At 69.0% G+C, this 57,671-nt stretch carries 45 protein-coding genes and 1 tRNA gene (1 of these 46 running past the window's edge); 20 read left to right on the forward strand and 26 right to left on the reverse strand.

Features of this window, described 5'->3' with window-relative positions; all coding sequences use genetic code 11:
* Nucleotides 1-15: 15 nt before the first annotated feature.
* On the forward strand, nucleotides 16-759 hold the full coding sequence (locus ACFQ4H_RS12145) for a class F sortase (RefSeq protein ID WP_377570382.1): 744 nt from the start codon (nucleotides 16-18) through the stop codon (nucleotides 757-759).
* Nucleotides 760-1,011: 252 nt separating this feature from the next.
* On the opposite strand, the gene ACFQ4H_RS12150 is transcribed toward ACFQ4H_RS12145, so the two are convergent.
* Nucleotides 1,012-1,548, reverse strand: coding sequence for an HNH endonuclease (locus ACFQ4H_RS12150; RefSeq protein WP_377570179.1), 537 nt, complete (start codon nucleotides 1,546-1,548; stop codon nucleotides 1,012-1,014).
* Between the two features lie 295 nt (nucleotides 1,549-1,843).
* On the opposite strand from ACFQ4H_RS12150, the gene ACFQ4H_RS12155 reads away from it, so the two are divergent.
* The 3 genes from ACFQ4H_RS12155 to ACFQ4H_RS12165 all read left to right on the forward strand — a co-directional run bounded on the left by ACFQ4H_RS12155 (nucleotide 1,844) and on the right by ACFQ4H_RS12165 (nucleotide 5,209).
* The gene (locus ACFQ4H_RS12155) at nucleotides 1,844-2,905 is read left to right on the forward strand and encodes a mechanosensitive ion channel family protein (protein WP_377570181.1); all 1,062 of its coding nucleotides are present in this window, start codon (nucleotides 1,844-1,846) and stop codon (nucleotides 2,903-2,905) included.
* A 346-nt stretch (nucleotides 2,906-3,251) separates the two neighbouring features.
* Complete coding sequence (locus tag ACFQ4H_RS12160; RefSeq protein ID WP_377570383.1) at nucleotides 3,252-4,649, forward strand: MFS transporter; 1,398 nt, start codon at nucleotides 3,252-3,254, stop codon at nucleotides 4,647-4,649.
* Between the two features lie 131 nt (nucleotides 4,650-4,780).
* Nucleotides 4,781-5,209, forward strand: coding sequence for a globin (locus ACFQ4H_RS12165; protein WP_377570183.1), 429 nt, complete (start codon nucleotides 4,781-4,783; stop codon nucleotides 5,207-5,209).
* A gap of 39 nt (nucleotides 5,210-5,248) precedes the next feature.
* Here ACFQ4H_RS12165 and ACFQ4H_RS12170 read toward each other — a convergent pair whose 3' ends face one another.
* The 5 genes from ACFQ4H_RS12170 to ettA all read right to left on the reverse strand — a co-directional run bounded on the left by ACFQ4H_RS12170 (nucleotide 5,249) and on the right by ettA (nucleotide 9,891).
* Nucleotides 5,249-6,109: a septum formation family protein gene (locus ACFQ4H_RS12170; RefSeq protein WP_377570185.1), complete on the reverse strand. Its 861-nt coding sequence runs from the start codon at nucleotides 6,107-6,109 to the stop codon at nucleotides 5,249-5,251.
* 144 nt (nucleotides 6,110-6,253) lie between these two features.
* Nucleotides 6,254-6,850 carry a type III secretion system chaperone family protein gene (locus ACFQ4H_RS12175; RefSeq protein ID WP_377570187.1) on the reverse strand — a complete coding sequence of 199 codons (597 nt, stop codon included), beginning with the start codon at nucleotides 6,848-6,850 and terminating at the stop codon, nucleotides 6,254-6,256.
* A 131-nt stretch (nucleotides 6,851-6,981) separates the two neighbouring features.
* On the reverse strand, nucleotides 6,982-7,716 hold the full coding sequence (locus ACFQ4H_RS12180; protein WP_377570188.1) for a hypothetical protein: 735 nt from the start codon (nucleotides 7,714-7,716) through the stop codon (nucleotides 6,982-6,984).
* 20 nt (nucleotides 7,717-7,736) lie between these two features.
* Complete coding sequence (locus ACFQ4H_RS12185) at nucleotides 7,737-8,222, reverse strand: acyl-CoA thioesterase (RefSeq protein WP_377570189.1); 486 nt, start codon at nucleotides 8,220-8,222, stop codon at nucleotides 7,737-7,739.
* Nucleotides 8,215-9,891, reverse strand: a complete 1,677-nt coding sequence (gene ettA, locus ACFQ4H_RS12190) for an energy-dependent translational throttle protein EttA (protein WP_377570191.1) — start codon at nucleotides 9,889-9,891, stop codon at nucleotides 8,215-8,217. The genes ACFQ4H_RS12185 and ettA overlap by 8 nt, the downstream gene beginning before the upstream one ends.
* Nucleotides 9,892-10,225: 334 nt before the next feature.
* Here ettA and ACFQ4H_RS12195 point away from each other — a divergent pair, with 334 nt between their 5' ends.
* Both ACFQ4H_RS12195 and otsB read left to right on the forward strand, forming a co-directional pair.
* Nucleotides 10,226-11,626 (forward strand): alpha,alpha-trehalose-phosphate synthase (UDP-forming), encoded by a 1,401-nt coding sequence (locus ACFQ4H_RS12195; RefSeq protein WP_377570193.1) that lies wholly within the window; start codon nucleotides 10,226-10,228, stop codon nucleotides 11,624-11,626.
* Entirely contained in the window at nucleotides 11,623-14,229 is a 2,607-nt protein-coding gene (gene otsB, locus ACFQ4H_RS12200) for a trehalose-phosphatase (protein ID WP_377570195.1), read from the forward strand. Before ACFQ4H_RS12195 ends, otsB begins: the two co-directional genes overlap by 4 nt.
* A gap of 149 nt (nucleotides 14,230-14,378) precedes the next feature.
* On the opposite strand, the gene ACFQ4H_RS12205 is transcribed toward otsB, so the two are convergent.
* From ACFQ4H_RS12205 to cobC, 4 genes are all read right to left on the reverse strand, one after another.
* Complete coding sequence (locus tag ACFQ4H_RS12205; RefSeq protein ID WP_377570196.1) at nucleotides 14,379-16,043, reverse strand: glycoside hydrolase family 10 protein; 1,665 nt, start codon at nucleotides 16,041-16,043, stop codon at nucleotides 14,379-14,381.
* 164 nt (nucleotides 16,044-16,207) lie between these two features.
* Entirely contained in the window at nucleotides 16,208-17,455 is a 1,248-nt protein-coding gene (cobA, locus tag ACFQ4H_RS12210) for a uroporphyrinogen-III C-methyltransferase (RefSeq protein ID WP_377570198.1), read from the reverse strand.
* 31 nt (nucleotides 17,456-17,486) lie between these two features.
* A complete protein-coding gene (gene cobT / locus ACFQ4H_RS12215) occupies nucleotides 17,487-18,542 on the reverse strand; it encodes a nicotinate-nucleotide--dimethylbenzimidazole phosphoribosyltransferase (RefSeq protein WP_377570385.1) in 1,056 nt (351 codons plus the stop codon).
* Complete coding sequence (gene cobC / locus ACFQ4H_RS12220; RefSeq protein ID WP_377570199.1) at nucleotides 18,542-19,666, reverse strand: Rv2231c family pyridoxal phosphate-dependent protein CobC; 1,125 nt, start codon at nucleotides 19,664-19,666, stop codon at nucleotides 18,542-18,544. The genes cobT and cobC overlap by 1 nt, the downstream gene beginning before the upstream one ends.
* Before the next feature lie 122 nt (nucleotides 19,667-19,788).
* Here cobC and ACFQ4H_RS12225 point away from each other — a divergent pair, with 122 nt between their 5' ends.
* A complete protein-coding gene (locus ACFQ4H_RS12225) occupies nucleotides 19,789-21,951 on the forward strand; it encodes a transglycosylase domain-containing protein (protein ID WP_377570201.1) in 2,163 nt (720 codons plus the stop codon).
* Between the two features lie 58 nt (nucleotides 21,952-22,009).
* Here the strand turns inward: ACFQ4H_RS12225 and ACFQ4H_RS12230 are convergent, their stop codons facing one another.
* Nucleotides 22,010-22,579, reverse strand: coding sequence for a GNAT family N-acetyltransferase (locus ACFQ4H_RS12230; RefSeq protein ID WP_377570203.1), 570 nt, complete (start codon nucleotides 22,577-22,579; stop codon nucleotides 22,010-22,012).
* 51 nt (nucleotides 22,580-22,630) lie between these two features.
* A complete protein-coding gene (locus ACFQ4H_RS12235) occupies nucleotides 22,631-24,247 on the reverse strand; it encodes a cobyrinate a,c-diamide synthase (RefSeq protein ID WP_377570205.1) in 1,617 nt (538 codons plus the stop codon).
* A gap of 154 nt (nucleotides 24,248-24,401) precedes the next feature.
* On the opposite strand from ACFQ4H_RS12235, the gene ACFQ4H_RS12240 reads away from it, so the two are divergent.
* On the forward strand, nucleotides 24,402-25,250 hold the full coding sequence (locus ACFQ4H_RS12240; protein ID WP_377570207.1) for an SURF1 family cytochrome oxidase biogenesis protein: 849 nt from the start codon (nucleotides 24,402-24,404) through the stop codon (nucleotides 25,248-25,250).
* Nucleotides 25,251-25,450: 200 nt separating this feature from the next.
* Nucleotides 25,451-26,227: a hypothetical protein gene (locus tag ACFQ4H_RS12245; protein WP_377570209.1), complete on the forward strand. Its 777-nt coding sequence runs from the start codon at nucleotides 25,451-25,453 to the stop codon at nucleotides 26,225-26,227.
* Nucleotides 26,228-26,293: 66 nt separating this feature from the next.
* Here the strand turns inward: ACFQ4H_RS12245 and ACFQ4H_RS12250 are convergent, their stop codons facing one another.
* Complete coding sequence (locus tag ACFQ4H_RS12250; protein ID WP_377570211.1) at nucleotides 26,294-27,925, reverse strand: ATP-dependent DNA ligase; 1,632 nt, start codon at nucleotides 27,923-27,925, stop codon at nucleotides 26,294-26,296.
* A gap of 274 nt (nucleotides 27,926-28,199) precedes the next feature.
* Between ACFQ4H_RS12250 and ACFQ4H_RS12255 the strand changes: the two genes are divergently transcribed.
* Nucleotides 28,200-28,820 carry a hypothetical protein gene (locus ACFQ4H_RS12255; RefSeq protein ID WP_377570212.1) on the forward strand — a complete coding sequence of 207 codons (621 nt, stop codon included), beginning with the start codon at nucleotides 28,200-28,202 and terminating at the stop codon, nucleotides 28,818-28,820.
* Between the two features lie 6 nt (nucleotides 28,821-28,826).
* Here the strand turns inward: ACFQ4H_RS12255 and ACFQ4H_RS12260 are convergent, their stop codons facing one another.
* From ACFQ4H_RS12260 to ACFQ4H_RS12275, 4 genes are all read right to left on the reverse strand, one after another.
* Complete coding sequence (locus ACFQ4H_RS12260) at nucleotides 28,827-29,033, reverse strand: hypothetical protein (RefSeq protein WP_377570214.1); 207 nt, start codon at nucleotides 29,031-29,033, stop codon at nucleotides 28,827-28,829.
* 133 nt (nucleotides 29,034-29,166) lie between these two features.
* On the reverse strand, nucleotides 29,167-30,534 hold the full coding sequence (locus tag ACFQ4H_RS12265; protein WP_377570216.1) for a dipeptidase: 1,368 nt from the start codon (nucleotides 30,532-30,534) through the stop codon (nucleotides 29,167-29,169).
* Between the two features lie 21 nt (nucleotides 30,535-30,555).
* Nucleotides 30,556-31,773, reverse strand: coding sequence for a M48 family metallopeptidase (locus ACFQ4H_RS12270; protein ID WP_377570217.1), 1,218 nt, complete (start codon nucleotides 31,771-31,773; stop codon nucleotides 30,556-30,558).
* A 66-nt stretch (nucleotides 31,774-31,839) separates the two neighbouring features.
* Nucleotides 31,840-32,493, reverse strand: a complete 654-nt coding sequence (locus ACFQ4H_RS12275; RefSeq protein ID WP_377570219.1) for a uridine kinase family protein — start codon at nucleotides 32,491-32,493, stop codon at nucleotides 31,840-31,842.
* Between the two features lie 395 nt (nucleotides 32,494-32,888).
* Between ACFQ4H_RS12275 and ACFQ4H_RS12280 the strand changes: the two genes are divergently transcribed.
* Entirely contained in the window at nucleotides 32,889-34,004 is a 1,116-nt protein-coding gene (locus ACFQ4H_RS12280) for an SGNH/GDSL hydrolase family protein (protein ID WP_377570221.1), read from the forward strand.
* Nucleotides 34,005-35,199: 1,195 nt separating this feature from the next.
* Nucleotides 35,200-38,829, forward strand: coding sequence for a phospholipase A2 (locus ACFQ4H_RS12285; protein WP_377570386.1), 3,630 nt, complete (start codon nucleotides 35,200-35,202; stop codon nucleotides 38,827-38,829).
* Between the two features lie 480 nt (nucleotides 38,830-39,309).
* On the opposite strand, the gene ACFQ4H_RS12290 is transcribed toward ACFQ4H_RS12285, so the two are convergent.
* From ACFQ4H_RS12290 to ssb, 3 genes are all read right to left on the reverse strand, one after another.
* A complete protein-coding gene (locus ACFQ4H_RS12290) occupies nucleotides 39,310-40,959 on the reverse strand; it encodes a cobyric acid synthase (RefSeq protein WP_377570222.1) in 1,650 nt (549 codons plus the stop codon).
* Nucleotides 40,956-41,990, reverse strand: coding sequence for a cobalamin biosynthesis protein (locus tag ACFQ4H_RS12295; protein ID WP_377570224.1), 1,035 nt, complete (start codon nucleotides 41,988-41,990; stop codon nucleotides 40,956-40,958). The genes ACFQ4H_RS12290 and ACFQ4H_RS12295 overlap by 4 nt, the downstream gene beginning before the upstream one ends.
* A 222-nt stretch (nucleotides 41,991-42,212) precedes the next feature.
* On the reverse strand, nucleotides 42,213-43,046 hold the full coding sequence (ssb, locus tag ACFQ4H_RS12300; RefSeq protein WP_377570227.1) for a single-stranded DNA-binding protein: 834 nt from the start codon (nucleotides 43,044-43,046) through the stop codon (nucleotides 42,213-42,215).
* 166 nt (nucleotides 43,047-43,212) lie between these two features.
* Between ssb and ACFQ4H_RS12305 the strand changes: the two genes are divergently transcribed.
* Both ACFQ4H_RS12305 and ACFQ4H_RS12310 read left to right on the forward strand, forming a co-directional pair.
* The gene (locus ACFQ4H_RS12305; protein WP_377570230.1) at nucleotides 43,213-44,211 is read left to right on the forward strand and encodes an alpha/beta hydrolase; all 999 of its coding nucleotides are present in this window, start codon (nucleotides 43,213-43,215) and stop codon (nucleotides 44,209-44,211) included.
* Between the two features lie 171 nt (nucleotides 44,212-44,382).
* Nucleotides 44,383-44,458 (forward strand) — tRNA-Arg (locus tag ACFQ4H_RS12310).
* Between the two features lie 159 nt (nucleotides 44,459-44,617).
* Here the strand turns inward: ACFQ4H_RS12310 and ACFQ4H_RS12315 are convergent.
* On the reverse strand, nucleotides 44,618-45,031 hold the full coding sequence (locus ACFQ4H_RS12315; protein WP_377570232.1) for an excalibur calcium-binding domain-containing protein: 414 nt from the start codon (nucleotides 45,029-45,031) through the stop codon (nucleotides 44,618-44,620).
* Between the two features lie 336 nt (nucleotides 45,032-45,367).
* Between ACFQ4H_RS12315 and ACFQ4H_RS12320 the strand changes: the two genes are divergently transcribed.
* The 4 genes from ACFQ4H_RS12320 to ACFQ4H_RS12335 all read left to right on the forward strand — a co-directional run bounded on the left by ACFQ4H_RS12320 (nucleotide 45,368) and on the right by ACFQ4H_RS12335 (nucleotide 49,025).
* Nucleotides 45,368-46,189 carry a hypothetical protein gene (locus tag ACFQ4H_RS12320; RefSeq protein WP_377570233.1) on the forward strand — a complete coding sequence of 274 codons (822 nt, stop codon included), beginning with the start codon at nucleotides 45,368-45,370 and terminating at the stop codon, nucleotides 46,187-46,189.
* Nucleotides 46,190-46,418: 229 nt separating this feature from the next.
* A complete protein-coding gene (locus ACFQ4H_RS12325; protein ID WP_377570235.1) occupies nucleotides 46,419-47,435 on the forward strand; it encodes an ABC transporter ATP-binding protein in 1,017 nt (338 codons plus the stop codon).
* A complete protein-coding gene (locus ACFQ4H_RS12330) occupies nucleotides 47,432-48,226 on the forward strand; it encodes an ABC transporter permease (protein ID WP_377570237.1) in 795 nt (264 codons plus the stop codon). The genes ACFQ4H_RS12325 and ACFQ4H_RS12330 overlap by 4 nt, the downstream gene beginning before the upstream one ends.
* Before the next feature lies 1 nt (nucleotide 48,227).
* On the forward strand, nucleotides 48,228-49,025 hold the full coding sequence (locus tag ACFQ4H_RS12335) for an ABC transporter permease (RefSeq protein ID WP_377570239.1): 798 nt from the start codon (nucleotides 48,228-48,230) through the stop codon (nucleotides 49,023-49,025).
* Nucleotides 49,026-49,096: 71 nt separating this feature from the next.
* Here the strand turns inward: ACFQ4H_RS12335 and ACFQ4H_RS12340 are convergent, their stop codons facing one another.
* The 3 genes from ACFQ4H_RS12340 to ACFQ4H_RS12350 all read right to left on the reverse strand — a co-directional run bounded on the left by ACFQ4H_RS12340 (nucleotide 49,097) and on the right by ACFQ4H_RS12350 (nucleotide 54,944).
* A complete protein-coding gene (locus ACFQ4H_RS12340; RefSeq protein ID WP_377570240.1) occupies nucleotides 49,097-51,526 on the reverse strand; it encodes a proprotein convertase P-domain-containing protein in 2,430 nt (809 codons plus the stop codon).
* 81 nt (nucleotides 51,527-51,607) lie between these two features.
* Nucleotides 51,608-54,409, reverse strand: coding sequence for an AfsR/SARP family transcriptional regulator (locus ACFQ4H_RS12345; protein ID WP_377570242.1), 2,802 nt, complete (start codon nucleotides 54,407-54,409; stop codon nucleotides 51,608-51,610).
* A gap of 163 nt (nucleotides 54,410-54,572) precedes the next feature.
* Nucleotides 54,573-54,944 carry a winged helix-turn-helix transcriptional regulator gene (locus tag ACFQ4H_RS12350; RefSeq protein WP_377570243.1) on the reverse strand — a complete coding sequence of 124 codons (372 nt, stop codon included), beginning with the start codon at nucleotides 54,942-54,944 and terminating at the stop codon, nucleotides 54,573-54,575.
* Between the two features lie 104 nt (nucleotides 54,945-55,048).
* Between ACFQ4H_RS12350 and ACFQ4H_RS12355 the strand changes: the two genes are divergently transcribed.
* On the forward strand, nucleotides 55,049-55,705 hold the full coding sequence (locus ACFQ4H_RS12355) for an NAD(P)-dependent oxidoreductase (protein WP_377570244.1): 657 nt from the start codon (nucleotides 55,049-55,051) through the stop codon (nucleotides 55,703-55,705).
* A 45-nt stretch (nucleotides 55,706-55,750) separates the two neighbouring features.
* Here the strand turns inward: ACFQ4H_RS12355 and ACFQ4H_RS12360 are convergent, their stop codons facing one another.
* Nucleotides 55,751-56,068, reverse strand: coding sequence for a hypothetical protein (locus tag ACFQ4H_RS12360; protein ID WP_377570246.1), 318 nt, complete (start codon nucleotides 56,066-56,068; stop codon nucleotides 55,751-55,753).
* A gap of 93 nt (nucleotides 56,069-56,161) precedes the next feature.
* Nucleotides 56,162-56,731: a TetR/AcrR family transcriptional regulator gene (locus ACFQ4H_RS12365; RefSeq protein ID WP_377570247.1), complete on the reverse strand. Its 570-nt coding sequence runs from the start codon at nucleotides 56,729-56,731 to the stop codon at nucleotides 56,162-56,164.
* A 74-nt stretch (nucleotides 56,732-56,805) separates the two neighbouring features.
* On the opposite strand from ACFQ4H_RS12365, the gene ACFQ4H_RS12370 reads away from it, so the two are divergent.
* On the forward strand, nucleotides 56,806-57,671 hold the 5' portion of the coding sequence (locus ACFQ4H_RS12370; protein ID WP_377570248.1) for an ABC transporter ATP-binding protein. The gene runs 949 nt beyond the window's last position; only the first 866 of its 1,815 coding nucleotides appear in the window; the start codon lies at nucleotides 56,806-56,808; the stop codon falls past the right edge of the window.

The raw sequence follows: 57,671 nt of genomic DNA on the forward strand, positions 1-57,671 counted from the left end.
GGCACGTCGCCGGCCGTGCCGCCGCAGACCCGGACGGTACGCGCGGAACGCCACGGCCCGCACCGGGGACTCGGACGGGGCCGGGAAGGACGAGGCCTGGCCCGGCGGCCCGGTCGGCGACGGCACCGGAGATCGGGGCGGTGGCGGATGCTGCTGAGCCCCATACCGGTGATCATCGTCCTGATGGTGCTCATCATCAGTGGCCTCGTCGCCGAGCGGATCACCGGTGTCACCGTCCTGCCGAGCGGATTGACCGAGGGCCTACGGCCACCGCCACGCAAGTTTCCCGTGCTGGCGGCCAGCGAGCCGGTCAGCGTCGCCAGCCAGGCGATCCGCCTCGACGCACCGGTACACAGTCTCGGCCTGGCCCCGGACGGCACGATCGCGGCTCCCAGCGCCGAGCAGGCCGACGAGGCCGGGTGGTACCGGGACGGCCCCACCCCGGGCCAGTACGGGCCGTCGGTGATCGTCGGGCACGTCGACACCCGTACCGGGCCGGCGGTGTTCCACAACCTGAACCGGCTACGGGCCGGTGACCGGGTCGAGGTCACCCGACAGGACAACTCGGTGGCGATCTTCGAGGTCAACACGACCAAGACCTACGACAAGGCACAGATCCCGGCGGACGAGGTGTACGGCGACTTCAGCCGGCCCGGCCTGCGCCTGATCACCTGCGGCGGCCGGTGGGTGGGGGGCAGCCTCGGGTACGCCGACAACCTGATCGTCTTCGCGTCGCTGGTTGGCTCCCGCCAGGCGTGACCACTCGGCCACACGGGAAGGCCGGCCACACCCACCGGGCATGAGCTCCACCGCTCCACCAGTGGCGTTCATGCCCGAACACCCACCGGGCACGAGCCCCACCGCTCCACCAGTGGCGTTCATGCCCGAACACCCACCGGGCACGAGCCCCACCGCCCCACCAGTGGCGTTCATGCCCGAACACCCACCGGGCACGAGCCCCACCGCCCCACCAGTGGCGTTCATGCCCGAACACCCACCGGGCATGAACGCTCAGGCTGCGGTCTCGACCTCCTGTAGGTCGAGCCAGTCGGCCCAGCGCGGATCCGGGGTCCGGTGACCCAGCACCCGCCAGGCGATCCCCTTCGGCGCGGCGGGTGGGGTGTGCAGTCGCCAACCCAGCTCCGCCGGGGTCTTGTCCCCCTTGGTGTGGTTGCACCTGGCGCAGGCCGCCACGACGTTCTCCCAGGCATGCCGGCCACCCCGGCTACGCGGGAAGACATGGTCGATGGTCTCGGCCGGGCCCCGGCAGTAGGCACACCGCCACCCGTCCCGCGCGAAGATCGCCCGGCGGGAGAGCCCGACGTGGGTCCGATAGGGCACGCGTACGAAGCGGGTCAACCGCACCACGGAGGGCACTGGCAGGGAGTTACGGGCGCTGTGCAGCACCCCCTCACCGTCGGCGACACAGACAGCTTTCGCCGAAAGCACGAGGATCGCGGCTCTACGCACTGACACGACACACAGCGGCTCATATGTGGCATTGAGCACCAACGCTCCGGAGCCCACCATGGGTCGTATGTCAGGCATCGCGCTCACCCTCTCGGTCGTGCTTCGCTCGCTCCTGTCACCTGAGCCGTACGGACCGTGGCCCGCCGGGATGGCGACCGCAGCCGACGCCGACGGATCACCGGCGTCCGTGCGCCAATAGTCCCCGATAGGTGCCTCGATTGCACGTACTAATCGGGGGTCCCGCTTGAAGCTTTTTCGCCCTGTGCCAAGATGACCGGTTCCGCGCATGTTGACCATGTGGCGCGTTGCGCCCTTCGCCACCCAACGGCGGGTCGGACGACGGAGCATGCCGCCGGTGCGGTACTAAACACCCGTGAACCCCGCAAGCCTGACCATCGATCCCTTCCTCGCCCTGCCGGCCGAGGAGACTCCCGCCCCCAGCCAGAGTTGTCGCGATGACCTGTTCTGCGAACAGATGTGGAAACTGACGGATTCCGCCTGGTTCGCCGAGAGCAGCTACTACGTCCTGGTCAAGCCGCTGCGCATCGTGGTGATCTTCCTGATCGCGGTGCTGCTCCGCTACCTGCTGCACCGCACCATCAACCGACTGGTCCGCAGCACCAGCGAGGGAGCGGTGCCGACCGTTCTCAAGCCGCTACGGGAACGGATCCCCACCGCCGCCATCGACGCAACCGCCATCTTCCCGGAGCGCCGCCGTCAACGGGCCGAGGCGATCGGCTCCGTGCTCCGCAGTCTGGTCACGGCCGTGGTCTTCTCGATCGCCGTACTGCTGATCCTCAGTGAGCTGAGCTTCGACCTGGCTCCCCTGCTGGCCAGCGCGGGTATCGCCGGTCTGGCGATCGGCTTCGGCGCGCAGACCCTGGTCAAGGACCTACTGGCCGGCCTGTTCATGCTGTTGGAGGACCAGTACGGGGTTGGCGACACGGTCGACCTGGGGGAGGCGACCGGGACCGTCGAGGCGGTGGGCCTACGGATCACCACCGTCCGCGACGTCCGTGGCGTCCTCTGGTACATCCGCAACGGCGAGATCATCCGGGTCGGTAACAAGAGCCAGGGTTGGGCGATGGTCGTCGTCGACATGCCGATCGGGTTCACCGGTACCGAGGAGGCGACCGCGGTTCTGCGTACCGCCGCGGAGTCGGTCGCGGTGGATCCGGAACTCGCCCCGTCGATCGTGGAGCCGCCCGAGGTGCTCGGCGTCGAAACCGTCACCGTGGACGGTGCCGTGATCCGTACCGTCGCCAAGACCACCGCGGACGGACAGTTCTCCGTGGGCCGGGAACTCCGCCGCCGGCTGGCCGAGGCGCTGGAGAATTCCGGGATCACCGCCCGGATAGCCGCAGCCCGGATGTTCCCCCGGCCGGCAGCGCCGCCCGAGGGCGACGGCGGGACCGGACAGGGGGGCGCAACCTGAGGAATCCGCGCCGCCGGACCCGGGCGGCGCGGAAGGAACAAGAAACCCGAATCCCGGCCAGGAGAAAGGCACGAAACCGACGCAGGCCCGCGCAGCTGACCTGTGACCAGGGAACCTGTCCATCGATGCAGGGGTCGCGCGCCACGCGGAGGGTCAGGTATCGTCCGTTCGTTCAGTCATAGATGCGACGTACTAGCCGTTCGCACTAGCCAGGTTGTCAGACTATCGGGCAGAATTCCGGACAGCTATCCCGGAGCGTGACGAAGACCTCGCTGATCCGCACATCTGACAACGTTTCCCGGCAGCCCCATCAGGAGTGGTCAGCGGCCGAGAACGATGGAGGCGCCTGGTGTCCGACGAGCGAAACGCCCACGAAGGGCCAGCTACCTTCCGTGAAGTGTTCGCCCCGTCCGAGTTCCGGGCGATCTACGCTTCGGGCGCGTTGACGTGGTTCGGCGACTACCTCACCAAGGCCGCCGTCAGCATCCTGGTGTACCAGCAGTCCAAGTCCGTCGCGCTCTCCGCTGCCGCGTTCGCGATGAGCTACCTGCCCTGGCTGATCGGCGGCCCGCTGCTCACCACGCTCGCCGAGCGGTATTCGTACCGGACGGTCATGGTCGTCTGCGACCTCACCCGCATGTCGCTGATCTCGCTGGTGGCCATTCCCGGCCTGGTTCCGACCCAGCTGATCCCCGTCGTGCTCTTCGCCTCCGCACTGGCCAATCCACCGAGCCAGGCGGCCAGGTCAGCGCTGATACCGTTCATCCTCACCGGCGACCGGCTGGTCGTCGGTCTGGGGCTCATCACCAGCACCGGCCAGGCCGCGCAGTTCACCGGCTACCTGGCCGGCGCGGCGATCTCCATCATCAACCCGCACCTGGCGCTCTTCCTCAACACGCTCACCTTCGCGTTGTCCGCGGTGCTCATCCGGTTCGGCGTCCGGCAACGGCCATCCGCCATGACCACCGCCCACCGCAGCCATCTGCTGCGGGAGACCGCGGAGGGCTTCCGGATCGTCTTCGGTACGCCGGTGCTGCGGGCCATCGCGATCATGGTCTTCGCCTCGATGCTCTTCGCCATCGTGCCCGAGGGGCTGGCTGCCGCCTGGGCCAACGAACGAGCCGACGGTGGGAACGCCCACCTCGCCCAGGGCATGATCATGGCGGCCAGTCCGATCGGTTTCATCCTCGGTGGCGTGGTGATCGGCCGGGCCGTCCGACCGGACCGTCGCCGATCCCTGATCCGACTGTTCGCCGTAATGGCACCGCTGGCGCTCGTACCGGCCCTACTGGACCCGTCACCGCCGGTGGTGGCTCTGCTGACGGCGATCACCGGCTTCGCCGTCGCCGGTCTCATGCCGGTGGCGAACGGGCTGTTCGTCCAGGCCCTGCCACAGGGATTCCGGGCCCGGGCATTCGGGGTGATGGGCACCGGCGTCCAGGTGATGCAGGGCGTGGCCGTGCTCCTGACCGGGCTGCTGGCCAACCGGTTCCCCATCCCGCTCACCGTCGGGCTGTGGAGCCTGGCGGGCGCCTGCCTGATGCTGGTCGCCGCCCTGAACTGGCCCACCTCCGACCGCTTCGAAGCCGCGATCGCCGCCGCCCGGGGTGGTGCCCCGGACAACGGAAGCGAGCCGACCGTCGGCGAGCCCGCCGGCCCCGCCACCGTCCCGACCGGCCAGGACCAGTCGTCCGGCCCCCAGGCCCGCCCGCCCGCCTCCCAGGCCGGCGTCGGGTCGGCGTGAGGCCCGCCATCCCCACCGCCGGGTCGGCGTGAGGCAGGCCGTACCCGCCGTCGGCTCGGTGTGAGGCAGGCCGCACCCACCGCGACACCCACGCGTCAACCGCGCTGCGGACAAGCTGGCAGGATGGAACGGTGAACCCCGCGAGTGAGCCGGCGCAGCCGCAGCCGGCAACGACCTTCTTCGAAGCGATCGGTGGCGAGCCGACCTTCCGTAAGCTCGTCGACGAGTTCTACGCCGGCGTGGCCGACGACCCGGTGCTCCGCCCGATGTACCCGGAAGCCGACCTCGGACCGGCCAACGACCGGATGCGGCTCTTCCTGATGCAGTACTGGGGCGGCCCGAACACCTACTCGGCCGAGCGCGGTCATCCGCGACTGCGGTTGCGGCATGCCCCGTTCCGGGTCGGTACGGTCGAGCGCGACGCGTGGCTGCGCCGGATGCGCCGGGCCGTGGACAGCCTCGACCTACCCGAGGAATACGCCCACACGCTCTGGGAGTACCTGGAGCGGGCCGCGCACTTCATGGTCAACGTGGACCCGGCCGACGAGGCCGCCTCCTGATCGACCGACCCGCCCGCTACCTGGACGCATGCTCATCGATCAGCGGATCGGAAGGGCGGCGGCCCCGCCGCCCTTCAGGGACCGGGTCAGCACCCGATCACCGAAGTACAGGAAGCACCGAACGCCCCGGTCGCCACGGGCCCATGCCTCCTCGGACGGAGTCCGGTACGCCGTTCCGGTCCGGTACCTCATCATTCCGTCGTCCGGCACCCCCACGTACCGGGCGATGACCGACCGGCAGCTTCGATGGGCCCGCCCAGGATCGTCGTCGAGTACGGCAAGGGAGGTGAGCGGGGCGGTCCAGGTCCCGACGTACTCGAAATGGTGTGTCTGGTCACAGGCTCGCGGCCACAGACTCCCCCACCGGTCAGCATCCAAGCAGCCGTACGACAGCGGTGACGGCTGGCGGAGGGCGCCACGCAGGCTGCCGTTGTGGTCGGCGGGATACTCCCTCGCGGTGTCGATCGCACTGAGGACGAAGATGTCGCAGCGGTACCAGCGGCTGCCGCCGGCCCAGCCGGCCGGCGACGGTGGCACGACCTGCACCGTCAATCGCGCGCCACGCCAGTCGGCCCCCACGAACTCCTGTGCCCGGGCGTCACAGTCGGGGAACACCGCCCGCAACGCGGCCGAGTCGACGGCCGGCGGGGTCGGACGATTGGCGTGCTCGGCGGGAAACTGTCCGACGTACAGGGTCTCGGCCTTGTGGGTCTTCCCGCAGTCCATCGGCGCGTAACTGGTCAGGTAGCCGACCCGGTCGGCCAGGGGATGGCAGACCCCGGTCTGCGGGACGAACTGCTGCGCCGGTGGAAGTCCACCCCAGTCGTCGGTCAGGTCGCTGTCCGTACCGGCCGGTCCTCCGCAGCCGGTCAGCAACGCCGCGATCAGGATGCCCGACACTGCCACACCCGGCCACCGCCGCATTGCGCCCTCCGGTCCCTCGCCGCGCTGGCGCAGCATACGGGACCGGAATCGCCTCCGAGCATTGGGTGACTGGACCCGGGTGTCCGGTTACGCCCCGCGTGGACGTGACTGCGGAACCGGTTAGAGCAGGGCTCCCTCGTCGTGCAGCCAGTCGACGAACGTGGTGGCCACGGCAGCGCCACAGTCGAGGATCTCGACCAGCAGCGCGTCGTGCGCCCCCGCGTTCAGCGGCACCTGCAACTCTGCGTAGATGGGCAGTTGACCGCGTTCGGTCGGGTCGCCCACGTACGCCTTACAGAACCGACGGGTGTGGTTCCACTCGTTGACCACCCGGTAGGCCCGATCGGCCCAGTCCGGGGGAACGGTGGCATGCGGACGGGCGCGCACGACGAGGATCTCGTCCTCCGGGCCCTCGAGGGTGAACAGCACGGCGTGCCGTTCCCACATCGCCAGTAGGTTGCCGTCCCCGTCGGCCAGGTACCGCACGTCGAGCAGGTCGAGGGCATTTCCGACCCGGTTGAGGGTGACCGGGGCGACCTCGCCCGCCATCTCCTTCATCGTGGACCGCGCAGTAGCCAGGCAGTCGTGCTCCGGCTCGCGCGGCGCGGGCGTTCCGACCCGTACGCTGTCTTCAGTAGTAACAGCAGAAGAAGATCTGCTTCGAGTTTCCGGTTCACCGCCACCGGTGTGACCGGGGCGCCATGACCACCACGGCATCGATCGCGCACCTCGCTCCCCAGCGGATCCATGCGCCTACAATGCGTTGGATCCGAGGGACGACGGTACCCGGATAGCCGGCTTGAGGCATCCCCCCAACGGCAGCACCAAACCAGACGTACTAGCGGGGATCATCCGTTCGGTGGAACTTGCACCACCTTCACCGCAAGATCACTTACCTTCTGCAACCATGCGACTCCATATGGTGCCGACAGGCCGATCCATCGACCGGCCTGCCGTACCTGCACCCGATCACCTTCGGCTGCCCCTTCGGGCCCCAGGAAACCCATCCGGACGACGGCCTGCACCAGCCGCTGGGACACCTCGATCCGAGGCAGGGCCGACACCCCGTCCGCCGCCGACGGCGTCACCACCAGCGCGACGTGGTCCAGCAACGCGTCCCGTACGGCCCGCTGGCCCACCGCCCGGCCAGCCACCCCCTGCACCACCGCGGTGCGCAACGTGCCCGCCGCCGCCGAGGCGATCCGGCGCAGATCGGCACCGGACACCGTCTCCATTACCCGACCGGCGGACATCGGCACCGGCCACCGCCAGTCGGCGTCGCGGCGGGGCGGCAGTCCCGCCCCGCCGCGGGCCAACTCGTCCAACAGCCCGGAGGCGGAGACGGTCGCGTCGCCCGGTCCCGTTCCGAACACCGTCCGGCTGACCAGCACCGCCCACGGTAGGCGGGCCCAGAGCGCGGTCCGCCGAACGGTGCCGGGCGGGTCAGCCGGGTGTCCGGAACGCAGTCGGACCAGCGCCGTCCGATCGAGGCGGGTCAGCCGGGACAGGAAGGCACCCGCGTCCGCCACCCCGGTCAGTCCGTGCCCGGCCGGAGCACCGGTCTCCCGCTGGTCGGTCACCATCCGCCGTCCTCAGCTTTCCGTCACGATCGGCCGTTGTCCCCCGCCGGCCCGGACACCGGGGCCAGCTCCGGCTCGGTGTACGGCAGCAGGAAGGCCCGTTCCTCGTCGGTGATCCGCCGGGGCCGCTGCTGCTTCAGGTCGAACGGTACGAGCACCGACCGGGCCCGGCTGGCCAACACGTCGCCGTCGAAGAGCTCGTAGGCGACGGTGAAGCTGGACACCCGGATCTCCGGGATCCACATCTCAATCCGGACGGTGGGTGCCTCGTCCGCCGTGACCCGGCTGAGCGCGTAGTCCACCGGGCGCAGGTAGTCGATCTCGTGCCGACGGATGACCACGCCGTCGGCGAACGAGCTGACGCCCCAGGCCCGGCCATTGGCGAACATCAGCGCCACCCGGGCCTCCTCGTAGAGGGTGAGGAAGCGGGCGTTGTTGATGTGGCCGTACGCATCGAGGTCGGACCACCGTAGCGTGCAGTGGTAGACGTACCGCTTGGCCTCAGTCACGGGTGAGCTTCCGGTAGGTGACCCGGTGCGGGCGGGCGGCGTCAGCACCGAGCCGGTCGACCTTGTTCTTCTCGTACGCCTCGAAGTTGCCCTCGAACCAGAACCACTTTGCCGGGTTCTCGTCGTCGCCCTCCCAGGCCAGGATGTGGGTGGCGACCCGGTCGAGGAACATCCGGTCGTGGGAGATGACCACGGCGCAGCCGGGGAACTCCAGCAGCGCGTTCTCCAGCGACGAGAGCGTCTCGACGTCCAGGTCGTTGGTCGGCTCGTCGAGCAGGATCACGTTGCCACCGATCTTCAACGTGAGCGCCAGGTTGAGGCGGTTACGCTCGCCACCGGAAAGCACCTTGGTTGGCTTCTGCTGGTCGGGGCCCTTGAAGCCGAAGGCGGCGACGTACGCCCGGGACGGCATCTCGACCTTGCCGACCATGAGGTGGTCGAGTCCGTCGGAGACGACCTCCCAGACCGTCTTGTTCCCGTCCAGCCCGGCCCGGTTCTGGTCGACGTACGACAGCTGCACGGTCTCGCCGATCCTGACGCCGCCGTCGGTCGGCTGCTCCAGCCCGACGATGGTCTTGAACAGGGTGGTCTTACCGACACCGTTGGGGCCGATGATGCCCACGATGCCGTTGCGGGGCAGCGAGAAGCTCAGGTTGTCGATCAGCACCCGGTCGCCGAAGCCCTTGGTCAGGCTGTTCACCTCGATGACGGTGTTGCCCAGACGCGGGCCCGGCGGGATCTGGATCTCCTCGAAGTCCAGCTTGCGGGTCTTCTCCGCCTCGCTGGCCATCTCCTCGTACCGGTCCAACCGGGCCTTGGACTTGGTCTGCCGGGCCTTGGCGTTGGACCGTACCCACTCCAGTTCCTCGGTGAGCCGCTTCTTCATCTTGGCGTCCCGGCGACCCTCGACGGCCAGTCGGGCGGCCTTCTTCTCCAGGTAGGTGGAGTAGTTGCCCTCGTAGCCGACGGCCCGGCCCCGGTCCAGCTCCAGGATCCAGCCGGCCACGTTGTCCAGGAAGTACCGGTCGTGGGTGATCGCCATGACCGTGCCGGCGTACTTGGCCAGGTGCTGCTCCAGCCACTGCACGCTCTCCGCGTCCAGGTGGTTGGTGGGCTCGTCGAGCAGCAGCAGGTCGGGGGCCTCCAGCAGCAGCTTGCACAACGCAACCCGGCGGCGCTCACCACCGGAGAGCTGGGTGACGTCGGCGTCCGGCGGCGGGCAGCGCAGGGCGTCCATCGCCAGTTCGAGCTTGGAGTCGATGTCCCAGGCGTCGGCGTAGTCCAACTCCTCCTGGAGCTTGCCCATCTCCTCCATCAGCTCGTCGGAGTAGTCCGTGGCCATCTGCTCGGCGATCTTGTTGAACCGCTCCAGCTTGGCCTTGGTCTCCGCGACCGCTTCCTCGATGTTGCCGAGGACGGTCTTGCTTTCGTTCAGCGGCGGCTCCTGGGCCAGCAGGCCCACGGTGTAGCCGGGCATCAGCCGGGCCTCGCCGTTGCTCGGCCGGTCGAGCCCCGCCATGATCTTCAGCAGGCTGGACTTACCCGCGCCGTTCGGACCGACCACGCCGATCTTGGCGCCCGGCAGAAAGCTCAGCGTCACGTTGTCCAGCACGACCTTGTCGCCGTGCGCCTTGCGCGCCTTTTCCAGGACGTAGATGTACTGGGCCACGGTGCGGCCTACCTCCAGAGTCTTTACGAGAGTCAGTGGGCTTGCTGCAAGCCACACAAGTCACGGACAGCGGTTGATGCCGCGCACGCCACCCTCAATCCTGACAGGTTCGGCCCGCTCCGCCCACATCACCCCGGCCGCGAGCCCCCGGACGGATCGGTCTGATCCGATCCAAAGGTCGGGAAGCTGTTCCGATCACCGGAAGATCCGTGTTATCGAGATCACTTACTGGTTTCTCCGGCCCTCTCGACTGGGAAGTGAGAGTGCCACGGCGCACCGCTACGCTCAGTACGCTCATGCGGTGAACCCGTAACCACCCGGAGGTGTGCGGATCGTGACGGTACGTAGCTCGTTCGTGGTCGTGGCCAACCGCCTGCCGGTTGACGAGGTGACCACGCCCGAGGGACGGCAATGGCGCCGAAGCCCCGGCGGTCTGGTCACCGCACTGCATCCCGTGCTCGTGGCGCATCAGGGCACGTGGGTGGGGTGGGCCGGTGGGGTCGGCGCGGCACCGGAGCCGTTCGGGCTGGACGGCATCGGGTTGCACCCGGTTCCGCTCAGCGCGGAGGAGTTGGAACGGTACTACGAGGGGCAGTCCAACGCCACGATCTGGCCGCTCTATCACGACGCGGTCGAGACTCCGGTTTACAAGCGCCGCTGGCGCGAGGCGTACCGGCTGGTCAATGCCCGATTCGCCGAGGCAGCCGCCGAGGTGGCCGCCGAGGGCGCGACGGTGTGGGTGCAGGACTACCAGCTTCAACTGGTCCCCGCGATGCTGCGGGAACTGCGCCCCGATCTGCGGATCGGCTTCTTCCTGCACATTCCGTTCCCGCCGATCGAGTTGTTCATGCAGATGCCGTTGCGGGCCGAGGTGCTCCGTGGCCTGCTCGGTGCCGACCTGGTCGGCTTCCAGCAGCGACTGGCCGCGCAGAACTTCGTCCGGCTGGCCCGCCACCTGCTCGGACTGCGGTACGAGGGCCAGATGATCCAGGTCGACGGTCGGCAGGTCAAGGCGGGTGCCTTCCCGATCTCGATCGACGTGGCCGAGATGGAACGGATGGCGACCGACCCGGCGGTGCAGGCCCGGGCCAAGCAGATCCGGGCTGAGCTGGGCAACCCCGAGACGGTCATCCTCGGCGTCGACCGGCTGGACTACACCAAGGGCATCGAGCTCCGTTTGAAGGCGTTTCATGAGCTCTTGTCTGACAAAAAGTTGACAGTTCCCGAGGCTGTTATGGTGCAGGTCGCCACACCCAGCCGGGAGCGCGTCGAGCACTACCAGGCACTTCGGGTCAAGGTGGAACGCGAAGTTGGCCGGATCAATGGCGAATTCGGCCGAGTCGGCGTGCCGGCCGTCCATTATCTCCACCAGTCGTACAGTCGCAGTGAACTAGCCGCGCTCTACTGCGCGGCTGACGTGATGATGGTGACCCCACTGCGAGACGGAATGAATCTGGTGGCCAAGGAGTACGTCGCATCGCGCGCGGACACAGGTGGCGCGCTCGTGCTCAGTGAGTTTGCAGGCGCTGCCACGGAGCTGCGCCAAGCTTTTCTCTGTAACCCGCACGACCCGGACGGCGTGAAGGACGCCCTGCTGCGTGCCGTGCACGTCGACAAGTCGGAAGCAAAGCGTCGGATGCGGATCATGCAGCGTCATCTCCGCGCCCACGACGTCGGGCACTGGGCCCGGTCCTTCCTGAACGAGCTCGGCGTCCCCGAAAAGGAGGCGGCGTGAAGACGGCCGTCCTCGATGGCGCGCCGCCGGCCGCTGACCTCATCGACCCCGCGCTCCGGGCGGCCATCGGTCGCATCGCCCGGGTCCCGCTGCTCCTGGTCGCCTGCGACTACGACGGCACGCTGGCCCCGATCGTGGAGGACCCGAGCAAGGCGGTACCCCTGCCCGAGTCGGTCGCCGCGATCCGCGCCCTCGCCTCCCTGCCGCAGACCACCGTGGCCGTCGTCTCCGGTCGCGCCCTGCGCGATCTCGCCACCCTCTCCCGCCTGCCCAGCGAGGTCCACCTCGTCGGCAGCCACGGGTCGGAGTTCGACATCGGTTTCGTGGAACGCCTCTCGCCGGAGCTGCTGGCAGTCCGGACCCGCCTCCGCAACGAGCTGCGGGAGATCGTCGGCGGCCAGGCCGGCGTACGGCTGGAGAGCAAGCCGGCCAGCATCGCCGTACACACCCGGGCAGCGACGCCCGAATCCCGGGCAGCGGTCACCGAGGCGGTGCTCAACGGCCCGGCGACCTGGCCGGACGTGACGGTCACCCAGGGCAAGGAGGTCATCGAACTGTCGGTGATCGCCACCCACAAGGGGACCGCGGTCGACCAGCTCCGTACCCAGATGTCGGCCAGCGCGGTGCTGTTCATCGGCGACGACATCACCGACGAGAACGCCTTCGGCAACCTGCACGGCCCGGACATCGGCATCAAGATCGGCCCGGGCGAGACCAGGGCGGACTACCGGGTCGCCGAGCCGATCGAGGCCGCCCGGGTCCTCGGCCTGCTGCTGGAGACCCGTCGGCACTGGCTCTTCGGCGAGCGGGCGGTGCCGATCGAGCGCCACTCGATGCTGGCCAACGGCCGTACGGTTGCCCTGGTCACGCCCGAGGCGAAGCTGACCTGGCTCTGCCACCCCAAACCGGACTCGTCGGCGATCTTCGCCGATCTGGTCGGCGGCAGTCCCGCCGGGCACTTCACCGTGGCTCCGGAACGCGGTGGCCTGCCGTTGGGTCAGCGCTACCGGGCCGGCACGATGACCGTGGAGACCCGCTGGTCCGGGCTGACCGTCACCGACTGGCTGGACCGCCCGTCCGCCGACGACGTACCGGCCGGTAGCGCGGTGATCAGCGGTGACTCGACGCTGATCCGGGTACTCAGCGGCTCCGGCCGGGTGCAGTTGGAGTTCGCCCCCCGCCCCGAGTTCGGCCAGGTCGCCGTACAGCTCCAGCCGTTGGCCGACGGCCTGCTGGTGCTCGGCTCCAACGAGCCGGTGGCGCTCTACTCCCCCGGCATCGAGTGGGACGTGGTGGCCGACGGTGGATACGAGACCGGCCGGGCCCTGGTCGACCTCACCGCCGCCGGTGGCTCGGTCACCCTGGAACTGCGCTTCGGCTCGCACAGCCTGGAGCACCACCGGGTGCCGGTGCACGAGCGCCAACTCGCCGCCGAGCGGCCGTGGCAGACCTGGGTCGAGGGCCTGCGACTGCCCACCACCGCCCGGGAGATGGTCAGCCGCAGCGCCCTGACGCTGCGCGGACTCTGCCACGAGGCCACCGGTTCGATCCTCGCCGCCGCGACCACGTCGCTGCCCGAGGAACTCGGCGGGGTACGCAACTGGGACTACCGCTACTGCTGGCTACGCGACGCGGCGATGACCGCCCGGGCCCTGGTGGACCTGGGGTCGATCACCGAGGCGGAGGCGTTCCTGCGCTGGGTCGACGGTTGCGTCGAGCGCACCGGCGGGCACCCGGAGCGGCTGCACCCGCTCTACACGGTGGACGGCTACGAACTCGGTGCCGAGGCGGTCATCGACACCCTGCCCGGCTACGCCGGCTCCCGGCCGGTACGGGTCGGCAACCTGGCCAACCACCAGCTCCAACTCGACGTCTTCGGGCCGATCGCCGACCTGCTGGCCGGTGTGGCCGACCTGCGCGGCTCGGTGCGTGACACCGAGTGGCGGGTGCTCGAATCGATGGTCGAGGCGGTGAGCCGCCGCTGGCACGAACCCGACCACGGACTGTGGGAGGCCCGCCTGCCACCCCGGCACCACGTCTACTCCAAGGTGATGTGCTGGATGACCGTGGACCGGGCCCTGCACGTGGTCCGTCGGCACGGTGGCCAGGACCGGCCGGACTGGGTCGAACTGCGGGACCGGATCGGCCACAACGTCCTCGAGTACGGCTGGCACGAGGGTGCCCAGGCCTACAGCGTGGCGTACGGCGACGAGGAGATGGACGCCTCCTCGCTCTGGATCGGCCTGTCCGGGCTGCTGCCGGACGACGACCCGCGCTTCCTCTCCACCGTGCTGAAGATCGAGGCGGATCTGCGCAGCGGTCCGGTCGTCTACCGCTACCACTGGGACGACGGCCTGCCCGGCCGGGAGGGCGGATTCCACATCTGCACCGCCTGGCTGATCGAGGCGTACCTGCGCACCGGCCGACGGGCCGATGCTGAGGAACTGTTCTGGCAGATGGTCGACACCGCCGGGCCGACCGGGCTACTGCCCGAGCAGTACGACCCGCTGGCCGAGCGCGGTCTGGGCAACCACCCGCAGGCGTACAGCCATCTCGGGCTGATCCGCTGCGCCCTGCTGCTCGACAACATGGTCAAGTCCTGACCCAACCTGGTTGATCATGAAGTTGTTGCCCGCGGACACGGCGTGTCGCGGGCAACAACTTCATGATCACCGGACGGAGGCGGTCGGGTGGTCAGGTGGTCACCGGACGGAGGCGGTCAGGTGGTCAGGTGGTCACCGGACGGAGGCGGTCAGGTGGTCGTCGTGACGGAGGCCGGGGTGCTCTCGTGGTGCAGTCGGGACACGGCGGTCACCAGGTAGGTCGCCTCGCCGACCGGCGGGGGCGAGGTGTCCACGAAGCGTCGCGTACCGCTGCCGGCCCGGGGCAGTGCGATCAGGTTCCGGCCCGCCTCGATGCCACAACCGGCACCGTCGGCCCGGTAGATCGCGTAGTACGCCGGTGTCGTACCGGCACTGGGCGCGGTCCAGGTCAGTTCGACGCCGCTGCTGGTCCGGGTGGCGGTCAGACTCCCCGGTACGCCGGGGGCCGTACCGCCCAGTCGCGTGTTCACCGGAACCAGGGCCGGATGCCGGTAGAACTCGGCGCTGAGCCGGTCGGCGAACCCGAGCGGGTTGGCCAGTAGGTCCGCGATCGAGTAGTAGATGTCGCCGGACACCTGGTGGTCGCGGTTGAGCACCAGGTGGCGGGGCATCTCCTCCGGATCGCCCCAGGACGTGATCCGGTAGGCCGCCTGCCCGACGTAGAGCTGCACGTTCGTACCGGCCACCACCTCGGACCACCAGGGCACCAGCACCTCGTACGCCGCCGCCGCGAAGCCGGTGTTCCAGTAGAGCTGCGGCGCGATGTAGTCCACCCAACCCTGCTTGACCCACTTACGGCTGTCGGCGTAGATCGCGTCGTAGGACTGGAGACCCGAGGTGGCCGAGCCGAGCGGATCGGTGGACTGGTTACGCCAGATCCCGAACGGCGAGATGCCGAAGCGGACGTGCGGTTTGGCCTGCCGGATCCGGGTGGCCACCTCCTGCACCATCGTGTCCACGTTGGACCGTCGCCAGTCGGCCAGCGAGCGCCCGCCACCGTACGCGGCGAACTCGGCCGCGTCGTCGAAGGTCTGCCCGCTGACCGGGTACGGGTAGAAGTAGTCGTCGAAGTGCACGCCGTCGATGTCGTACCGGGTGACCGCGTCCATGATCGCGTTGACGGTGTGCTGCCGGGCGGCCGGCACCCCGGGGTTGTAGAACAGCTTGCCGTCGTAGCGCTCGACCCAGGTCGGGTTGACCCGGGCCGGATGCGTGGCGGCCAGTTTCGTCACGTCGGCCTGTGTGCTCACCCGGTACGGGTTGAACCAGCCGTGCAGTTCCAGGTTGCGGGCATGCGCCTCGGTCACCGCGAACGCCAGCGGGTCGTAGCCGGGGTTGCCACCCTGGGTGCCGGTCAGGTACTGCGACCAGGGTTCCAGCGTCGATGGCCAGAACGCGTCGGCGGCCGGGCGGATCTGGAGGAACACGGCGTTGAGCCGCAACGCCTGGGCCCGGTCGAGCAGGCTACGCAGTTCGGCCTGCTGCGCCGACACGGTCAGCCCGGTCCGGGACGGCCAGTTGATGTTGGCAACCGAGGCGATCCAGGCCCCACGTAGTTGACGTTTCGGGGTGTCGCCCAGCGGGCAGCCGTCGGCGGCCACCCGGTCAGCACCGGAACCGCCGTCGGCCCCGACCGCAGTAGCCCCGACCCCCGAAGCACCGACAGCGCCGGCCCCGGTAGCCCCGACAGCGCCGGCCCCGGCCGCTTCGGCGGGGCGGGACGATGCTCCGGCGACGGAGGCCACGGCGGTCAGCACCGCCACCGCCGCTGCGACCAGTAACGCGTGCCGTCGTCGTACGAAACTTCGGGCCATCAGGAACCTCCGCGTGGCGGATGGTGAGCGGACCAGCCGGCGCGCCCAGATTGGCGACAAGTTTCGCTCAGGCAAATTTAAATGTAAAGATACTTCAAGCCGTCGACCTGCTCCCGCGCTCGATCACCGCTGTCCGCGGTGCCCCGACGAGCCGGCCCGGCCCGTCACTCTGCCGGTTGGTGTTCCAGTACGGTCACCACGTCACCGAACACCACCACCGCCGGCGGTCGAATGCCGGCCCCGGCCACCACTGCGGCGATCTCGCCGAGCGTGGACCGCAGCACCCGCTGCTGGCCGGTCGTACCCTCCTGCACGACAGCCGCCGGCGTGCCCGCCGGCCGCCCGGAGACCTGTAGCGTCGCGGTGATCCTGGCCAGGTTCTTCAGCCCCATCAGTACGACCAGCGTGCCGCGCAGCCGGGCCAACGCCGACCAGTCCACCAGCGACGCGGGGTCGTCCGGGGGTAGATGACCGGAGACCACGGTGAACTCGTGTGCGACCCCCCGATGGGTGACCGGTATCCCGGCGACCCCTGGCGCGGCAACCGAACTGGTCACGCCGGGCACCACGGTCACCGGTACGCCAGCCGCCGTACAGGCCAGCACCTCCTCGCCGCCACGACCGAAGACGTACGGGTCCCCGCCCTTGAGCCGGACGACGAACGAACCGGCCCGGGCGCGGTCCACCAGGATCCGGTTGATCTCCTCCTGGGTACGGGCCGGGCCGTACGGGATCTTCGACGCGTCAACCAGTTCGACGTCGGGGCGCAACTCGTCCAGGAGCAGCCCCGGCACCAGCCGGTCGGCGACCACCACATCCGCCTCGGTGAGCAGTCGCCATCCCTTGACCGTGATCAGCTCCGGGTCGCCCGGCCCGGCACCGACGAGGGCCACCCGCCCCGCTCCGGTGCCACGAGGGGCCCCTTGCCGGGCAGAGCCCGATGCCAGGGGGCCCGGTCCGGCACCGAGGAAGCTGCGGATGGCGTCGCGGACGGCCATCGACCGACGCGGGTCGCCACCGCCGGACACCGCCACGGTCACCGGCCCGTGCCGGGTCACCGCCGGGGTCCACGCGGTCGCCGCAGTCCGGTCGTCGGCGCGTACGCAGAACACCCGACGCTCGGCCGCCGCAGCGCTGACCGCCTCGGCGGCGGCCGGATCGTCGACCGCCACCTGCACCAGCCAGACGTCGTCCAGGTCGGATGGTTCGAACCGACGCGACGTCCAGTCCAACCGACCGGCGTCCACGTACGCCCGCAACGCCGGGGTGAGTTCCGGGGAGACCAGCACCACCCGGGCACCGGCGTCCAGCAGGGCCGGCACCCGCCGGGTCGCCACCGCTCCCCCACCGACCACCAGCACCCGGCGACCGGCCAGTCGCAGTCCCAGCGGATAGAGGTTGCCGCCGCTCACTTCCCGGTCACTCCCCTTGCTTCTCGGGTCTTCACTTCTCGGACACTCCGGCCGAGTCGAAGGTGGCCACGTCGTGCAGCACCCGTACCGCCGAGGCGACGACCGGGAACGCCAACAGTGCGCCGGTGCCCTCCCCGAGCCGCAGCCCCAGGTCGATCAGCGGCTCCAGGCCCAGCCTGGTTAGCCCCACCGTCGCCCCCGGTTCGACCGAACGATGCCCGGCGACCATCGCCCCGACGGCCTCGGGGGCGAACGCCGCCGCGACCAGCGCCGCCGAGACGCCGATGACGCCGTCCAGGATCACCGGACACCGGCGGGCCGCGGCGCCGAGAATGAAGCCGGCCAGCGCGGCATGCTCCAGGCCGCCGACCGCAGCCAGCACACCGAGCGGGTCCGCCGGGTCCGGCCGGTGCCGGTCCAGGGCGGTCCGCACCACGGCCACCTTCCGCTCGTACGTGGCGTCGTCCACCCCGGTCCCCCGACCGGTGACCGCAGCCGGGTCCGCGCCGGTGCAGGCGGCGATCAGCGCGGCGGCCGGCGTGGTGTTGGCGATGCCCATGTCCCCGGTGAGCAGGATGCCCGCCCCGGCGTCGAGCAGGTCGTCGGCGACCCGGATACCCACCTCGATCGCGGCCCGGGCCTCCTCGCGGGTCAGGGCTGGCTGCTGCGTCATGTCCCGGCTGCCCGCCCGGACCTTCGCCGCGACCAGGCGCGACGGGTTGGGCTCGGGCAGTACGGTGGCCACTCCGACGTCGACCACGGTGACCGACGCGCCGAGCTGCCGGGCGAACGCGTTGACCACCGCCCCGCCGGCCAGGAAGTTGCCGACCATCTGCGCGGTCACCTCCTGCGGCCAGGGCGTCACCCCCTGGGCGTGCACCCCGTGGTCACCGGCGAAGACCGCCACCGAGGCGGGATCGGGCAGTGGCGGTGGGCAGGCACCGGCCAGCCCGGCCAGTCGTACGGACAGTTCCTCGAGAGCACCCAGCGATCCGGCCGGCTTGGTCAGCCGGGTGTGCAGTTCCCGGGCGGCGGTCATCGCCGCCTGGTCGAGTGGGCGGATCGCCGCCAGGGTGGTCTCCAGCATCACGCCTCCAGGATCTTGGCCAGCAGGTCGACGAACGCGTCGGTGGTGGCAGTGTCCCGTACCGCCACGCGCAGCCAGTCGGTGCCCAGGCCGGGGAAGGTGTCGCCCCGCCGTACGGCATAGCCGTGCTCCCGCAACGTCAGCCGCACGTCGGCCGCGCCGGTGAGGCGTACCAGCACGAACGCACTGGCTGGTTTCCCCACGATGGACACCCCGGGCAGCCCGGTCAGCCGGTCGACGAGGTACGCGCGGTCCTCGGCCAGCCGGGCGGCGATCTGCCGTTCCGCCGCCACCGCCTGCGGGGTGGCACAGGCCCGCGCGGCGGCCAGCGCGGGCGTGGACACCGCCCACAGTGGCTGTACGGCGGCCAGCCGGGTCAGCAGTCCGGCCGGCCCGAGCAGGTAGCCGATCCGCAGTCCGGCCAGTCCCCAGGTCTTGGTGAGGCTGCGGACCACCACCAGTCCCGGTACGTCCCGACGGGCAGCCAGCGACTCGGGCTCACCGGTCACCCCGGGCGCGATGGTGGTGTCGGCGAACGCCTCGTCCACGACGAGCACCCGGCCGGGGCGGGCGAGGGCGGCGACCGTCTCAGCCGGGTGCAGCACCGAGGTCGGGTTTGTCGGGTTGCCCACGAAGACCAGGTCGGCGTCGGCCGGTACCAGCTCCGGGTCGAGCCGGAACCCGGTCTCGGCGGGCAGCACCACCCGCTCGACGCGGTGACCGGCGGCCAGCAGCGCGGCCTCCGGCTCGGTGAACTGCGGGTGTACGACCACCGCCCGACGTACGTCACGTAGGGCCTGGGCCAGCAGGACGAATCCCTCGGCGGCACCGGCGGTGAGCAGGACCTCGTCGGCCGGGCGACGGTGCCGGGCGGCGACGGCGGCCCGGGCCGCCGACGGGTCCGGGTAGCTGGCCAGTTCGTCGAGGGCGGCGGTGATCGGAGCGCGGAGCCAGTCCGGCATCGGATCACGGCGCACGTTCACCGCCAGGTCCACCAGCCCGGGCACGACCTCGGCATCACCGTGATGGCCGAGGTCCGGTGACGGTTCGGCGACTGCGGCGGGGCGGTCGGGTGCCTCGCCGCCGGTTGCTGTCGTCCCTGGTGGGTATCCCTGCGCGTACATGCTGGCGATCCTGCTCTGTCCCCGGAGCAGGCTCCACGCCCGGGGTCCGCACGTCCAGATTTTGTGAGCAACTTTCGCGGATTTTTATCAGACCAAAAGGGTGTTTGTCATAGCTTGATGGGGTGAAAAACGCACCCTTCTCCTCCATCAGTCGACTCACTCCGCTACTACGTGCCGGGCTGATCTCCGGGGTCGTGGTCGCCGTGGCGGCCTACCCGCTGGTAGCCATCGGCGGTCTCGGCGCCAAGGCAGGTGCCGACGCCGTCAAGGACAAGGCCACCGCCATCCAGGGCTCGTCGCCCGCGCAGACGACGTACGTCTACGCCTCGGACGGCAAGACCCTGCTGACGACGTTCTACGAGGAACATCGGAAGTACACCCCGCTGTCGGAGATGTCGCCGAACATCCAACAGGCGATCGTGGCATCGGAGGATTCCCGGTTCTACAAACACAACGGCGTCGACGCGAAGGGCGTCGCCCGGGCCTTCGTCGCCAACCGGCAGGCCGGCGGGGTGTCCCAGGGTGCCTCCACGCTGACCATGCAGTACGTCCGGATGGCCTCCCGGGACAGCGCGAAGACCCCGGCGGAGGCCCTCCAGGCCACCGAGCAGACCGCCCTGCGCAAGGTCCGGGAGATGCGGATGGCGATCGACCTGGAGAAGCAGCTGACCAAGCCGCAGATCCTGGAGCGCTACCTCAACGCCGCCTACTTCGGGCACCGCGCGTACGGCATCTACTCGGCGTCGGAGATCTTCTTCTCCAAGACGCCCAAGGACCTGACCCCGGTCGAGGCGGCCACCCTCGCCGGCCTGGTCAAGTCCCCCTCGGAGTACGACCCGGCCAGCTCCGACCAGAAGGCCGCCACGGAACGGCGCAACTACGTCATCAGCCGGATGCGCGACATGGGTTACCTCTCGCCGGACGCGGCTGCGGCAGCCCAGGCCGAACCCATCAGGCTCAAGCTGAGCAGTCCGCCCAACGACTGTGTCTCCCTGCCGAAGGAGCTGAACAGCTGGGGGTTCTTCTGCGACTACCTGAAAAACTGGTGGAGCACCCAGCCGGCGTTCGGGGAGAACCGACTGGAACGGGAGGACCGCCTGACCCGGGGCGGTTACCGGATCGTCACCACCATCGACCCGAAGATCCAGAAGATCGCCGACGAGCAGGTGCAGTCCCGCGAGGCGATCGGCAGCCCGTTCGCCCACGGACTCGTCCTGGTCGAGCCGGGAACCGGCCGGGTCAAGGCGATGGCGGTCAACCGGAACTACTCGCTGGACCTGAGCGAGAACTATCCGAACTCCAACCCCGCCCTACGCGGCAAGATCAAGGGTAACTATCCCAACACGGTGGCCCCCCTGCTCGGTGGCGGTACGGTGCCCGGCTACCAGGCCGGATCGACGTTCAAGATGTTCACCATGCTGGCCGCGCTCGACGCCGGCATGCCGCTGTCGACCGCCTTCGACTCCCCGCACCGGTTCACCACCATCTACCCGGACGGCAGTGGCGGCCCCACCGACTGTGGCGGCTTCTGGTGTCCGTCGAACGCCAGCGGCGCGATGACTGGCCGCCACGCGATGTGGTCCGGGTTCGGCAAGTCGGTCAACACCTACTTCGTACAGCTGGAGCAGAAGGTGGGTGCGGACCGGGTGGTCCGCCTGGCCGAACGGCTCGGCCTGCGGTGGCGCACCGAGGTGGACCGCCGACAGGCGTCCCCCGACAACGCCAGGAAGTGGGGTGCCTTCACCCTGGGCGTATCCGACGCGACGCCGTTGGAGATGGCCAACGCGTACGCCGCCATCGCGGCCGACGGTCAGTACTGCGACACGATCCCGGTGCTGTCGATCACCAACCCGGACGGTTCACCCGCGATGTACAAGACGGCTTCCGGCCTGGAACGGGAGGCGGCGAAGCCCCGCTGCCGTCAGGAGGTCTCGGCGGATGCGGCCCGGGCCGCCACCGATGCGGCCCGCTGCCCGACCGGGGACACTCCGGCCCGGGGCGGCTGCGGCGGCTGGTCGACCGCCGACTCGGTACGCGGTACCGTCGGCCGTCCGGTCGCCGGCAAGACCGGTACCACGGACAGCACCCGGTCGGCGTGGTTCGTCGGATACACCCCGGAGTTGGCGGCGGCCAGCTTCATCGCCGATCCGGACAACCCGTTCAACGCGGTAGGTGACGGGCAGTCCAACAAGCCGATCGACACCGCCGCCAGCGCCCTGAAGGCAGCGCTCAAGGACCAACCGGTCCGCCAGTTCACCCCACCGTCGGACGCGATAACCGGGTAGGCGGGCGCAGGACGTGGCGTACTGCCCTGGCTGGGGCAACGGCCTCAGTCAGGGCAGCTCAGCGCAGGTCCGCCACCACGATCGACCAGACTTCCAGGTCGACCCGACCGCCGTACGCGTAGCCGGCGTTCCGGAGCAGCCCCTCGTACGTGAATCCGGCCTTCTCCGCCACCCGCCGAGAAGCGGTGTTCCCGGGCGCGGTCCTCAGCTCCACCCGCTGGAAGCCGTGTTCCAGGATCAGCGCGATGGCCAGCGCGTCGACCGCCTCGGCGGCGATCCCGAAACCCCGCGCCCCGGGCGCGATCGCGCACGCGACCTCGGTGACCCGGCCGGCCCAGTCGGTACGTTTGGTCCACAGGCAGCCGATCAACTGCTCGTCCTCGCGCCGGATCACGCCGTAGTGGTCGCCGATGCCGTTGTCCCGCCGCTCCTGGGCCATCTCGGTGCACCAGGCGAGGGCATCGATCTGGCCCGACTCCTCCGGCAGCGACAGCCAACGCCGGGTCAGTTTGTCCGCGAAGATCTCCGACACCACGGGCGCGTCACCGACGGCAAGCTGACGCACGTCCGCCCTCGGGGTCGATACGGTCAGCGTCGGGAACCGTCGCACCGCCACATGTCCGCTCACCAGATCACCGCACCCTGCTCGCTGATCGCCATCGTCTCGTCACCGAACCGCTCACGCCATCACCCGACCCGGCGAGTCGAGCGGGAGCGCTGATACCGGGGCAGCCGGCGAAACCGGGGCGGCCGAGGCGGCCGGCAACGGTGGGAGCGCCGCGCCCGACCCCGGCCCGGTCGGGAGGACGTCCGGCCGATCGACGTGCCGGAACGCGGCGGCCACGAGCCGGCGGGCGATCCCGGGCACCCCGGCCCAGTGCAGGATCAACTGGGAGGCATGCACCCCGCCCCACACGAACCCTTCCGGCGGGCCACCGGGCCACCGCCAGGCGGGAGTCTGCCCGGCACGGGGCAGCAGTACCGCGGCGTGCTGTTTGTAGCCGAACAGCCGGTCACCGGGTTGCGCCACCACGGAGGGGGCCTGTGCCGTCGCCTCGCGATAGCCGATCACGACGTGGCCCGTACCCACCCCGGTGGCGTCGAGCACGCCGCACATCGGGCGGCCGTCGAACTCCCGGGCCAACCACAGCGCGCCCGTCCCCTCGGCCAGCACCGGATGCCCGGCCCGGGCGAAGTCGGCGACCGCCGCGCACAGCCGCTGGTTCGCGGACAGCTCCTCGGCGTACGACTCGGGCAGTCCTCCTCCGACGACCAGCGCGGCGGTGCCGGCGGGCAGTGCCTCGTCCCGCAGCGGGTCGAGGACCCGAACCTCCGCACCGGCGGCGACCAGCAGTTCGGCGGTCTCCGGATAGGAATAGGCCGTTCCCGGCCCACCGGCCAGCGCGACCACCGGGCGCGGCACCCGGGCAGCGGGATCCGGCGCGGGCGGGTCGGGTGGTCCGCCGCCGGCCCCGGCCACCCCTGCCGACCGGTCCTCGCTGCTACCACTGCGCACCGAGTAGAGACCTTCGGCAGCAACCGAGTAGAGACCTTCGGCAGCAGCGGCTGACGCGGACCACCGGTCGACCGGCAGTTGCGGCGCTGACCGGGCCAACGCCAGGATCCGGTCGAGGTCGACCGCGCCCGCGATCGCCTCGCCCAGCCGACGGACACCCCGGTACGCCTCCAGACTGCGGTGCGCCACCGGTACGACGCCATGCTCCCGGCCTGGCAGGGCCCGGGACAGGACCTGCCGGCGCAGAGCACCGAAGACCGGCACTCCGATGTCGTCGAGCGCCTCGCGGAGCAGCCGCTCGTGGTGATCGGAGGCGACCCGGTTGAGGATGACCCCGCCGAGCTGGACCAGTTCGTCGTAGGCCCGGAACCCGTGCACCAGGGCAGCCACGGAATGTCCCATCGCCGCCGCGTCGACGACCAGCACCACCGGTGCCCGCAGCCCCACACAGACCGCAGCGGTCGAGTCGGTCTCGGGATGCTCACCGATACTGTCGAACAGCCCCATGGTGCCTTCGACGACAGCCAGGTCGGCGCCGGCTGCACCGTGGGCGAACAGCGGGGCGATCCGCCGGGTGCCGACCAACCGAGGGTCGATGTTCCGACCCGGCCGACCCGAGGCCAGGCCCAGGTAGGCGGCGTCGGCGTGGTCCGGCCCGATCTTGAAGCCGGCCGTCGTCAGGCCCCGGGCCGCGTAGGCGGCCAGCAGACCGACGGCGACCGCCGTCTTGCCATGTCCGGAGCAGGGGGCGCTGACCGCCACCCGCGCAACGGTGGTCATGGTCGGCTCCTGGGGGACGGGGCCCGGGACGGGCGATTCGGTCTTGAACGGACAGTGGGGCCATTCATGACGATACCTCCGTCCGGAGGCCGGCCGGCAGCCGCCGATACGGGCACCAGCGTAGTGGCTGCGGTCATAGGGGTAGCCTCGTGCTGTGTACCGCTTTCTGCTCACGCCACGCTGGCTGGGCATCTTCGCCCTGACCCTGGTCGCGGCCATGGTGATGGTCCTACTGGGCAACTGGCAGCTAGACCGGTATCGGGAGCGCGACGCGATCAACAAGCGCATCGACGCAGCCACCGAGATCGCACCGGTGCCGCTGACGGAGGCGCTGCCCGGACCGGGGGACGCGGCCGGCACCGCCGGCCAGGCACCGCCGGAGGAGACCGCGTGGACCCGGGTCACGGCCACCGGGCGGTACGACAGCAACAACATCATCCTCGTTCGCGGCCGTACGGTGAACAACCAGGTCGGCTTCGAGGTGCTCACCCCGCTGATCCTGGCCGACGGCTCGGCGGTCCTGGTGGACCGGGGTTGGATTCCCCCCGCCCCCGAGGGCGCCAACGCCCGCCCGGCGATCCCGGCGGTGCCCACCGGCGAGGTGACCGTGGTGGGACGGGTACGCATGTCGGAGAGTCGCCCCGACACCCCCCAGCGGCGCGACGGTCAGATCGAGACACGCCGTATCTCGGTGTCCCGACTCGCCGCCGAACTTCCCTACCCCAGCTACGGCGCATTCCTGCTGCTCGACGAACAGACTCCGGCCGCCGACCCGGCCTTCTCGGCTATTCCGGTCCGGCACGAGAACAACTGGCAGAACGGCGGCTACGTGGTCCAGTGGTGGCTGTTCGCCCTGATGACCCTGATCGGTTTCGGCTGGCTGGCCCGACGGGAGGCGCACGGCGAGCCCAGTGACGCCGCCAAGCACGAGGACCGGGTCGGCGACGATCCGGTACCGGTCGGCCCGGCTGGCCATTCCCCCACCTCAGCACAGAACGGTTGACCTGCCAGACACCGCTCACCACGCCGCACACCGTTTGATAGCGCCCATTGGGTAAGGTGCGTCGTGATCGAGCGCAGGGAGGTAACCCGGTGAGTGTAGATCCAACGCTACCGATGCCCCAATCCGAACCGCCGGGGCAGTCCCCGGCCCCCGTAAGTCCACCGGCTTTCCCGGCACCTACCAGCCCACCCGCTTTCCCGGTGTCCACCGGTCCGGAGGCCTACCCGGTGTCCACCGGTCCGGAGGCCTACCCGGCAGCACCACCCCCGCTGCCGGCACCGCCACCACTGCCGGCACCACCCACGCAGGCAATGCCCGCACTGCCGGCTCAGGCCTTGCCCGAACCACCCACCCAGGCGATTCCGGCACCGGTACCGGCACCACTGGCCCCCGCGCCACCACCTATGTTGCCTGAACAGCCCTGGCAGCCACCGGCACCCGGACAGCTTCCGCCCGGCGGGCCCGGGGCCTACCCGGCCAGTGGCCCGCCCGTGGCGTACCCCGTCAGCGGGGCGCCCGGGGCATACCCCCCGGTCAGTGGTGCGCCCGGCGCGTACCCGATCAGCGGTGCTCCCGGGCCGTACCCAGCCGGCGGGCCGCCCGGACCGTTCCCGCCCGGTCAGCCGGGTCCGGCGGTGGCGCAGATCGGTGAGATCGTGGTGGCACCGCCGGTGGTCCGTACGCCCGCCGGTGACATTCCGCTGGCCGGCTCGACCTGGCACGTCGTGGACCAGTGGCAGACCGAACAGAAGATCCCGACCTGGGCGATCGTCTGCGCCATCGTCGGGTTCTGCATCCTCACCGTGTTCAGCCTGCTGTTCCTCCTGGCGAAGGAGACCATCTACCGGGGCACGGTGCAGGTGACGGTGGCCAACGGTGGCCGGCAGTACGTGGCCCGGATCCCGGTCACCCACCAGGGCCAGGTGCACCAGATCAACAACCAGGTCAACTACGTACGGTCGCTGGCGACCATCTGACCAGCCGGTTGGCGGCCAGCGACGCGGAACCTCCGCCTGGCTGGCCGCCCAGCCGACAGTCCCCGCTCAGCCACCGAGCCGACCCGTGTGGATCGCGCGTACGGCCTCGATGGTGTCCGCCTCGGCTGCGGTCTTGTCGTCGCGGTAACGCACCACCCGGGCGAACCGCAGCGCAACACCCCCCGGATAGCGGGAACTGGTCTGTACCCCGTCAAAGGCGATCTCCACGACCTGCTCCGGTCGTACCCGGACCACCCACTCCCCCCGGTCGACGGCCAGGGCGAGGAACCGCTCGGTCTGCCAACGCAGCAACTCGTCGGTGAGCCCCTTGAACGTCTTGCCGAGCATCACGAAGCCACCGGTACGCGGATCACGGGCACCGAGGTGCAGGTTCGACAGCCAGCCGGAACGCCGACCGCTGCCCCACTCGACGGCAAGAACCACCAGGTCGAGGGTGTGCCGGGGCTTCACCTTCACCCAGGCGGCACCCCGGCGACCGGCGGCGTACGGGGCGTCCGGCGCTTTCACCACCACCCCCTCCTGCCCGGCGTCGAGGGCGGCGGCGAAGGCTGCGGCTGCCTCCTCTCCGGTGTCGACGGCCACCCGCCCGACCAGCAGCGGCGCACCGACCGCGTCGGCCAGGACCGACCACCGCTCGCGTCCGGGCGCGTCGAGCAGGTCCGTGCCGTCCAGGTGCAGCAGGTCGAAGAAGTACGGCGTCAGCACGGTCTCCCCGGTGGTGCCGGCGGCGGCACGTACGGCCGGGGCCGGGCGGGCCGGCCGGGCCGGGCGGCCAAGTTCGGCGGAGGTCGTGCCGGAGAGTTCGGCGCTGACCCGCTGGCGACCTCCCCGGGTGGCGGCGCGGCTGGCGGTCTCCTGGAACGGTCGGGGCCGACCCGTCGCGTCGAGGGCGATCGCCTCGCCATCCAGCACCATCTCACGGGCGGGCAGCGCGCGGACGGCTGCCACCACCTCGGGCACCCGTGCGGTGATCTCGTCGAGGCTACGGCTGAAGACCGCGATGTCCGTACCGGAGCGGTGCACCTGGATACGGATGCCGTCGAGTTTGACGTCCACGACGGCTGGCGTGCCGGTCGCGGTCAACGCATCGTCGACCGACGACGCGCTCTGGGCCAACATCGGGGCCAGCGGTCGACCGACCCGCAGGGTGAACTCGCTCAACGCCGCCGCCCCACCGGTCAGGGCGGCCACGGCGACCACCTTCAGGTCACCGGCCAGCAGCAGCGCCCGACGGACCGCCTCGGCCGGTACGTCGGCGGCCCGGGCGACGGCGTCGGCCAGCAGGCCGGCCTGCGCGCCCTGACGCAGCTCACCGCTGAACAGGCCGACCAGCATCCGCTGCTCGTCGACGGTGGCGGCGGCGAACAACGCACCGAGTAGCTCCCGACGGCGGGCCTGCGAACCGGCACCGTGGACAGCGGCGATCCCGGCGATGGCCGCGTCGACGCCGCCGACGGTCAGCGTCGGCTGCTCCGCAGGTGGTGGCAGGTCACGCAGGCTGGCGTAGCCCACCCCGGTCTGCCGTTGGCGCAGCTCACCGGCGAGGTAGCCCGAACCGGCCGGGATCTCGTCCGGATCCAGGCCACGTAGGGCCACGGCCAGCAGGTCCACCTTGGCCCGCCGGCCCGGGGTCGCTGCCACTGCGGCGGAGGTGGCCGCCAGGTCGAGAAAGCGCACCTCCTCATCCTGGCAGCCACCCCGGACAAAAGAGGCGGGCAGGGAAGGTCGAACGTCAGAAGGTCGGTGACCCCCGGCCCGGTACGGCAGCCGCCGTTCGGGAATCATGGCTGAAGCTCCAGGATGCGCGACGTCGGCACCACTCGAAACCGATCGTTTGCGGGCGGCAGAGGGTGCAGGTCACAGTAAACGGATGACGGGTACGATATGCGGTCCGACAGTACGAGACACGACATCGCGCCAAGCGACTGGCTTACGGGTGCACCGCTGGCTGATGACCGTCGGGGCGCTCCTGACCGCCTTCGCCCTTCTGCTGTTGTCACTGCTCCCCAGCGTGCCTTCCGAGGCGGTCGCAATGACGGCGTGGGTCGAACGCGGTCACTCGTTACTGCTGTGGAGCGACGAACTGCTGTTCTTCGCGGTCATCTGCTGGGGAGCCGGTGCCCGCGGCCTCTTCGGCGCGCGCCGGGCCGGACCATCGGTGCGGATCAACGTGGGAGTGACCGCTCTCACGGTTGCCCTCGTCTCTCTCGTCGTCCTACTGCTCGAGGTGGGGCGGCTGGTCTACCCGGTGTTTGAGATCCAACTGTCAGCCGAGGTCCTGGCCCTGGTCGTCAGCTCGACGTTCGGCGCGCTGCACCTGGCGTTCCTGGGTTTCGCCGTTGCTGCGGTCGCGCTCAGCTGGTCGACCCGCGCCGGACTGATTGGGCGAGCTGTCGGCATCGTTGCGGCAGCCGCATTCATCGTGGGCTCTTTCCCCTGGCTGGCACCGAACTGGTGGAACTCACTGGTCGCGGTACTGGTCGCCGCATGGGGCGTGTTCCTCGCCCTTACCACCGTAACTCGCAGCGAGAATCCTGCCGACGCAACGGAGGGGACGGGTACCACCGGCTAGTTGGGCCTAGGCGGAGATGGGCTCCTCGATCCGCAGGCCCCGGGCACGCACCCCGTCGGCCACCTTGGAAAGCACGGCATCCAGTGCGCAGAGAACGGCGGAGAGCTCGCCGAGCTGGTCCTTCAACACGTCATCGGACCATACGGAGACGTCAAGGTCCCCCAGAGCACAGACCGCGGCATCCAGCCGCGCGATGGCTTCGTTCGTACCCATGTTCGAAAGCTTATCGTGGGCCAACCGTCGCAGACAGCCCTTTACCTGCATTTCATCCTCGATCACGGGACATTTCACCGGGTCGACCCCACCCCGGGTCGGCCCGGTGAAATGTCCACACTGATGCGGTGGGTCAGCGGGCAGCTGCCGCCGCCTCGGCCACCTTCGCCAACAGCAGCGTCTCGGCGAGGCAGACCCGGGCGAACTCGCCGAGGTGCAGGCTCTCGTTCGGGCCGTGCGCCTGCGCGTACGGGTCCTCCACCCCGGTCACCAGGATCGCCGCCCGCGGGAACATCTCCTGGAACGTCGCGATGAACGGGATGGAGCCACCGACGCCCATGTCCACCGGGTCGACGCCGTCCCATGCCGTACGGAACGCGGAGCGGGCGGCGTCGTACATCGGTCCGGACGCGTCGATCACACACGGGTTGCCGTCGTGTTCGAAGGAGAGCGTGACCCGCGCCCCCCACGGAGCGTTCCTCTCCAGGTGTTCGCCCAGGGCGGCGTACGCCTTCTTCGGGTCGTCGCCCGGTGCCAGCCGGATGCTCAGCTTGGCCTTCGCCACCGGCACCAGGGCGTTCGGGGCCTCCCCGGTGGGCGGCGCGTCGATACCGAGGACCGACAGCGCCGGCTTGGTCCACATCCGGTCGGTGAGCCGCCCGGTGCCGATGAAGGAAACCCCGTCGACGAGACCGGCCTCGGTCCGCAGCCGCTCCTCCTGGTAGTCGACCGTGGCCCCGGTCCGGCCGACCAGGCCCTCGACCGCCACGTCCCCGGCGTCGTCGTGCAGGGTGGCCAGCAGGCGGGCCAACGCGGTCAACGCATCGGGCGCCACGCCGCCGAACATCCCGCTGTGCACGGCGTGCGACAGCGTACGGACCTCGACGAAGCAGTTGACGATGCCGCGCAACGAGGTGGTCAGCGCCGGTACGCCGATGTCCCAGTTACCGGAGTCCGCGATCACGATCACGTCGGAGGCGATCTCGTCCCGGTGCTCCTTCAGGAGCCGTTCGAGGGAGTCCGAGCCGAACTCCTCCTCGCCCTCGATGAACAGCACCACGCCCACCGGCAGGTTCTCCCCGAAGGCCCGCAGCGCCGCGATGTGCGCCATGATGCCGGCCTTGTCGTCGGCCGCACCCCGACCGTAGAGGCGTCCGTTCCGCTCGACCGGCTCGAACGGGTCGCTGTCCCACAGCGACAGGTCGCCGACCGGCTGCACGTCGTGGTGGGCGTAGAGCAGGATGGTCGGGGCCCCGGGCGGTGCGGGCCGCCGACCGATCACCGCCGGCTGGCCATTGGATCGCACGATCCGCACGTCCAGGGAGCAACCACGCAGCAGTTCGGCGACGGCCTCGGCGGACCGCTCGACGTGTGAGTGGTCGAAGCCGTCGAACGCGATGCCCGGGATACGGACCAGACGTTCGAGGTCAGCGCGTACGCCCGGCAGTTCACGCTCGACCGCGGCGCGCAGTTCAGACTCGGTGAAGGAGGGTGTGGTCATGACCGAAATGGTATGCCGGCCTTACTCGCCGCCCGCAGAGCCCGTACCGTCAGTGCCGTTGCTGTCGCTGCCGCTGTTGCCGCTGCCGTTGCCGTTGTTGCCGCCGCCGTTGCTGGCGGTGGTGGCGTCCGGGTCTGATTGCCGGCCGGTACGGCGGGTGGCCCGACCAGCGGCCCGCGCGGCGGCCTCCCCGGCGGCACCCATCCAGGAGCGCGCCCGGCCGGCACCGTTGCCGACCCACTCACCGACCTCGCTGGCCCCGTCCCCCAGTCGACGCAGCAGGCCGACCAGCGGATCCTGGGTACGCCCGAACGCCTCGCGGTAGGAGTCGGCGGCGGCCTTGATCTCCTCGGTGACCGAGGTGTCGCCGTCATCCACCCGGCGGGGGTAGTCGCCGGCCAGCACCCGACCGTAGGCGCCGGAGTCGATCCACTGCCGCAGGGCCGCAGCCCGGGCCACCGGCACCGGATGGGTACTCCAGGCGGTCATGCGGATCTTGTGAACGCTGTCCCGCAGGTCGCCACCGCCGTCGTACTCCACCGCCTGCTCCAGGAACGCGGCCGTGTCGATCTGCGAAAGGTCGCCGCCGCCGGCCAGCTTCATCAGCAGTCGCAGCGCGGCTGCCGGGTCCTGCCCGGCCAGCAGCCCGGCCCGGTCGGCGGAGAGTTCGGCCTTGCGCCACCACTCCAGCATCGCCGCGATGATGGCCCGCAGCGCGAGCGCGCCGACCGGCAGCCAGCTCAGGTTGGCCGCCCACTGCGTGAGGATCGCCAGGATGGTCTTGTAGACGGCGTGCCCGCTGCCCACGTGTCCCAACTCGTGGCCCAGCAGACAACGCAGTTCGTCGTCGTCGAGCTGCTGCACGCAGGCCGAGCTGATCACGACGAACGGCCGGTCGAGCCCGATCGCCTCGCCGGTGAGCCAGGGTGACTGGGTGACGTACAACTCGGGCAGCTCGGGTAGGTCGAGGGCGCCGGCCGCCTCGGCGAAGCGCTGATAGACCCTCGGATACTGGCGATGGTCGACGCGGATCGCCGAGGCCAGGTAGGACAACCGGAAGGCCCGCTCGTTCCACATCCCGAAGAAGGTCTTGATCACATCGTCGAAGCCACGCAGTTCCCGCAGGGCGGTCAGGGCACCACGATCCGCCGGATGTTCCCAGGCCCGGGAGCTGATTCCGCTGAGTACGACCCGACGCCGAGCCGGAGCGGTGGTCATGCCTTCGTCACCCGTCGTCATGGTGCGTCCCCCGCTCGCCGTGGCTCGACCCTTTCCGCAGATCGTGCCGCAGTCGACCCGTTACGTCTATGGGCTCTCGGCGCGGCGGGGGCTCAGCCGTACGTAGTGGACCCCTGGGTCGTGGGGCAGATCGGACGCGCCGTCGATCATCAGGTCGACGTGCTCGACGGTGGCGTCGGCAGCGAAGTGGATCAGCTCTCCCCGTCGCCATTCCTCCAGGTAGGGCCGGATCGCCACGCCGTCGCGGGCCAGCGCCCGGTCCAACCGCAACTGGTCGGGTGCGGTCACGAAGACCGACAGGGTCAGTTCAGCCCGTACGGCAGACCGGGCGACACTGACCCCCTCCAGGATCACCACCGGCGCGGCCGGGACCGTCGTCCAGTTCGACGTGAAGCATCCCCGGTCCCAGTCGTAGCAACGGTAGTGGCCGGGGTGACCGGCGCGGATCGGGGCGAGCACCTGCTCCTCCAGCCGGGGCCAGAAGGTGAACTGATCCGCCCAGCCGGCCAGCAGGTCGTCGGTGTGCACGATCGGCGGCCGGTCCCGGTCCGGGACCAGGGCCTGGAGAGTGTCGGCCAGCCGTTCGGCGAAGTGCGTCTTGCCGGCGCCGCTCGGCCCGTCGACGGCGATGAGCCGGGTACGCCCCAACCGCGCCGGCCGGTCCATGATCCGCCGGGCCAGATCCGGGTACGCCTCGACCACCCCAGCCACCGCAACCACCCCCGAGACGCTACTCCTTACCCCAACTTCCAGGCCCGTAGCCCGACCGTGACGACATGATCACAGGATATTGACAGCCACCACAGTGTTGGATTTCAATATGACCACATCGCGATCTACCAGTAGGAGATTGCCCCGAAAACGCGGAGTCGAAGCCCGCAGAGCTTGCCTTACCAAGTGGCGACCAAGGCCCTTACCCGCATATCCCACGTAAGAATTTCTGACCTCGCACCCGCCCGGCTAAGCCAGGCGCAACAAAGGCTTCAGCGGACGTCCTGTTCGAACCTCAACCTGTCGGCAGCACTTGTAGCACCCGTTTCGCGCCGCCGGTCGCCCACGGCGTACTCACCGTCGACACCTCCGCCAGGGCCGGGTATCTCAACTCAGGAGATGAAGTGCGTCTACCAGCACTAACTACCGTCGCCACGCTCCTCGCGGCCGGGGTTCTTGCGATTCCCGGCACCGCGACAGCCCAATCAACGCCCAATCCTGCCACGAAGATCATGGTGACGGGCGATTCGATCACCCAAGGAAGCGCCGGCGACTACACATGGCGACACCGGCTCTGGAAACATCTGACCGCCAACTCCGTCGACGTCGACATGGTCGGCCCCAACAAGAAGCTGTACGACAACGTCCACTCGACCGGCGGCAACCTGGTCGAGAGCGACGCCTATGCGGACCCGGCCTTCGACCAGGACCACAACGCCAAGTGGGGCAGGTTTCTCGGCAGCCACGCCGGTTACCCGACCGGGGCAGCAGACCTGATCAACGGCGACGTACTGGTCTATCAACCCGACTACCTCATCGCCGCATTGGGGATCAACGACCTCTTCTGGTTCTCGACGCGTAGCCCCACGGCAGTTGCCAATGACATGGCAACCCTGATAAGCAACGCCCGAGCGGCCAAACCAGACGTACGGATACTCCTCGTCGCGATACCACCCACAAAGGCAGCACTCGACGATGTGGTCCTTGCCGGCCGAGTCTCCGAATACAACCAACGCCTGGCAACCCTGGCCGCCAGCAGTTCGACGGTGACCTCGCCCATTGCGTACGCAGCGCCACCTGCGGACTATCAGCCCGACTACCTCGCGACCGTTCACGACAGTTACGACGGAACGCATCCCAACGCTCGCGGAGAACTACGGATCGCCGCTGCCGTAGCCGACGTCCTGTCCACCGGCTTCGCACTCGGACCACCTTTTTCGCTGACCCTTACCGGTGTGCCGGTCGGCCCGACGATCGGATTCGCCCTACGGTGCACTCCCGGCGATGGCAAGGCGACACTCGACTGGGATGAGACCCCTGGCGCTACGGGCTACTGGTACCAACGACGCGTCGCCGGCGGGCAGTGGGAGGCGCAGGTCTATCAGCTCACGCTGGCCGATCGACCACTGGAGAATCCCTGGCTCTACAACGGCGTCACCTATGAGTACCGCCTCCAGGCGGCAAAAATGTACGACAAAGGTATCTACTCGAACGTCTGCTCGGTGACGCCGTCCGCTTAGGATCGCGAATACCTCCCGTCAGTCATCGCCAGCAGAAACGATGGCGAAGGCATTATCGCCACGGTCAGGATGTAGGCGGCCGTTTCTGACGTCGTGCTCACCGGACATTGGCAAGTGCACCATCGCTCGGCGGTCGCCGAGCGTCTCAAGCCGTGCCAATCTTGGAGGATAGATGTCCTCGGCACCTCTGTTTCATTCCCGCAAATGGTCCAGAAAGGCCGTGACGGTCGTTGGAACTGTGCTGTGCATGGTTGCGCCCAGCCTTCTGCCCACCACGCCGGTCCAGGCAGCGGCTCCGGTGGGAGGGATGGAACCGGCTGCTCTGGCCACCATGTTCGGCTCGTATGGTGATGCCGGTGGTCACTGGACCGGTGGTGACGGCACGGCATCAGTTCCGCTGCCCGATGGTCGCGTGGTCTGGCTGTTCGCGGACACCTATCTGGGCTCGGTCAACGCGGACGGCAGCCGCCCGGCCTCTGCACCGATGGTGAACAACACGATCGTGGTGCAGGACGGAACGACCCTGACGACAACCCTGCACGGGGGTACCGCCACGACACCCGAAGCGCTGGTCAAACCGGCAGCGAAGGACGAATACTTCTGGGCCGCCGACGGCACGGTCGAAGCCGGATCGCTCAAGGTCCTGTATAACCGCTACCGCCGTACCGGGTCAGGTATGTGGGACTTCTCGCTGGTCGGCACGGCACTGGCCAGTTTTGGGTTGCCGTCCCTGACTCTCAGCTCGGTAGTCGACCTGCCCCTCAATTCGACGATCGCCTGGGGCTCGGCGGTTCTCGAAGGCACCTCCCACACCTACATCTTCGGTAGCTCATCAGACAGCAGCGGAATGAAGTTCGGCCACGTTGCGCGAGTGCCGTCGGGTGGTCTCGGCGGCACATGGGAATTCTGGAACGGAAACTCCTGGTCTGCGACCGAGGCCACCACAGCCCGACTACTGAGCGGCGTCGGCACGTCCTACGCGGTTCAGCAGGTGGGAGACCATTACGTGCTGACCACTCAGGAAAACAACGTAAGCTTCAATCCGCAGTTCGTCGCATACACCGCGCCCTCACCAACTGGACCGTTCAGCGGCCCGATCGACCTGTTCACCGCACCCGAGCAGGGACCCGGAACGTCCGCGTTCGTATACACCGCACGGCTACACCCCGAACTGGCGCGGTCCGGCAAGTTGCTCATGTCATACGACGTCAACAGCTTCAAGGCTGAGGACAACCTGGCCGATGCCCGGCTGTACCGGCCGCGCTTCGTCGAACTGGACTGGCCGAGGCCGCAACCCGACCCAACCAAACTCCCGGCTGCTCCGACTGGCGTGACCGTAACGGCGGATTCGGTCGGCGGTGCCGACCTACAGTGGTCCGCACCTGCCGGCTCCGGCCTGACGTACCGCGTATACCAGCGCGATGTCACCGCCGGGCAGACCCACTTCGTACGTGTAGCTCAACCAACTGAGACTGCTGCGAAGGTCGGCTTCCTCCGGACCGGCCGGACCTACGAGTTTCGGGTCACCGCGCTGAACAACGCCGGGGAAGGACCACCAACAGCAATCGTCAGCACCCAGATCACCATCGCACCACCTTCCGCGCCGACCGGGGTAGCCGCGACCCCGAACAACGCTGGCGGTATCACCGTCTCCTGGACGGCGGTGCCGAACGCTTGGCGGTATGACGTCTACCGTCGCGACGTCACCGCCGGCGAACCTGAACTGGCGATAGTCGGTACTGCCCAATCTGGGCAGACAATCCTCGCAATGCCGGGCCTTGAACATCAGCACGAGTACGAATTCGCCGTTGAGGCGACACACGGCGGCGGTACCTCGCCGCCCTCTCCCCCGGTACGTGCCACCGCTTCCTATGCCCCGCCGGGCGCACCAACCGCCCTCACCGCTACCGCCCAAACCGACGGCAGCATCCGCCTGACCTGGACCGCCCCCACCGAAAACCTATGGTTCCACGTCTACCAACGAGACGTGACCGCCGGCGAAGCCGACTTCACCAAACTCGAATACCCCGTCACCGAATGCTGCACCATGACCGCCGGTCTACTCACCCACGGCCACGAATACGAATACAAGATCACCGCACTGAACGCCGGCGGCGAAGGCACCGCATCGACCACCGCCCGAGCCACCTCCATGCTGGCCCCGCCGGGCGCACCAACCGCCCTCACCGCTACCGCCCAAACCGACGGCAGCATCCGCCTGACCTGGACCGCCCCCACCGAAAACCTATGGTTCCACGTCTACCAACGAGACGTGACCGCCGGCGAAGCCGACTTCACCAAACTCGAATACCCCGTCACCGAATGCTGCACCATGACCGCCGGTCTACTCACCCACGGCCACGAATACGAATACAAGATCACCGCACTGAACGCCGGCGGCGAAGGCACCGCATCGACCACTGCCCGGGCCACCGCAGAGGCACCGTCGCCGGTCGCGCCAACAAACCTGCATGCCACTGCGGGCAGTGCACAGATCACCCTGACCTGGGATTCTTCGGATCCAAGCGCGTGGTACTGGGTATACCTACGAGACGTGACCACCGGCGAGGACTTCCACAAGCTCGAATACCCCGTCATCACCTGCTGCACCATGACCGCCGGCGAACTGACCAACGGACACATCTACGAATTCAAGGTCACCACCATCGGCACCGCCGGTGGGCGCGAAAGCGAACCATCCAACGTGGTGGTCGTACAGCCGGTCGGGCTGGCTCCCGGCACCCCGTCGGATCTGACTGCGCTCGCAGGCAATGGCCAGGTGACCCTGAACTGGACCGCCAGCTCCACTCCAGACTCCTGGTACTGGGTGTACATGCGCGACGTCACCGCAGGCGGCGAATTCCGCAAACTCGAATACCCCGTGACCACCTGCTGCACCATGACCGCCGGCCAACTAACCAACGGACACACCTACGAATTCAAGGTCACCACCATCGGCACCGGCGGCCCCGACAGCAGCCCCTCCAACACCGTCTCCGCCCAGCCGGTCGCCCCGGCACCAGGTGCCCCCGGCAACCTCACCGCCACAGCCAGCAACGGCCAGGTGACCCTGAACTGGACCGCCAGCTCCACACCAAACTCCTGGTACTGGGTGTACATGCGCGACGTCACCGCAGGCGACGAATTCCGCAAACTCGAATACCCCGTGACCACCTGCTGCACCATGACCGCCGGCCAACTAACCAACGGACACACCTACCAGTTCAAGGTCACCGCCGTCGGCACGGACGGTGCCGAGAGTGAGCCTTCCAACACCGTCTCCGCCCGGCCGGTCGCCCCGGCACCAGGTGCCCCCGGCAACCTCACCGCCACGGCCAGCAACGGCCAGGTGACCCTGAACTGGACCGCCAGCTCCACACCAAACTCCTGGTACTGGGTATACGTACGAGACGTAACCAACGGAGAGAGCTTTCGTAAGCTCGAATACCCCGTGACCACCTGCTGCACCATGACCGCCGGCCAACTAACCAACGGACACACCTACCAGTTCAAGGTCACCACCGTCGGCACCGGCGGCCCCGACAGCAGCCCCTCCAACACCGTCTCCGCCCGGCCGGTCGCCCCGGTGCCCGGTGCGCCGTCCGGGCTCTACGCAATCCCAGGGGACGGGAAGGTGACCCTGGTATGGACAGCGAGTTCGACCCCGAACTCGTGGTACCGGGTCTACCTGCGAAACGCCACAACCGGCCAGTCCTGGCAGCAGGTACCAGTGCCCATCAACACCTGCTGCACTTTCACCGCTGGTTACCTCGTCAACGGCCACATCTACGAGTTCAAGGTTGCCACGATCGGCACCGGCGGCGCCGCCGACAGCCCCACGACAAATGCGGTCTCTGCCCAACCGATGCAGCCCGTGGCGACTCCACCATCCAACCTGACCGCCACCGCAGGCGATGGAAAGGCCGTCCTGCGTTGGACAGCCAGCGCAACTCCCCATGTCATGTACTGGATCTACCTGCGCAACGTCAGTACCGGCGGCGGATGGCAACGGCTACCGCTGCCGATCAGCACATGCTGCACCTTCACCGGCAGCTACCTGACGAACGGGCAGACCTATGAATTTGCGGTAAGCGCATTCAACGGCCGCAACGAGTCCGCAACCTCGAACGTGGTTCGGGTATATCCGGCGCCTCCCGCCCCCAACGCACCGGGCAGACCTGTCGCGACAACCTGGCTATCCGCAGACAAGTTGTCCGCCATCACGAGCCTGACCTGGGGCGCGAGCACTAATACTCAATCCGTATTCTATCGACTCGACTACCGGAACTCGACGAGGCAGAGCAACTGGAACAAGATAGAAGTAGGGCCGAACCGCTACTACAGCACGCCGTACTTCATCGGAGGCGACACGTACGAAGTCCGAATCCTGGCATGGAACATGTCAGGCAGCACGTTCAGCAGCTCGACATTCATGGAACCCAAGCGCTCCAAACCCGCTCTATACAACTATTTCACCTACCCGTCAGCAACCAGTCAGTCCGCCTGGCAGAACGCCAAAAACAATTCAGGACGATACAGCGAGTACGGATTCAACTGGAGCGACAACGGATGCAGCAACCCTGCAGATACGAAATTCACCTACGAGTACGGCAACGACTTCTTCCGCGTACCATGCCAACGACACGACTTCGGCTACCGTAATCACGGCAGCACCTGGGGCTACAAGAACGTCATCGACAATACCATGCTCTACGATATGAACCAGCTCTGCGCACACGAGCTCTGGGGCGGGCGACAACGCTGCGAATCCAGCGCATCGAATTACTACTGGGGAGTCTGGCTATTTGGCGGAATCTTCTGGTAGCCGCTATCGCTACAAGCGTCTATCGACGCACACCAATTGACCCAATAGGGCAAGGGGAAATTCGATAGATTGGACGCAACGGAGCCACAGTTCCCTCGCGGGCTGTGGCTCCGGCCTGTCCAGCTGCAAACCCTGACTGCCCCGGCTCATCCCGACGTCGAGATGACGAGGAGCCGCCTGCGGTCAGTAGCCGCCGCCTCCGTCACCGCCACCTATTCCGAGCGCGACAGCGATGATCACTACGACGATCACGACCAACGCGATTATGATCCACAACGCCGTCCTGGACTTGGCAGTGGCCACCCAGATCACCCCCGGGTCGTGTTACCCGTACCAGCGGCGATCATGCCGAACGCTCCGGGCAGGCGGCCTCATGACGCGCCAACCGGCGTACGCCCTAGATGGCTGTCCCCGACTCGGTCCAGTAGCCACCCGCCGGTCAGGGGCCAACGCAGTGCCACCCAAGATACTAACTCGCGACTACTCCACCGATCGCCCTGGTGCTGGCACTCGTGACAGCGATCCCGAAGGTGGCTCCGACGGTGCTCTCGGGGGCGCTGTCGACGAGAGTACAGACGGTGCTCCGGGAGGTACGAAGGGCAGGTCGACGGGCGGGCCGTACTCGATCAGTCGCCAGAGGGCATCGGTGTCCAGATGCTCCTCGACCAGGTCTCCGAGCAGGTCGAGCGTGCGTTCCCGGGCGGCGGCAAACGATGTGTCCGGGGCGGGCCGGAACCCGTGCCGTCCGGCCAGCCGAGCCACCTCGCCCAGAAACCGGCGGCGGAAGCCGTCCGACTCGAACGCTCCGTGCCAGTGGGTGCCGAAGACATGGCCGGCCACCGCACCCTCACCCGCACCGTCCGCGTACGTGATGAACGGGGGCAGGTTCGGGTCGGCCCGGGAGACGTACCCGTGGTGGATTTCGTAGCCGCGTACCGGGACCGTGCCGAAGGCCGTGCCCGCCGAGCGGGTGACCGTCTTGCCGTCCCGGAAGGTGATCTCGATGGGTAGCAGGCCGAACCCCTCGACCGTGCCCCGTCGGCTCTCCACTTCGTCGTGGATCGCCCGCCCGAGCATCTGGAACCCCCCGCAGAGCCCGAGGACCGGCCGGCCGGCGGCGGCGTGTGCCAGCACCGCGTCGGCGAGTCCGGTACGGCGCAACCAGGCAAGGTCATCCACGGTGGATTTCGTGCCGGGCAGTACGACCAGATCGGCGGCGGCGAGTTCGCTCGGCTCGACGGTCAACCGCACCCGTACGCCCGGTTCGGTGGCCAGTGCCTCGACGTCGGTGGCGTTGGAGACCCGGGGCAGTCGGATCACGGCCACGTCCAGCCATTCGGTGCCGTACGGCGCTGCCGGTCGGCCGAGCACCCGACCGTAGGCGAGCGAGTCCTCGGCATCCAGCCACAGGTCGACGTTCCACGGCAGCACTCCGTACGTCGGCCGCCCGGTGACCTGGTGCAACATGTCCAGGCCAGGTTGGAGCAGGGTCACGTCGCCCCGGAACTTGTTGATCACAAATCCGGCTACGAGTGCCTGGTCAGCGGCTTCGAGTAGGGCGAGCGTGCCGAACAGGGAGGCGAATACCCCGCCCCGGTCGATGTCGGCGACCACGATGGTGGGCAAAGTGGCCTGCCGGGCCAGCCCCATGTTGACGTAGTCGGTGTCCCGCAGGTTGATCTCGGCCGGGCTGCCCGCCCCCTCACAGATCACCACGTCGTATTCGGAGCGCAGCTCGGCCAGCGCGGCGAAGGCGGTTTCGGCGAGTCGGGGGCGCAGCAAGCGGAAGTTGCCGGCGTCGACGGTGTCGACCGCCTCGCCCAGCAGTACGACCTGGCTGGACAGGTCGCTGCCGGGCTTCAACAGCACCGGGTTGAACCGCAGGTCGGGGGCGAGTCCACACGCTGCGGCCTGCATTGCCTGGGCCCGGCCGATCTCACCGCCCCGCCCGTCCGGGCCGACCACGACGGCAGAGTTGTTGGACATGTTCTGCGCCTTGAACGGCGCGACATTGACGCCGTGCCGGTGCAACCATCGGCAGATCCCAGCGGTGAGCACACTCTTGCCCGCGTCGGAGGTGGCACCAGCGACGAGCAGGCCGCCGCTTCTCGTGCCCGGTCGAACGCTCACCTTGGCCCTGCCGGCGTTGACTTCCCGGCTGGCATTATTCTCCCGGCTGCCAGCCGGCCGAGGGCCCAGCGGGCCAGCGACCGTCGCGGCTCGGTGGTGGCCGCGTACGTCACGGCGACACCGAGGGCAGCCAGGCCGACAGCACCGGACAACCGGGCGGCCCGCCGGATGTGTCGCGCCTGGGGCCGGGGTCCGTCACCGAGAAATGGGCGTACCTCGGAGCGACCGAAGTAGACATTTCGACCACCGAGGCGTACCCCGAGCGCGCCAGCCATCGCGGACTCACACTGCCCGGCGTTGGGGCTCGGATGGTCGTTGCGGTCACGTCGCCAGACCCGCCAGGCCTCGGCCCGATCACCGTGCACGATCGGGGCGGCGGCGATGGTCAGCAGTCCGGTCGCCCGAGAGGGCACCAGGTTGAGCACGTCATCGAAACGGGCCGCGGCGGTGCCGAACCGTACGTAGCGGGGTGAGCGATGTCCGACCATCGCGTCGAGGGTGTTCGCCGCCCGGTAGCCGAGCAGTCCGGGCAGCCCGGCGATCGCTCCCCAGAACAGTGGCGCAACCACCGCGTCGGAGGTGTTCTCCGCAACCGACTCGACGGTGGCCCGGGCAAGCTCGGTCTCGTCCAGCATTGCCGGATCACGTCCGCACAGGTGTCCGAGCCGGTTCCGGGCAGCCGGCAGGTCGCCTCGACGTAGTGCCTTGCTCATCACGGTGGCCTCGTGCCGGAGGGTACGACCACCCAGCACGGTCCAGGTGCCAGCGGCGACGAGCGCGGCACGGGCTGCCGGGCGTCCCCGGGTGGCGGCCGTGGCGGCTGCCCCGAGCAGCACCGGGCCACCGACCGCCAACGTGGTGTGGATCGCTCCGGACAACCGCCGAGGCTGGTAGAGCCGCCGTTCGAGCGCTGACGCCGCCTGCCCGAACCCGGCGACCGGATGCAACCGGCGCGGGTCGCCGAACAACGCGTCGAGCGCATAGCCGGCGGCCAGCCCCACCGCGTTCGCCAGACCAGTTGTCACCCGCATGCTGATCACCCCCGTGGGCAGCCTAGTGCGATCGCCGCTGACCTGGACCAGCCGCCCAGCCGGGCGGCCGGTGCGGTGAGCAGTAGGGCTGACCGCCGCACCCGCCGTCCGGGTGTCCCGGTCGGCGCCGGCAGGGTGGGAAGGCGGCGGTCCAGACGTCCGCCCTCCCACCCCCCTCGGAGCAGCCGTTCCCGCCGGGGCCATCCGCCGCTGGTCGATGCCCTAGGCGGGAACCGGCACCCGGTTCCGGCCACGCCGTGCCCGGACCGAGCCAACGCCGGCGGCAACCGGGTCGTCCGTCGTCGGTTCCCCTGCGTGTCCGGTCTCGGGCAGCGGATCGGGCTCGGATTCGTCCCCGCCCGGCTCGTCCCCGCCCGGCTCGTCACCGATCGGCCGGGGGCCGTCGTACGGCCCGGACAGGTGCCCGTCAGGCAGGGGCAGGTCGTCGGACAGGGTCAGCTCGTCGGTCGCCGTGGACCGTCCACCGCCCTGCCCGGTGACACCGGAGCCCGGTGCCACGACACCGGCGTGGAAACCGGCCGCGACCGGGGCGTCGCGGAAGTCGGGGTCGTCGTCGAACTGCCGATCCTCAGGACGTGCCGGCGCCTCCTCGTCGGCTACCGACTCGGTGGCCTCACCGTGCACCCGGTTCTCGGCCTCGTCGTCCTCGATCGAACTGGTCGCCATGCTCGGCCGGTTGCGGAGGAACTTGCCCCGCCCCCTGGACAGGTCGTGCCCTACGGCGGCAGCCTCCAACTCGTAGAGGGTGCGGTGGTTGCCCGCGTCGTCGACCCAGTCACGGGTGTACATCCGGCCGACCACGACCACCGGGTCACCGACCATCACCGAGGAGGCGACCCCCTCGGCCAGCTTCCGCCAGCAGTTGACGCGCACCCGAAGGCTGTTGCCGTCCACCCACCGGCCGCTCTCCCGATCGAGCCGCCGCGCGGTCGAGGCCACCTTGAAGTTGGCCACCAGCGTGCCACTCTGGGTGGTACGCCGCCATTCTGGGGCAGTCAGAACATTCCCTACAATTGTCACATTCGTGTCGAACATCGTTCCTCCACGGTCAGGTGTCACCGAGTCGCCACCCAGGGTGGGACCGTGTGAGCCGCCGCTGCGACCGCTCTCGACCGCGCTGTGGACAACCACGTCACCTGTGGAAAAGAACCTGATCAAGCAGGGATGTGCTATGGCCGCTGTGCCGAGATAGCGTCACAGCGTGGAGCCCGATTACCTCGGCACGCCGTACGAGTGCCACACGATCGACCTCGGCCACGACGACGAGGGGCCGGTGGTGGCCACCCTGGTCCGGTGTCGGGCCAACCAGCCCAGCGGCCGGGCGGTGCTCTACGTACACGGCTTCGTCGACTACTTCTTCCAGACCCATGTGGCCGACTTCTTCACCGAACGTGGTTGGGACTTCTACGCGCTGGACCTGCGCAAGTACGGGCGCAGCCTGCTTCCCCACCAGACGCCAAACTTCTGCCGGGACCTGAGCGAGTACTTCCCCGAACTGGACGAGGCGGCCCGCATCATCCGGGACGACGACGGTCACGGCACCCTGCTGACGATCGGACACTCCACCGGGGGTCTGCTCGCGGCCCTGTGGGCACACGCCCGCCGCGACGCGAGCATCGTCGACGGGCTCTTCCTCAACAGTCCGTTCTTCGACTTCAACGTTCCCTGGCTGGTACGTAGACCCCTGGTGGCCGCCGTCTCCCGGTTCAGCCGCCGGGCCCCGTACCGGATCATCCCGATCCGGCTCCCCTCCGTGTACGGCGAGAGCCTGCACGCCGACCGTCGGGGCGAGTGGAACTACAACCTGGCCTGGAAACCGCTCGGTGGCTTCCCGGTACGGATCGGCTGGCTGGCCGCGATCCGCCAGGCGCAACAGCAACTGCGGGCCGGGCTGGCGATCCCCGTACCGGTGATGCTGGCCTGCTCGACGCGCAGCTTCCGCGGCATGCGGTGGCACGAGTCGGCGAGCCTGGCCGACGCCGTGCTCGACGTCGAGCACATGGTGCGCTGGGCACCACGGCTCGGTCGCCACGTCACCCTGGTCCGGTTCGACGGTGGCATGCACGACCTGACCCTGTCCGGGCCAGCCGTCCGTGATCAGGTCTTCACCGAACTCGGCCGCTGGGTCGACGCCTTCCTCCCGGCTGCCAGCAGCCCGGCCGGCGGGTCCGAGAACGCGGCAGCTGGGACGCCGACCTAGCGTCCGCCGCCGAGAGCGGCCGAGGTCACCGCCGACACTCAGCGGCTGTGAAAACCTGATGCTCGTCATCGGTACGTCTGGAAACCTAGGATGTGCTGGCCGGACGGTCACCCCCCATCCAGCCGGACGACCAGCCGGCGGCCCGGGTAACCTTTCGGCGCACCGCACCAGGCGCCCGTAGCTCAGCGGATAGAGCAGGGGACTTCTAATCCCAAGGCCGCAGGTTCGAATCCTGCCGGGCGCGCCACCATCGCAGCTGATCAACAGCATCTTTGCAGGTCAGCGACCTGTCGCCCGATCGCGTCGGGCATCACGGTCTGAGGGCCTCCTGCGGACTCCGGCTGCCGGCTCCCGGCCCGCCCAGCCGGACGGACCTGATCCAGCCGGACGGACCTGATCCAGCCAGCTACTCACAGGCGACACCGTCACCATCCCGGTCGAGCTTGCGGGAATAGCCGGGCTGACCACGATAGAGCGGAGCCTTGCCCGCCGCTCGCACCGCCGCGCAGTTCGCGTAGTACACGCTGCCGCCACCGGATTTCGTCGCGGCCGTCCGTTTCGGGGTCGGCGCGGGAGATTTCGTCGTCGGCCGTCCGGCTGGCGTGGGGGTCGGCTTGACCGGCACGTTGGACAGCGTCGGCAGAACGGTTGCGAACACCCCGCTCCCGGCTGCGGATAGCGTGGGCGTGGGCGAGACCGTTGTCGTCGCCGTCGGCAAGGGCGAACCGTCGGCCGATTGCGTGGTCGACTGTGCCGCCGGATCGACGGATCCGGCCCCGCAGGCGATGACCGTAAGTGCGACAGGCAGCGCGGCGACCATCAGGATTGCGCGGAGTCGTCGATTCATCACCGCGTCAGTGTGTCGCCTGACGCTCCCCGACGACCGCCACTGACCGTACAGAAATCACCACCCACACGGCAGGCGGTTTCACCTCGCTCCCGGTACGAACCCCCGACCGACGACCGGCTCCACCCGGGCTGCCAGCAAAACCCGTCCGCATGCCGCCACCCCGGACCGACCCGGGCACAGCCGCCCGACCATCCAGTTGCCCGGACACTCCGGTCGACCACGACCACACACTGGTCAACACTTTCCGCACTCGCGACGTGACCCTGAGTCTTTTCAATTGATGACCATCACACTAATATGGCGCTCGTGTCCGCCCGCGCCGTTGGCAAGGTCGCCTGCGCTCGCATCGTCGCCCCCGTACACCCTGATTTCTTCGGGTCCACCTTGCTGCGTCACGTCCTGCGGACCGGCGAGCCGAACGAGCGGTACGGACGCGTGTGGCGAATGAGCAAGATAGAGGAGGGATCCGGCTGCCTACACGGCCGGCTGGGTTTCGAACGGGCCGCTGACCAGAATCTGTGGGATGAGGCTGAGCAGGACTTCCGTCGTACGGCCGTGCAGAACGGGTTCGTCTCGCCGTTCGTCATCCGGCTGACCGACCTCGCCGTCGTCTTCCAGCCACGTAAGCAGGAACTACGGGTGGCCTCGTTCGTCGGTGCCCTACGCTCGATCCTCCGGACCCGGAACGCGAACCCGGCCGAGGTCTGGGACGTCGAGTCGTTGACCGGTCAGGTCTCCTTCGAGGACTGGCGACGCACCATCGAGCACGTCACCCACTTCCGTTACCGGATCGATCTGGGGACACAGCAGTCGCCACCGGCCATGGAGTTGACCCGGCTCGTCGCAGCCACCCAACCCGACGTGACCACGCTCGACCTGCGCGCCAAGGACGGCATCGACAGTGACAGTCCGCTCGTCAGGGAAATACTGCGCCACGCTGGGGACGGATTCGGCGACGTACGTGCAGTAGGCCGATGTGCGGGTGCGGTCAGCGCGGAGCGGGTGTGGGAAAGCGCCCTCGGTGGCGAGGTTACGGTTACCGAGGTGTCGGCTGATCCGACAACCGGCGAGGTGAGCCGGGCGAGCCTGCTGGCACAACTCTCGGCGATCCCACCGGTCGACCGGTGATACCGGCAGCGCTGGCGATCGCAATTACGTCGGCGTGGCGCGGATCCCCACCGTGGGCCCAGCGGACAAAGTTGTGCGTAGCCCCGTCGACTGCCATGCAGCCGCACGCGGAGCACCTACGACCACCCGAGTCGGACCTCTTTACCGTCCCGTGACTCCTTCCGGCACAGGGCCTGTGGGAGTCCGACCTACACTCCTTCGCAATGATCACCTCTGTCGAGGGAGGACCATGCCCGTAATCGAGGCGCGAGGTCTGACCAAGACGTTCCGGATGCCCGACAAGCGACCGGGTCTGGTCGGGTCGCTGACCCACCTGGTCCGGCCGAAGCACCGCGAGCGCACTGCGGTAGCGGGTATCGACCTGACCATCGACGCCGGCGAGGCCGTCGCCTACGTGGGCCCCAACGGGGCCGGCAAGTCGACCACGGTCAAGTTGCTCACCGGCATCCTCCAGCCCACCGCTGGCCAGGTCGAGGTCTGCGGCATCGTTCCGCACCGTAACCGGCATGCCAACGCCCGTAACATCGGCGTTCTCTTCGGACAGCGCACCCAACTCTGGTGGGACCTCCAGGTCCGCGACTCGCTGTCGCTCCTACGCGACATCCACCGCATTCCCCGCCGCCGGTACGAGGAAAGGTTGGCCGAGTTCGACGCGCTCCTCGGCCTGGGTGAGCTGCTCCCCGTGGTGACCCGGCGACTGTCGCTCGGCCAGCGGATGCGGGCGGACCTGGCTGCCGCCCTCCTGCACTCACCGTCCGTGGTGTTCCTGGACGAACCCACCATCGGGCTGGACATCATCGCCCGCCAGGCTGTCCGGGACTTCCTGCGGGCCGAGTGCCGCAAGGGTACGACCGTGCTCCTCACCACCCACGACATCGGCGACATCGAAGAGGTGTGCCGCCGCCTGGTGATCATCGACGACGGCCGGGTCATCTTCGACGGTCCGATCGACGTGGTCCGCCAACAGATCGCCCGGGAGCGCACCCTCCACCTCACGCTGGACGCCGAGTGGACCGACGGACTCGACATCGATCTGCCGGGCACACACCTGTCCCTGGGCGTGTCACCACGGCACATCTCGATCGTCTTCGACCGGTCGGCGTACGGTGCGGGCGAGATCGTGGCAGCGGTCTCCAGTCGGGTCCCGGTCGCCGACCTGCGGATCGACGAGCCCTCGATCGAGGACGTCGTACGCCGGGCGTACTCCGGTGAACTCGGTCAGTCGACGTCGGCCACGCCGGCATGAAGCCGTACTGGAGCCTGGCCCGGATGGCCTGGTCCGCCGTGCTGGTCTACCGGGGCGAGTTCCTGCTCCAACTCGCCGGGGTCGCGGTGCAGGCCGTGGCCCTGTTCGCGGTGTGGCGGGCACTGTTCACCGGTGACGGCGGCGGCGAACTGGCCGGCCTGTCCTGGGACCAGATGAAGGGTTATCTCTTCGTCGCCTTCCTGACCGGAACCCTGATGTCGAGCTTCACCGACGGTCAGTTGGCCGTACGGGTGCTGGACGGCTCGGTGGCCCTCGACCTGGTCCGCCCGATCGACTACCAGCTGGCGCGGTTCGCCGAGTCACTCGGCTTCCTCGTCGGTGAACTGCTGGTGGTCGCGGTGATGGGTTCCGTCCTGCTGATGGCGTTCGGTGGTGCACCGCTGCCCGACCCGGGCCAGGCCGGGTTGTTCCTGCTGAGCCTGCTGGCGGTGGTTCCGTTGAAGTTCGGGCTGGTCTATCTGGTGGGGCTGGCCTGCTTCTGGACGGGGAACTTCCACGGCCTGAGCCTGTCCCGGGTCGCGATCACCAACATCCTGTCCGGGGCGCTGGTGCCGATCGCCCTCTACCCCGACTGGCTACAGCTGATCTGCATGCTGTCACCGTTCCCCGGCATCGTCTCCACCCCGGCGCTGATCTTCCTCGGCCAGGTCCGGGGCACCGAGGCGGCCTACCTGATCGGCATCCAACTGCTGTGGATCGCGATCCTCTGGATCGGAACCCGGCTGCTCTGGCGGGTGGCCGTACGCCGACTCGTGGTGCACGGCGGCTGAGATGACCGGACTGCTGGCGGCGGCACGCATCTACCGGAGACTGTTGGCGGCCCATCTGCGTGCCGTCCTCGAGTACCGGGCCGATGCGCTGCTCACGATCGGGGCCACGGTTCTGGGTCAACTCGCCGGGCTGATCTTCGTGGCCACCATCTTCAGTCAGGTACCGGCGCTGGACGGGTGGACCCAGTGGGAGGTCCTCTGCGTCTGCGCGATGGTGATGATCGCCGAGGGGGTCGGTTCCCTGCTGTTCGAGGGGGCCTGGCATCTCAGCGGCCTGGTGAACCTGGGTGCCCTGGACTATCTGCTGGTCCGTCCCTATCCGGTGGTGCTCCAGGTACTGGGCTCGGCGGTGGGCGTCAACGGCCTGGGCAACCTCGTGGTCGGCGGGCTGCTGCTGACCTCCGCGGTCGGGCGCATCGACGTCGCCTGGTCCCCGCTCACCCTGCTCTGGGCCGGGATCCTGCTGGTCAGTGGCCTGTTGGTGAAGATTGCCATCAACCTGGTCACCAACGCGTTGTCGTTCTGGCTGCTGAGTCCGTCGAACTCGCTGGCGGTCAGCGTGCACATGCTGGGTGACCTGGCACGGTATCCGCTGACCGTCTACGGCATGGGGATACGTTCCCTGCTGACCGTCGTACCGGTCGCCTTCGTGGGCTACTTCCCCACCGCAGCGCTGCTGGACAAGGGCGTCTCGACCGCGATCGGCGCATCGACCCCGCTGGTCGCCCTGGCCTGCGCCGTCGGTGCCTGGCGTTTCTTCGAAGCCGGACTGCGTCGCTACGAGAGCGCGGGCAGCTGAGCGGCCTCCCGGTGGCCGCCATCCGACGAAACCGCCTGGTGACGCTGGGCGTCACCAGGCGGGATCCCGTACTAGAAGGTCAACGACCAGGTGGTGAGGGTGCCGGTGTCAGCGCTGGCGGCATCCTGGACACGGAGCTTCCAGGTGCCGTTGGCCACACTGCCCGAGGCATCGACGGTATAGCTGGCGATCAGGTCGTCGGCACTACCACCGGTACGGTTGTGCAGCACGTGTTGGCTGCCGTCCGGCGCGACGAGTGTGACCACCAGGTCACCGCGGTAGGTGTGGGTGATGTTCACGTCCACCTTCAACGTGGCCGGGGCGTTGCCCGTGACTCCGCTGACCGTGATGGGGCTTTCGATCGTGGCGTTGTCGTTGACCGGGAAGTCGGTGTCGTTGGTGAACACCTTCGGCTCCGGCGAGGTGGTCGGCGTGGGCGTCGGCGTACCGGTGGGCGGCGTGCCGACCTTGCCGGTGACCACGAGAGCGAAGTCCACGTCGGTGGCGGTCGTCTCCACGTGACCGTCCGAGCCGATGGTGTCGGCGGAGACCTCGATCGTCCAGGTGCCCGGGGTCGGGTTCTGGATGAACACGTTCTCCACCGTGTCGACGGTGTTGGCCGCGCCACCCGACGTCGACCAGTTACCGGCGTTGAGGCCGTTGTTCCCCCAGTAGACCGTGCCGTTGGGTGCCACCACCCGCAGCGACAGGTCGTTGACCAGCGCCTTTGCCGCACTCGGGGAGCCAGCCGGGTCGGTCCAGGCCAGGGTCGCCTTGAGCGGCTGGGTACCGTCGGTGGTCAGGGTGTAGGTCTTCTTCTGCCCCACCGTCAGCAGTTCGGTCTCGTTGACCAGGATCGGCAGGCCCCAGTTGTTCGCCTGGGCCTGGCTGTAGAGGTTGCCCACGCTCGCCGTTCCCCAGCCCTGGTGCACCCGGGTCAGGTCGTGCGTGGTGCCGCTGAAGGTGTACTGGTTGGCCTGATTGATCATCATCGCCTTGGCCGTGGCCGCGTGCGGTCGTGACGCGAAGACGTCCCGCCCGAGCCCCGGGCCGCCGGCGAAGACCCCGTCAGCCCACATCTGGAACAGCAGCCCGAAGTTTCCGCAGGTGATGGGGGTTGCCCCACTCGTACCGCCGAACGACGAGGTGTAGGAGGTGTTGCTGGTGCTGGACGTGGTGTTGATCTGGTCGTAGTAGTTCGACAGATCCGGCTTCAGGCGACCATCGGCGGCGGGACCGATGCTGGCGCTGTTCGACCACGCGTCATCCGTACGGGAAAGGGTGTTGCGGTGGTACTGGCCACCGACCGACACCACGTTCTTCGACCAGGCCTGCGGCCGTGAGCTGCGCGTACCCGCGTTGCTCTGCGACTGGCAGATCAGGATGTCATGGTCGAACACGATGTCGTCCATGGCCGCGGAGATGGTGGTGTAGCTGGTGGTCAGCGCGTCACCCCAGCTGTTGCTCTGGAACACCGCCCGGTAGTTCTGGTTCGGGTCGACCAGCTGCGCGGTGTGCGCGTAACGGTCGGTGACGGTGCTGTAGGTCGAAATGATGCCCTGTCCCTGGGACAGGAGCCCCCGGTGCTGGGCGGACACACCCTGGGCGAAGATCTGCCCGTAGGTCGACGTCCCGTGGCTGGTGTCGGAGGTATTGGCGCCGTGCAGGATCGGCGGACGGGCGGCGAACTCCTGGTGCGTCGTACGCAGTCCACCATCCATCACCTCACCCCGGACGCCCTGTCCCGCATAGCCCCGCGCGGCTTCGATGACGGTGGCTCCACCGTCCTGCCGGGCGTTGTCCATGTCGGTCTCCGGTGCCGACCAGGCGTCGATGGCGAGTACCGCTCCGTCGCTGGCGATGGTCCTTAGCTGTGCGGCGGTAAGAGTCGCCTCGATCAGGCCCTTGCTGGCCGAGGCCAAATGTACCGATCCACCGAGCTTCTCGATCTTGTTGATGACCGCACCCTGGTCCGCCAGATCCCGGTTGACCAGCGAGATCCGGACCCGACCGGCGGCCACTCCGGGCGCGACCTTGTCCGCCGCCTCGTAGCCGCCCACCCAGCGGATGAAGGGCAACGCCCGCACGCTCTCCAGCAGGGACGCGTCGAACCGCGCCACGTAGGCGTGGTCCGGAACGTACGCCCCGAGCTTCACACCGAGCCGCCGCAACTCCTTGCGCTGGCTGTCGAGTGGCGCGTTCGTGAACTGGAGCAGGTAGGCGGTCCTGGCTCCGGTCGCCATGGTGTCGGCCGTGGCGAGTGGGTCGAATGCCCGGTTGCGGAGGTGGATCTGGGTGGCCTGCGGGAGTTGGCGGCTCCACGTACGGCCGTTGTCGGAACTGACCTGGAAGAAACCGTTGCCGGTACGAACCTGTTCGGCTTCGCCCGGCAGGGTGAGCACGTCCTGCCCGTGGGCGGTCGTGCTCGACACCGCGACCAGGGCGGTGAGAGCCAGGGCCCCGGCAGCGCTAGCTACCAGGGCACGGTGAGGTTTCCGCACTGGGATGCCTCCTCGGGTTGGGGGTTGCCCAAGAGGCTAACGTCTATATATTTCGATGCATAGATCTAACTGGTTGCGGAGTCACGACCAGTCGACCGGCAGTCGGAGTCTGCCCCGGACCAGGTCTGCGTCGGGATGACCAAGTTCGTCGAGGATGTCCAGCGCCCGCCGCCACGCGTGCCGGGCCAGATCCGGGTCGCCCGCCGCCTGGTGACTGTCGCCGACGTGCGTGAGGCTGTCCGCCTCGTAGTAGCGGTCACCCGCGTCGCGGAACAGCTCGATCGCCCGTTGGTAGCAGGCGATCGCCTGCCGATGGTCGCCGAGATGGTGGTGGGCGTAGCCGAGACTGTCCCAGGTGTTGGCCTCGCCGACCCGGTCGCCGACCTCCCGTAACAGGTCGAGTGCCTGCTGGCAGCACCGAAGCGCCTGTGCGTGGTCGCGTAGCTGGGCATGCTGCCAGCCGACCGAGTTGAGCGCCCTGGCCTGCATCGCCCGGTCACCGACGGCTTCGAACCGGTCGAGCGCGCGCTGCGCGTGGGCGAGACCCTCCTGGTGCCGCCCCTGACGCGAGAACAGCCAGGCGATGCTGCGGTCCGTGTGCGCCTGCCCCGCCGTGTCGCCGAGCTCGCCGTAGAGATCCGCCGCCATCCGCAACTGGGCGTGCGCATCGGCGAACCGGCCCAACTGGGCGTGGGCGCGGCCGAGACCGCAGTGCACCTGGGCCGCCGTCTGCCGATCGGCCAGCCGTCGGGCGGCACCGAGTGCGATCTCGTGGATCACGACCCAGTCGTGCCAATGTCCCCGGCGGTCGAAGAAGTCGGCCACGGTCCAGGCCAGCCGCCATGCATGCCCGTCCACTCCCTGGTCGGCGGCCCAGGCGATGGCGTTGAGCAACACCGGATGCTCGGTGGTGAACCAGGCCATCGCCTGCTCGTCGTCGGCCAGCGCCACCGCCGTGACGCCGGGCAGGGCGGGTTCCAGCTCGATCAGGTCGCGGATGGGCTGCAACAGCCGGGCACCGGCGAACGCGGTGTGCAGGTAGCCGTCGAGCATCCGCCGCGTCGCCGCAGCACGATCCGCCGGACCGTCGAGGTCGTGGGTCAACTCGGCGGCGTAGGCCCGCAACAGGTCATGGAACGTGTACCGGCCGGGTGCGGGCTCGATGAGCAGATGGGCCCGGGTCAACTCGGCCAGCAACGCCCGGGCCTGGCGCACCGGGAGGCCGGCGAGACTGGCAGCGGCGGGTACCGCGATGTCCGGACCTGGATGCAGCCCCAGCAGCCGGAACAGCCGGCCGGCCGGCGGGCTCAACGCCCGGTAGGACCAGGAGAAGACCCCCCGTACGTCGGTGGTCGGATCACCACCATCGAAGGCATCCAGGTCACCGGCGGCATCCCGCAGCTCATCGGCCAGTACGTCCAGCGGGAACCCGGGGCGCGTCGCCGCCCGGGAGGTGGCTATCGCCAACGCCAGCGGCAGCCGGGCACAGCTGGTGATGATCTGGTCGACCGCATCCGGTTCCTTGGCCACCCGGTCGGCTCCCAGCCGGCGGGCCAACAGGTCCCGGGCCTCCTGTGGGGACAACAGGTCCAGGGCCAGCGGGTGGGCCCCCTCGGTGGCGACCAACGGGGCGAGTTGGTTGCGGCTGGTCACCACCGCTAGACATCCGGCCGAACCGGGCAGCAGGGGGCGCACCTGCTCGGCGTCACGGGCATTGTCCAGCAGTACGAGTACCCGCTTGCCGGTCAGCAGGCTGCGGTACAGGCCGGCCTGCGCGGCCAACCCGGCCGGAATGCGTTCCACCGGAACCCCGAGGGCGTCCAGGAATCCGCGCATCGCCTCGGCCGGTGCCATCACCGACCCGCCAGCGTCGAACCCGCGCAGATTCACGTACAGCTGGCCGTGCGGAAAACGGTCGGCGACCCGGTGCGCCCAGTGCACGGCCAACGTCGTCTTGCCCACCCCCGGCGTGCCCGACACGGCCGAGATGACGACCGCCGTCGGATCGGCCTCATTCGCCCGGTCCAACAGGTCGTCGAGCCAGCGCAGCTCGCCCATGCGGCCGGCGAAGGCGCCCACCACCGGTGGTAGCTGCGCCGGAACCGACGCGGGTGCCGGTACGTTGGCCACCTCGATCACCGGCGGGGGCAGGTCGAGGGACGAGTCGTGCAGCAGAACGGCGCCTTCCAGCTCACGTAGCGACGGACCCGGCTCGATCCCCAACTCGTCGCTGAGCCTGCGGCGCAACCTCCGGTACGTCGCCAGCGCGTCGGACTGACGGCCGCAACGGTAAAGCGCGATCATGAGCTGTTTGTGGATGTGCTCGTCGAGCGGGTGCTCCCGGGTGAGGGTCTCCAACTCCGGCACCAACTGTGCATGCTCACCGAGCGCCAGGCGGGCGTCCACCAGCCCCCGTACGGCGACCAGCCGGATGTCCTCAAGGCGTTCGGCCTGCCGGCCCAGCCAGTCGAGGTCGGTGACGTCCACCAGCGACGGTCCCCGCCAGAGGTCGAGCGCGGCACGCAGGCACGTGACGGCATGCACATGGTCGACCGACCGGGTGCCCTCCCGGATGAGCCGCTCGGCAACCTCCACGTCGGTGGCCCCGGCCGGGACGTCCAGTACGTAGCCGGGTGGACGGGCCACGATCGCCGCCCGCTCGCCGATCATGCGGCGCAGGTACGACACATGGCTCTGCAGGCTGTTCAGCACGGTCGCCGGCGCCTGGTCTCCCCAGATCACATCGACCAGGCGGTCTGTGCTGACGATCCTGCCCCGATGCAGCGCGAGGACGGCCAGCACAGCCTTGCGCCGCAACCCGGCGAGCGCGCGAGGCGTCCCGGCCACGGTCACGTCGACCGGTCCGAGCAGCCTGACACGCATAGGCCCGCCCCCGCCTCGACCGCAAGCTTGGCCTCAGGCTATCGGCACGCCCGGCACCCCTGGACGACTCAGTCGTACACCGGACCGTGGCGGTGTTTCAGCGCCTCGTCGGTTCCGCCTCTGGTTCGACTGCCCGTGACGCCGGGTCACCGGCGCCCGGCGGTCAACCCCGGTCAGCCGTCACGTGTGCAGCGCGGGCAGCGAGCAGTTCCGGCAGGTGCTGCCGGGTCCAGGCGCAGCAGACCGCCATGGGTCCCAGCAGCGTACGGCCGAACGGGGTCAACCCGTACTCCACCCGGGGCGGGATCTCGGCGTACGCGGTACGGCTGATCAGCCCGTCGCGTTCCATCGCCCGCAGCGATTCCGTCAGCACCTTCGGGGTGATGCCACGTAAGGGCACCTGGAGTTCGGAAAACCGACGGGGCCCGTCCAGCAGGCAGGCGATGATCTTGCTGGTCCACTTGTCACCGACCCGGATCAGCGGGGTGCCGGGGGCGCAGGCGGCGAACATGTCGGGATCGAGTGGCTGCCTCACCGGCCAAAGGTACGTAACTATCGTTGCAGTAACCAGGGGTCCGCCGGTTACCGTCCGCGCACTGGCCGGCGAAGACCGCCGGCTCTGTCGAACGGAGCCCTCGAATGAGCAGGATCGTCGTCTTCGGTGCCGGTGGACGGGCCGGCCGGCGGGTGGTCGCCGAAGCCGTTGCCCGTGGTCACCGGGTCACCGCCGTCGTACCCGACCCGGCCACCGAACAGGATCTGGCGGGCGGCGCCGTCGCGCTCGTCGCCGGTGACGTCACCCGGGCCGACAGCGTCGCGACCGTCGCCGCCGGGCACGACGCCGCCATCAGTACGGTCGCCCGGCTCGACGTACCGTCGGAGGAGTTCTACGTGAGCGCGGCGCACGCGCTGCTCGACGGCCTCGGGCAGGCTGCCGTCGGTCGACTGGTACTGATCGGCATCGGCACCATCCTGGAGACCGCGCCGGGCGTACGGGTCCATGACGCACCGGGCTTTCCGGCCGAGGGTCGCGCGTTCTCCCTCGGGCACGCGGCAGAACTCGACGTGCTGCGTACGTCGGACACCGGAACCGACTGGCTGATGATCGCCCCGCCGCCGACCCTGTTGGACGCGGAGGCGGAGCGCACCGGCCGGTACCGGGTCGGCGCCGATGGCCGGGTGCTGCCCAGCGCGGACGGTACGGCCCTGTTCTCCTATGCCGACCTCGCGGTCGCGCTGGTCGACGAGGTCGAGACCCCGAAGCACCACCGGACCCTGATCGCGGTAGCGCCCTGATCCGGACGGCCGGGTAGGTGCCGTCGAGCGGCACGACCCCCCTTGCTACCTCCTGGTCTTCCTTCCCGGCGGCGGTGCCGGCGGCTTGTGCGTCACCTGCCCGGCCCTGGTGGGCGTCGGTTTCGTGGGGAGCCTGGGGTACGTCGGCGGGACGGCGGTCGGCGTGCCGCCGTCCCAGGGCGGCGTGGTGGGCGGGAGCGTCGGTCCCGACGCCGGCAGGAAGTCGGTCGGCTGCGCCGGACGCTTCTGGGTCGGGGCTGGACGCTTCGGGGCCGGGGCTGGACGGGCCCCGCAGGCAGTGATCGTCAGTACGACGGGCAGCACGGCAACCACCAGCGCCGCCCGGAGTCGTGGATTCGTCACCGCCCAAGTGTGACGGTCGACGCCAACCCGGCGGGTTCCACAGCGGACGGCCGCTGCCGCGGGTGCCCGTCGACGGTGTCGTAGCCGGCCGCACTACCCCTTCGGGGCGACGGCTCCGTCGACGGTACGCAGCACCAGGCGGAGCACCTCGTGCCGTGACTCGCCGGTCTCCGCAACGTAGCTCCAGCCCGCGTAGAGCTGGGACCAGAGCACGCTCTGCACCCAGGTCGGCGGCAGTTCGGTGTCGATGGTGCCGTCCCGGTGGCCGCGTTCCACCAGGGCGGTGAACCGCGGATCGCATTCCCCGTCGTCGCTCCACGCCGGATCGGTGACGAGTTGTGGTTCGTTGAAGATCAGGGAGAGCAGGTCACCGAGGTCGAAGTATTCCTGACAGAGCCGCCGCAATGCTGCGGCACCGGTGCCGTCGTCGAGTCGGGCCCGTTCAGCAGCCTGGTTCATCCGGCGCTGGCCCTCTTCGCTGATTGCCGTCAGCAGGTCGGACCGCTCGGAGAAGTAGCGGTGCAGGGTGGTACGCCCGACGTCAGCCGCCACCGCGATCTCCCCGAGGGTGGCAGCGGCGTTCTGCCCGAGCACCTCGATGGCCGCGTCGATGATCGCCTGCCGGGTACGTGCCCGGCTGCCGGTCTCCCTAACCTCGCTCACGCGGACAGGTTATCAACAGCCCGATTCGGAAATTGGTTTGATCGTTTTGGAACACGTGTGTTCCACTAGTGGGCATGAGTGCCCCAGGAGCAGACATCTCCCTTCCGCGCCTCCGGTTACTTGTCTCGTTCATCCGGCCGCACTGGCGAGTGATGCTGCTCGGCCTGGTGCTCGGTCTACTCGGCAATGCCGTCGGTCTCGCCACTCCGATGGTCACCAAGTGGGTCCTCGACTCACTCGGCGCCGCCGGCTCCATGACCGAGCCGATCGTCGCACTGGTGGCGCTGGTCATCGTCGGTGCGGGAATCACCCTCTGGCAGTGGATCCTGCTCGGCACCCTCGCCGAACGGGTGGTGCTCGACGCCCGTACCTCGATCATCCGGCGCTACTTCGCCGCCAGGATCGCCGAGCTGACCGGACGACCGACCGGCGAACTCGTCACCCGGGTCACCTCCGACACCGGGCTCCTGCACCAGGCGTCCGGCAGCATCATCGGGCTGATCAACAGCTCCCTGGCCCTGATCGGCACCCTCGTGCTGATGGGCGTACTCGATCTGGTGCTCCTGGGTAGCACCCTGGTCGCGGTGATCATCGTCGGCATCATCATGGCGGTGCTCATGCCGTCGATCGCCAAGGCGCAGGAGGCGGCACAGGCATCGGTCGGCCGACTCGGTGGCGCCCTCGAAGGGGCGCTGCGCGCGATCCGTACGGTCAAGGCCAGCCGCGCCGAGGCCCGCCAGGGCGACCGGATCATCGCCGACGCCCGGGACTCGGCCGCGCACAGCGTACGGGCGGCCCGCCGGACCGCCTCGGTGTGGACGATCACCTGGACCGGTATCCAACTGTCGATCATCGCCATCCTCGGCATCGGTGCCTGGCGGGCGGAACTCGGTCTCCTGGAACTGTCGAGCCTCATCGCCTTCCTGCTCTACGCCTTCCA

This window comes from Micromonospora sonneratiae (assembly GCF_042679305.1).
Taxonomy (GTDB): Bacteria; Actinomycetota; Actinomycetes; order Mycobacteriales; family Micromonosporaceae; genus Micromonospora_H; species Micromonospora_H sonneratiae.

Bases quoted from the DNA above. Each gene is read 5' to 3' on its own strand.
- ACFQ4H_RS12175 (WP_377570187.1), bottom strand. From the start codon at position 6,850: ATGCCGTGGTGGTCATGGCGCCCCGGTCACACCGGTGGCGGTGAACCG.
- ACFQ4H_RS12325 (WP_377570235.1), top strand. From the start codon at position 46,419: ATGCCCGTAATCGAGGCGCGAGGTCTGACCAAGACGTTCCGGATGCCC.
- cobC (WP_377570199.1), bottom strand. From the start codon at position 19,666: ATGTACGCGCAGGGATACCCACCAGGGACGACAGCAACCGGCGGCGAG.
- ACFQ4H_RS12150 (WP_377570179.1), bottom strand. From the start codon at position 1,548: ATGCCTGACATACGACCCATGGTGGGCTCCGGAGCGTTGGTGCTCAAT.
- ACFQ4H_RS12255 (WP_377570212.1), top strand. From the start codon at position 28,200: ATGACCGTCGGGGCGCTCCTGACCGCCTTCGCCCTTCTGCTGTTGTCA.
- ACFQ4H_RS12330 (WP_377570237.1), top strand. From the start codon at position 47,432: ATGAAGCCGTACTGGAGCCTGGCCCGGATGGCCTGGTCCGCCGTGCTG.
- ACFQ4H_RS12345 (WP_377570242.1), bottom strand. From the start codon at position 54,409: ATGCGTGTCAGGCTGCTCGGACCGGTCGACGTGACCGTGGCCGGGACG.
- ACFQ4H_RS12235 (WP_377570205.1), bottom strand. From the start codon at position 24,247: ATGACCACCGTTGCGCGGGTGGCGGTCAGCGCCCCCTGCTCCGGACAT.
- ACFQ4H_RS12260 (WP_377570214.1), bottom strand. From the start codon at position 29,033: ATGGGTACGAACGAAGCCATCGCGCGGCTGGATGCCGCGGTCTGTGCT.
- ACFQ4H_RS12180 (WP_377570188.1), bottom strand. From the start codon at position 7,716: ATGGTGACCGACCAGCGGGAGACCGGTGCTCCGGCCGGGCACGGACTG.
- ACFQ4H_RS12355 (WP_377570244.1), top strand. From the start codon at position 55,049: ATGAGCAGGATCGTCGTCTTCGGTGCCGGTGGACGGGCCGGCCGGCGG.
- ACFQ4H_RS12285 (WP_377570386.1), top strand. From the start codon at position 35,200: ATGTCATACGACGTCAACAGCTTCAAGGCTGAGGACAACCTGGCCGAT.
- ACFQ4H_RS12265 (WP_377570216.1), bottom strand. From the start codon at position 30,534: ATGACCACACCCTCCTTCACCGAGTCTGAACTGCGCGCCGCGGTCGAG.
- ssb (WP_377570227.1), bottom strand. From the start codon at position 43,046: ATGTTCGACACGAATGTGACAATTGTAGGGAATGTTCTGACTGCCCCA.
- ACFQ4H_RS12205 (WP_377570196.1), bottom strand. From the start codon at position 16,043: ATGGCCCGAAGTTTCGTACGACGACGGCACGCGTTACTGGTCGCAGCG.
- cobT (WP_377570385.1), bottom strand. From the start codon at position 18,542: ATGCTGGAGACCACCCTGGCGGCGATCCGCCCACTCGACCAGGCGGCG.
- ACFQ4H_RS12315 (WP_377570232.1), bottom strand. From the start codon at position 45,031: ATGGTCGCCGCGCTGCCTGTCGCACTTACGGTCATCGCCTGCGGGGCC.
- ACFQ4H_RS12270 (WP_377570217.1), bottom strand. From the start codon at position 31,773: ATGACGACGGGTGACGAAGGCATGACCACCGCTCCGGCTCGGCGTCGG.
- ACFQ4H_RS12335 (WP_377570239.1), top strand. From the start codon at position 48,228: ATGACCGGACTGCTGGCGGCGGCACGCATCTACCGGAGACTGTTGGCG.
- ACFQ4H_RS12295 (WP_377570224.1), bottom strand. From the start codon at position 41,990: ATGCGGGTGACAACTGGTCTGGCGAACGCGGTGGGGCTGGCCGCCGGC.